Source organism: Shewanella sp. 492, assembly GCF_059338445.1.
This window is the reverse complement of record NZ_CM181702.1, coordinates 3,806,320-3,863,990: the sequence shown is the minus strand read 5'-3', so window position 1 is coordinate 3,863,990 and position 57,671 is coordinate 3,806,320. Positions and strand designations below refer to the sequence as shown.

Genomic DNA, 57,671 nt, shown 5'->3' with positions numbered 1-57,671 from the left:
GGACTTAGCCGATTGTGCCAAGTTATTTGGTGTCGATAGTCGTTTCGATTTTGACCATCAGCAATATAAGCTGTTTTTTGAATACACAGATACCATGGTCGCCTGCGGTGAAAATCAAAATGCATTTAACTGCTTTTATGAACACAGCACTTATCAAAGTGGTTCTCGTTACTATGGCCGCTCATTAGGCAGTACCTATGATAGCGATGCCAAGGTGTATGTACTCGGGTTGATTGGTCGATTTGCCAATAGTCATGGTCTAACGTCGGTAGTACGTTACGCCCAGCTTAACAATGACGGTGTCAACCGTGGTGGTGAATGGGCGCCACAGCCACCTAAAGAAGATCTACTCATGCTTGAATTAAGCTATCGTCTCCCCCTTTGGCAAGGCATGATGAGTGTGGGGGGGACGGTATCACAGTCGAAGTTCGAAACCGCCGACAACGACACCGATGCGACCCTGTTTGGTACCTATGAGTATCGTTTTTAATCTAGGTTGCTGGTGGTAATAAAAAGGCTGACAGTGTGTCAGCCTTTTTTGTGTTTCGTCCTTAACGGCGCTGGCACAGACCACAAAAGACCGTGGCTCTTTGGCCTAACTTAATCTCGCTTAACAGGTTACCGCATTGGGTACAGGTCTCACCGCCGCGACCATACACATGCAATTTTTGGGCGAAATAACCGGGTTTACCCTCGGCATTGGTGAAATCTTTGAGTGTGGTGCCACCCTGCTTAATGGCATTGGCGAGGATCTGTTTCACCTCGGCTACCAGCAGTGTCAGGCGTTCGTTATCGATTCGCCCTGCTTCGGTTTGCGGATGAATACCGGCGGCAAATAGGGCTTCATTGGCATAAATATTACCGACCCCCACCACGATATGATTATCCATTAGGCACAGTTTTATCGCCTTTTTCTTACCCGCCAAGGCTTGCGCTAAATAATCAACATTAAATTCGCTTTGTAGCGGCTCGGGGCCAAGTTTAGACAATAAAGGGTGCGCAGCTTCAGGCAGCTCACACCATAGCCAAGCGCCGAAACGCCTTGGGTCGTTAAAACGTAATATTTTGCCGCTGGCCATGACTAAGTCGATATGATCATGTTTTTCAACCTTGGTCGAGCGAGAGACGATCCTTAAGCTGCCAGACATGCCTAAGTGGACAATCGTGGTGCCTGCGTCGGTGTCGATTAGCAGGTATTTGGCGCGGCGACGGATATGGCGTATGGTCTGCCCCACAATTTGCTGGGCAATATCAGGCACGGGCCAACGCAGCGACGGGTTACGTACAATGAGTGCGGTAACCTGCTGGTCGATAAGGTGCGGCGTAATGCCTTGGCGAGTCACTTCCACTTCGGGTAATTCAGGCATGGTATTCTCTATTTTGGGCTAGCGTTAATGATGGGCACCAGTGCGCCACGTAAACTGGGAGGAATTTGATACCAATTGCCTGCGGGCGATTTCAGCAGGCCCTCCTCGGGATAGATGACCCACACCTGCGGCGTAGCAATATTGGTAATTTGAATCACCAGTTCATGGGGTGTCGATTCTGGCGGGATCAGTTTGTTGATAGGTGAGACTAAAATCGAGCTCCAGGCATCGGCCCATTGACTGCAATTGAGGATCTGCGGCGTACATTGCCATGAAAATCCACCTTGGCTCAACCACACATCATCATATTGCAATTGATGTAACGGCGCGGCTTTATCAAATAGCGGCTGAGCGTCATCGGGGAGCGAAGGGGTCTCACGATCTAAAAAGGTGAGAATTGCCACCATAGCCACCGAGGCGAAGATAATGATGTTATTCCACTTTTTACGAGATAATGCCATCGTTGCTTTAACTCAATTGTTATCGATACAGATAATGAGTTTATCATCGAAAAAGCACTAGGGCATTATCTTAAGCGGGTCATTAGCCGCCGGTGGTATTCATAAAACGCAGGATTTGCGTATCATCCTCGCCGCCAAAATGGTGCTCTTTAGGTTTGAGCTTAATGGCGGCGATAATCGCCTGCTTTAGCCGGCTTATATCTCCAGGGTATTGACGTACAATCGCCTTAAGGTCGACCGAGTTTTCATTGCCTAAACACAGCAGTAAACGTCCCTCAACCGTCACCCTGACGCGGTTACACTCATGGCAAAAGTTATTGCTGTGCGGTGAGATAAAGCCCACATGAATGGCACTGCCTGCCATGGTGTAATAGCGCGCCGGCCCGCCGGTACGTTTGTTAGACAGCATCAGCGGGTAACGCTGCTCTATGATGGCTTTCACCTCGTCACTGCTGCAATGACGGCTCTGTTTACGTTCGTCGATAATGCCCAAAGGCATCTCTTCGATAAAGGCAATATCCAGTTCGCGCGCGCGGCAAAACTCGATTAAGTCGAGCACCTCATCATCATTTTGGCCCCGCAGGATCACCGCGTTGACCTTGATCCGCTTAAAGCCTGCCGCCTTAGCCGCATCGATGCCCGCGATCACCCGATCCAGTTTTCCCTTGCGCGTCAGCTCAGTAAAACGTTCAGGTTTAAGGGTGTCGAGGCTGATATTGAGCCTATTTAAGCCAGATTGATGCATCTTGTCGGCAAATTTAGTCAGCCTTGAGCCATTGGTGGTCATCGACAGCTCTTGCAGCCCGGGTAACTTACCCAGCAGGCTCACTAATTGATCGCAATCGCTTCTCACTAAAGGCTCTCCGCCCGTGAGGCGAATTTTTTTGACCCCAAGTTCGGTAAAGGCTTGGCCAACCCAGGCCAGCTCTTCGAGGCTAAGCACCTGCTCTCTATCGAGAAAGCAGGGATCTTCGCTCATGCAGTAGACGCAGCGAAAATCACACCTGTCCGTGACCGAAAGGCGTAAATACTCGACGGTGCGGCCAAAGGTATCAACAATCAAACTCATACAAGATCACCTACAACGGCCAGTGGTGCGCTGGATACCCACTGGCCCGGCTAAAATAATGACCGCTTATAACAGGTCGGCAAAAGGCTGAATATACACAGTGTCGCCAGGGGCGAGTTGTTCATCCTGCTCGCCGATGACGATAAGGCAGTTGCCCTTGACCATAGAGCTGAGCATCCCAGAGCCTTGAGCCCCCGTGCTGCTAACATGCAGCTTGCCATCGACGCCTAAGTGATACACGCCGCGGCTAAATTCGGTGCGTCCGATACGGCTGCGTAGCTGGCAATCGGCGATGGCGGCTAGCAGTGTGGGAGCCCAAGCTGACTCGCCAGCTAACTTGCGCAGTGCAGGTTGGACAAACTGCATGAAAGAGACCATCACGGCCACCGGATTGCCGGGTAACCCAAAGAATAGGCAGTCGCCAATTTGACCAAAGGCCAGTGGGCGACCTGGGCGCATATTGATACGCCAAAAGTTAATTTGGCCTACTTTGGCTAAGGCGAGTTTAATAAAGTCTGCATCTCCGACCGACACGCCGCCAGAGCTGATCACGGCATCGGCTTGTTGCGCCGCGCCTTGCAGCGCTTCCACCAAGGCCGCTTCTGAATCGTGAATGATCCCGAGGTCTATCACCTCACAGCCTAACTGTTTGAGCATAGATTTAATGGTGAAGCGGTTAGCGTCGTAAATGCAGTTGGGCTTTAATGGTTCACCCGGCTGGCAGACCTCGTCACCGGTAGAAAAAACTGCCACTCGTGGTTTGCGGTGCACTGCCAGCTGGCCAAAACCTAATGACGCTAGCATGCCTTGATGGGCCGCTTGTAGGCGGTGCCCAGCGGCCAGAGCCGTGCGACCCTTGGCGATATCTTCACCGGCTTGACGTACGTGTTGCCCTAAGGTGATATTACCGCTAAAGCTTACCTTATCACCTTGATCATCGGCCAACTCTTTCATCTGTACAGTGTCAGCGCCCTCTGGTACTGGTGCGCCAGTCATAATACGCACCGCTTCACCGTCATTTAAGCGGCCTTGATAACTGTGTCCCGCCATTACATCGGCAACAATCTGGTATTGGCTCAACATAGGGTCGCTATATTTAAAAGCGTAACCGTCCATTGCCGAGTTGGTCTGCTGCGGCACATCGACGGGCGAAATCGCATCTTCGGCCAATACCCGATTGCTGCAATCATCGAGGGCTACAGACTCGACTTGCGTCACGGGCTTAACGAAAGAGAGGATATTATCCACGCCTTGTCTGACAGATAGGCTGTTGCTGCTGTCCATTTCGCAGCCACACTCAGGCGCGGCTTGTAGCGGCACCTGGGTGGTTGATGGTGTCCAGTTTTTTGCATATTGGATAACAAAATTGGCGATCTGTGCGACGTTATTAATATCCAGTCGCTGCAGATCTGATGGCAGCTGGGTGTCATCGCAACAGGCGATCGCTTGAATATTAGTGTCGTGAGTATGGATAAAGGGTTTGCCGTGAGCGGCGCGGTGCAGTTCGATTTTCGGTAAGGCCAATTTTTTAAAGCCTTCGACCAAGACGATATCTATTTTGTCCTGTTCAATCTGCTTAAGCAGGTGCGGTAACTCTGGCGCATCGGCCACCAAGTCTTCAGTCATCAATGCCCAGCGTACATGGGAAGCAACCAGCATCTGGCGTGCACCGGCTTTACGCATCTCGTAACTGTCTTTACCGGGAATGTCGACGTCAAAATCGTGATGAGCATGCTTAATCACCGCTAGGCGGATCCCACGACGATTAAGTTCTGGGATCAGTTTTTTCAGCAAGGTGGTTTTGCCTGTACCGCTATAAGCACAAAATCCGAGAACGGGCACCGACAGGGGATTATTAAACGCTATGCTCATGTAGACCTCTAAATTGATTGGGCTATTGCCTCAGAAAGCTGTTGTTTTTGTTCTGGCGTGTTGACGTTGACAAAGGCATTGGGCTGGTCAGAAAAATCGCAAACCGCACAGTTATGTTGAGCGTACCAGACATCAATTTTACGCTCGCCAGCATCTAAAAATGCCTTCATCGAACTGCGTAGCTCAGGCTTGATCAGTAACACCACGGGTTGTTCACGTTTGCCGTCACTGGCCACGGCCATGTCGGCCTGCTGAGCGTCAATAGCCGCTAGCATTCTTGCCGCTAAATCCTGGGGTAACAAAGGGCAATCGCAAGGCACCACTAATAGATAATCGGCCAAGGTATGGCCTAGTGCGGTGATCATGCCTGCCAAGGGGCCAAGATAGCCAGAGTCTTCATCGCTTAATACTTTGAAACCAAATTCAGCATACCGATTTTGGTTACGATTTGCGTTGATCAGGATCTCCTTAACTTGAGGTTTTATCCTGTCAATGGCGTGCTTGATCATAGGTTGGCCATTGAGTTCGACCAAACCTTTATCGTTACCGCCCATACGTCTTGCCATGCCGCCGGCAAGGATCACCGCATCAATTTGCTGTGACATAGTGTAATTCCTGCTTATGTTGGTTGAGTCCCACAATGGGCGATGCTGCTGCATCGGTAGCAATAATCTGTTGCTGTTCTATTTGCCAACTTTGTTCACACAGGCTGGTGAGTGAACAGCTTTGATGACTACTGATAAGCATACCTGTTCCCTGTGTTTTTAGGTCACTTATCATGGTCAATACTAATTGCTGTGACAGTTTGTCCATGTTAGAGGTGGGTTCATCTAACATCAATAATTTCGGCCGCATGACCCAAGCGCGTGCAATCGCCAAGCGCTGACGCTCGCCACCAGATAGGCTTGCAGCTTGCTGTTGCATGAGGGGGCCTAATTGTGCCATTTCGACGGCGGTGCGTGTTCGCTGCTGTATCTCTTGAGTCGAGAGCTCGCAAAAGGGTTGCACATAATTAAGGTTATAGGCAACGTTGCCATCGAACAGGTAAGGGTGCTGGTGTAAATACACGGCTTTGCCTAGCAAAGGGTTGCGGCGCCACCAAGGCGATGATGGAAATCCGTGGGCCTGTAGGTTGCCACTGGTCGGGGCTTGTAAGCCGGCAAATAGTTTCATTAAGGTGGTTTTACCCGAACCGTTATCACCTTGCAGGTGTACGGTTTGCTGCTGGGTAATGCTGAGGTTATCGAAACGATATAGCAGGCGGCTACCAAAACGCATTTCGATATTACTGGCCGTTACTTTAACCATAACTAGTGGCTCCTCGGCTCGGCTTTGCCTCTTAACGTGCCCAAGGTAAAGTTGAGTATTAAAGAGAGGATGAGTAATACCAGCCCCAAGGCAATGGCTTGGGCAAAATCGCCTTTACTGGTTTCCAGCGCGATAGCGGTGGGGATATTACGTGTGACACCAGCAATGTTACCGCCCACCATCATAGAACAACCCACTTCGGTCAAAATACGGCTAAAGGCAGCGACAATGGCCATCAATAACGGCACTTTCAATTCTCGGCAAATTTGCCACACAGAGCGTAGCCACGAGGCGCCTAAGGTGCGAGAGGTTTCCCATGCGCGTTTATCGACGCTGGTAAAAGCGGCTTGGCTCATGGCGATTAATACCGGAGCACAAATCATCATCTGTCCAAGGATCATCCCGGGTTGGGTAAACAGCCACCTCAAATCGCCCAGCGGCCCCATGCGAGTCAGTAATAAGTAAACCAATAAGCCAATAACCACGGTGGGGATAGATTGAATAGTTTGAATTAAATTGGTAGCAAACCAGCGGCCGGGGAAGGGGATAAATGCCAATAGGAAGCCTAAGATCAGTGACGGCAGCAGGGTAAACGCCAGCGCTGCAAAAGAGACTGAAAAAGAGACACTGACAATGGCCCATACATCAGGGTCCAATGAAAACAGCAGGCTTAACGCCTGCTGTATAAGGGCTAACCAGCCTTCACTCATTCGCTATATGTTGCCTTAAATAGTTGCTCACCATTGACGGTGTAGCTGTTAATCATATTTTGTGCATCCTTGCTGATTAACCAATCACTTAACGCCTTAGCTCCCTGATGGTTTAGATCGGGATATTTGGCAGGGTTAATCAGTACAATTTGATATGGATTGGCTAATGCTGCGCCACCATCGTAATCAATTGCTAGGTCAAGCTTGGCCTTATAAGCGACGTAAGTGCCGCGGTCAGATAAGGTGTAGGCCTGAAGTTCATTCGCCATTAGTAGGGTTTTGCCCATGCCTTGGCCAACTGAACGATAACCGTCGAAGTTAGGCTCAACGTTTGCCGCCTTCCACACGATAAGCTCTTTCATGTTGGTGCCAGAGTTATCACCACGCGACACGAAGGTTGCACCAGATTCGGCTATTTTAGCAAAGGCTTCTGCTGCTGTCTTACTGCTGCGGATCTTTGCTGGGTCATTTTTAGGGCCCAAGATCACAAAATCGTTTTCCATTATGCCACGAGGCATAACGCCATAGCCTTCTTCTACAAATTTAGCCTCGGCTGCTGGCGCGTGAGTCATTACGACATCGACATCACCTTGGCGTGCCAGTTTTAATGCTTTGCCGGTACCCGTAGCGATAACCTGTACTTTATAACCTGATTCAGCTTCAAATTTTGGCAGCAAGTTTTTCAGTAGGCCCGAGTTTTCGGTGCTGGTGGTGGTCGCCAGTTTAATCACTTCTTGTGCTTGTAGTGGTGATACGGTTAAGGCGCTAGCGATAACCGCCAGACTGAAAATGGATTTTAGGTTTAACATTGGTACTCCTTGGCATAGTGATAAGATGCGATTTGCCGCTCTCGCATATATTTGTTTTACAAAACAGTGATTAGTCAGCAAAAAAGGTGCCAATGCGGAATTTAAATAAAACATGTCTCAAGTCAGTTATAAAGTGTGAGACAGATCGCAAGGTCAATAAAATTTCAGCAGACATAATGTCCCAAAGTCATAGAACTCTGGTTCAGGGTGACCAATTCCCTGAGCTTTGATGCTAGAATCTGTTTAATGTGTGTCAAAATGTCCAAAAGAAGACAATATGAGCCAGCCAAATAAAGAGATGAAACCGTTACCGTCTGCCGTATCTGTGTTAATCGTTGACGATGAACCCGGAATGCGCAGTTTTTTAAAAAAAGCTCTGTCGAAGAAATTCGCCTTAGTAGAGACGGCTGGCAGTGTTGAAGATGCCGAACAGCTCCGCAGTCGCTGTCACTTTGATCTGTTAATTGTCGATATCCGTCTGCCGGGACGTTCAGGGATCGAATGGGATGAAGCCCTAAACGATAATGAGCGCCGCTCTGACATTATCTTTATGACAGGCTACGCCGATATGGATGTGGCGATAAAAGCACTGCGCGCCGGTGCCTCCGATTTTATTATGAAGCCGTTTCATCTAGAGCAGATGATGAAGGCTGTAGACCGCTGTATCGAGCGTCGCTTGCTTAAGCGTGAAAACCTGATGCTACGCCGCGAAGTCTCTATCGGTCAATCCTCAACCATTATTGGCAGCAGCGATGCCATGATGGAGGTGAAGCACGTGATTGAGCGGGTTGCACCGACCAATGCGGTGATCTTAATCGAAGGCGAATCGGGTACAGGCAAAGAGCTGGTGGCCAGACAGCTGCATCTCTTAAGTGGTCGTCAAGGGCCATTTGTGCCCGTTAACTGTGGCGCCATTGCCCCAGAACTACTTGAGAGCGAGCTATTTGGCCATGCTGCAGGTTCATTTACCGGGGCTAAAGGCAACCGTGAAGGGCTATTTAGTTTTGCTTCAGGCGGCACCATCTTCTTAGATGAAATAGGTGAGATGCCGCTAAAAATGCAGACCGCGTTATTGCGGGTGCTTGAGCAGCGCACTATCCGTCCGGTGGGCAGTGAAAAAGAGATCAAGATTGATGTGCGAGTGCTCGCGGCGACCAACCGTAAACTCGCCGACGAGGTTGAGGCGGGCAATTTTAGGCGCGATCTGTTTTATCGACTCAATGTGCTCGATATCGTCATTCCCCCATTACGCACGCGCCCAGAAGATGTGGTCGAGCTGACCCACCACTTTACTCGTCAACTGGCCGCCGAGCTTGGGGTTAAAGAGGTGGTGTGGAGCCATGAGGATATGTTGAAATTACAACAACATGAGTGGCCAGGAAATATACGCGAGCTGCGTAACATGATTGAGCGGTGTATTTTGCTGGGCAAGCCACCGGCAGAATATTGGAAGCAGCAACCTAAGTCAGAAATGTTAAACGAAGCCGGTTATCCGCTGAACTGGAGCCTAAAAGAAGTAGAAAAACATCACGTTACTGCTGTGGTGGATCTGCATCAAGGCAACAAATCGGCCGCCGCTCGCGATTTAGGCGTCTCTAGAAAAACCCTAGATCGTAAATACAAAGAGTGGTTTGACCAAGGCCAAGACGAGGCGGAGAGCTAAGGTGGCGTTTTTTCCTCGACTGTTTGGTGTTAACTGGCAGCAACTGCAGGCTAAAGTACGCTACCGAATTTTAGTATTAACCTTGCTGCCGATTTTATTGACCCTAGTCAGCCTAGTGTTTATTACCATCTATTGGAACATTAGCTACACGGGCAAGCAGCTGTTTATGAAGGTTAAAGCTGACCTCACCGTGGCGCGCAATACTTTGGATGCGGTGCAGGCTAAGCAAGAAGATCTGCTTAAACAGGTGATGGTGTCGTGGGAGTTTCAAAACGCCTTTCGCCAACTCGACCCCAAAGCGCCCATCTTAGCCGATGACATTAGCGCCTTGCTGGGGCAACAAAAGGCGGCGTTGCATCTCGATTTTTTGCGGCTTATCAGTGTTGCAGAGGCGGCTGCTGATCCCGACTTGCGCATGATGCTACCTAAAACCAACAATACAGCAGCTGTTTCTGGGCTGATGGTGCTTCCACCGCAGCGTTTAGCGCGCTTGGGCGAACAGCTTGACGCGGCAGCGGTGATCCCGCTTGTTGATACGCCACGCTCACAGAAACCCAGTAAGGTGGTAGAAAAGCGCGGCATGCTCAGTCGTAGCCTGTTACCCATTGTCGGTAACGATGGCACTGTTGGCTGGTATCTCGATGGCGGCATTTTGCTTAACCGAGATATGCGCATTGTCGACCATATTCGCGACTTGGTGTACGACAAAGGCACACTGCCAGAGCGCTCTATCGGTACCGTGACCATTTTTTTAGACAACATCCGTATCAGTACCAATGTACCATTGCATTTCTCGCCGCAAAACAGTGAGAAACAGGGGCGCGCGTTAGGCAGTTTAGTGTCTGAAGAGGTGCGCCAAAAAGTCTTGATTAATGGCCAGCTTTGGGTCGATAGGGCCTTTGTCTATAACGACTGGTTTATCTCGGCCTATGCGCCGTTGACCGATATTCGCGGCAAACGTATCGGCATGATCTACACCGGCTTTTCCGAATCGCCCTTTATTCATAATTATCTGCTTAATATTATCGAGCTCGGCACCATCTTAATGTTGGTCTTACTGGTGTCAGGCTTACTGGTATACCGCGGCGCCTATAGCTTATTACTGCCGATAGAGCGGATCCATCACGTGGTCAAAGCGGTGCAGTCGGGGCGTAATTTACGTATTGGTTCACTCGGGCTCGAGCAAGATAATGAGCTGTCGGATCTGGCTGAGCAATTTGATCGCATGCTCGATTTACTTCAGCGGCGTAATAGCCAAATTCAAGCGGCGGCCGAGCAGCTAGAAGTGAAAGTCGAAGAGCGCACCCGCAGCCTGCAAGAAAAAACCGAAGAACTACAGCGTAACGTGGCCTTGTTAAACGAGACGCGTCAGCAGTTGGTCACTAATGAGAAGTTAACCGCACTCGGCGAGCTAACAGCCGGTATTGCCCATGAGATCAATAATCCGACGGCGGTGATCTTAGGTAATATGGAGCTGCTTAAGTATGAGCTGGGCGATCAGGCGGCTGACGTTGAAGAAGAGATTGAGATAGTGATCCAACAGGTTGGCCGCATCAGTACCATTATTCGTAGTCTGTTGCAGTACAGTCGGCCCGGTGAATTTAATGCGCCGCTGGAGATGCATCAGCTGACGCCCATTATCGAAGAGATGCTGATTTTGGTGCGTCACTCGGTGCAGCAGCAGGAGGTGGTATTGATCCAAGAGCTTAACGCTAGCTATCCCATCGAGGTGAATCGGCCTCAATTGCTGCAGGTGTTGATCAATTTGGTCGTTAACGCTGCCCATGCAATGGACGGTCGTGGACGCATCAAGATCCGCACCTACGACTGGTTGCAACACGGTGAGCCTGTGGGGGTTAAAATTGAGATTGAAGATGAGGGCAAAGGCATTCCCGAGGAGCAGCTCGGACGGATTTTTGACCCCTTCTATACCACACGTAAAGATGGCACTGGCTTAGGCTTGTCACTCAGCTACGGTATTATTAAACGGATAGGTGGCACCATCGAGGTCAGCTCAATCTTAGGTAAGGGAACCCTGTTTACCATTGGTTTATACCATAAGGCCAAAGATGATCAATTAAATCCGCCTTATGGTGGGTTACATTTCTCCAGCAATATGACCAATAAAAATAGAGGCTAAACCCTATCAATACCAAAACGGCAGCCCTTGAGCTGCCGTTTTTATGGCTAAGGATAAAGGCCGATAAGGCTTATCATTAAAGTGATATGGGGGAGCGCTTAATTGCAGGTAAAAAAAAGCCGGAATAAAAATATTCCGGCGAAAAAGTACGTGAGCAATGTTAAGCATATAACCCAATCATTAAGCAGAGATGAAGTGCTAATTAAACTGAGCTTTGGAACGCATGCAAATGATAGTCATTATCATTTGGGTTGGCAAGTTATTTACGTGTAAATAACAACGCCATTGCGATCAATTTAATAACTTGTTTAAAAACAATTTATTATTGTCAACTTGCTCTTTGTTTGTCTGTAGGCCTACCACTTTATAACCTTGTTTAATCAGCATCTGCAGCATGCTAGTAAACTGGTTGTAGGTGTTAACCGCTATGCGCTCAAACCCGTGTGCTTTTGCCCAAGCCTCTTGATCGGCCAGTAAGGTTTTGGCCAGCCCTAGCTGTCTGTACTCGGGCAGTATGCCGCCAAACCAGCTATAAAATTGGCCTGGCTGTTCGCTGTAGCCTATTTTAAAGCCTGCTAATTCACCCTCAACACTCATCAGTTGAACCAACATAGGCTTATTGGTTAAGCGGGCGCGATAATCTTCAATAGTATAACGGCCATCAAATTCAGGGATTTGCTGAGCTAGGGTGATTAGCGTTTGCAATAAGTCATCGCTCAGGTCGCTATGACGGGCAATCGTCGTGGTGTACATCTTTAGATCTCCAGACAACAATGCCACCAAAGCGGCACTTGGAATTGATTAAAAAAGTGCCGCGATGATAGCCTAAAACAACTGGTCAGGCCAGTTCGTTGTGTGGTTTTGAGGCTAAAATCCGATCTTGCAGTACCTTGAGCAATACGCCATAGGCTGGCAGGAACAGACCTAAACTAACCATCAATTTAAAGCCGTAATCGACGGTGGCAATTTCGGGCCAGTGGGTAGCCATGAAAGTATCGCTAGAGGCGTAAAAAGCTACACTAAAAAACACTAAAGTATCAATAAGATTGCCTACAACGGTCGATGCCGCTGGTGCCACCCACCATGATTTTGTGCTTCTTAGTTTGGCAAATACGCGAATATCCATGAGCTGCCCCACCAAATAAGCGGCAAAGCTAGCAAAGGCGATGCGAAAGACAAAGCTATTGAATTCGGCTAACGACTGCGCGCCTTGAAAGCTGCCTTGATGAAACAATACCCCAATAAAATAGGAGATCACCAATGCCGGTAACATGGCTTTAAGGATGATTTGACGCGCATGCTGCTGGCCGAAAATCCGCACGGTTAAATCGGTCGCGAGATACACAAACGGAAAGCTAAACGCACCCCAAGTGGTGTGAAAGCCAAACAGTTGAAAAGGAAGTTGAACTAAGTAGTTACTGGCTGCAATGATCAGTATATGAAAACTGACTAACAGTAATAGAGCACGCTGCAATTGCGCGCGAGATAACATTAACATCTTGTGGCCTTTTTAGTCGGTTAATGCGGGGTGAGGGAACCCGCTAAGGTGAATCTTATCCATTGTGCATCGCCGTAAGTTTAGCGCTTATGACGACACCTTGCTTACGTACACTACTTAAGAACCCTTAAGTTATCAGAGTGACCAGCAGCAATGGGGTCTATCGATTTGGGCGGCAAATTATAGATAATTACTACCAATGTACAAGCATAATTGACGTTTTTAGCTGCATCAGGCCAGATATTCTGTGCTTACAGGGGGAAGCCTGCTTAGTATCGCTAGATAACGGCAGGCATTGAATACGATAGAGGTTAGGGTTGTTACACTTCGGTGAGTATCGACAGTATGGTCGCCAGTTTGTTTTCCAGCTCGCCCCATTCGGCGTCGGCCTCCGAGCCAGCCACAATGCCAGCACCTGCAAAAAGGTTGATTCTGCCTGGTTCAATCAAGGCGCTGCGAATGGCCACCGCAAACTCACTCTCATATTTGTTGAAGTAACCACAGGCGCCCGCATACCAACCGCGGGTGTACCCCTCGCGCTGGCGAATAAAATTAATCGCCGACTCTCTGGGTAAACCGCCTACCGCTGGGGTGGGGTGCAGGGCTAATAAAATCTGAAAATCGTTCACGCCTGGTTTGAGCTCGGCTCTGATCGCCCGGTGTAGATGTTGAATATGGCTAAGTTTAAATATCTTAGCGAGCTCATCGGCACCGACATAGTTACTCAGCGGCGTGAGCGCATCGACAATATGTTGGCGTACCAGTTGGTTTTCATGGCTGTTTTTACTGTCATCGATGAGCGCTTTGGCCAGCAGTGCATCTTCCTCTTCATTAAGGCCACGAGTGGTGGTACCCGCTAATGCTTCGGTAAACAACTCGCGCTGACAGCGGCGGTATAAGCGTTCGGGCGTGCAAGAGATATAGGCGCTGTCTGGACTAAACTGGAAGCCAAATTGAAAACTGTTTTGATTGCGCCCCTGCCAACTGGCGAGCAGCATCCAGGGATCGACTTTCTCGTTCACTTCCAGTTGAGTGAGCCGTGACAGCACCACTTTGGGGGTATCTTGAATAAATTTATCTTGGGTGACCTGATTGACCAGCTCACGCCAGCGCTGCTGATTGGGGCGATCGCTGCGACTGAGCAGGTGGATTTTATTGGGCGCCGATAAGGGCGCTGGCGGTGACAATTGCTGCAGTGCATCGAGCGCTAACTGACGCTCGCTTTCGATGTCATTAATTTCAATATTGAGATTAATTAATAACTTGTACTCATTACCGCTGCGGCGTAATTCGATACGAGGCAAGATAAAATGTGCCCGGCCATATTCTGGCCAGCAATCGGTATTACGATCGAACGCCACACCACCGTAGTAGCGGATCTCTGGATTGCTCGACAATGCGCGCTGCTGCTGATAGGCGGCACACAGCTGGCTGTCATCGACAGCATCTTCAAACATAAAATCTTTGCACGCCCCGACAGCTGCGACCTCTTGTTGGGTGTCACGCCCGCGCCAGTACACTTTGGGATAACACGACTGGCTCGCTAACCACGCAATAGAGGGCAAGGGAGCCACAGACACAGACAGCTGAATGATCGGCTCGCCGTACTGATGGATCTCCAGTTGCTCAAGTGTGCTAGTTAAGGATGCTATGGCTTGGGATAGCGAGAAAACGCTCAATAAATACTCCAGCTTTATCGATAAGTATCTTTGTTTGATGGCAACAATCGCCACCAATATGCAATGTAGAGACTTATGGTGTATTGCTAATAAGAATCTTTCCCACAACCTAATGTGCCGGTAAAAGACTGTCAAGTTACAGGGAGTTAAGCTGTGAACTTGTCCAAATATTGTTTATTTATATTTGGTTTATTGATAGATAAAAACTGCGTACTTTTGTCTTAAGTGATTTTCTTATTGGACAAAATGTCCACCGAGGGGGGAGTAAAGCACAGACAAAGTCGTAATTAGTCGATCTGGGTTGGTTTTTGTTTTTAGAGCGCTTGAGACCACTATCGTAACATTGAACAATGATGCGATTAGGTTACTCGGAGTGTTAATTAAAAATGTATAAAAATCAAAAAATAATCAAATTGTCGTTGGTCGCTCTTGCGGTGGGTAGCAGTCCTATGGTGTTGGCTGATAATGCCAATAGAACCCCTATTTTAGATGTGTCAGAAGTGATTGTGGTGACGGGCGAAAAGCCAACGGCGCAGCAGCAGAGCACGACCACATGGCGTATTACCGCCGATGAAATCCAAGCCTTAGGCGTACAGAGTCTCGATCAAGTACTTAAAAATGCCCCGGGTGTGTTTGTGCGCGTGGGTGGCCAAGGCACTCCGCGTGTCGATATTCGTGGTTTTAAAGCGCGCCATGTTATCTATCTCATTAATGGCGTGCCAGCAAATGGCGCCGAAGATGGTCAATTTGATCCTAGTGTGATCCCCGCGAGTCAAATCGCCTCAGTGACGGTATCGGTAGGCCCCACCTCTGTGTTGTATGGCCCGGGCGGTGCAGGCGGCGTGATCAACATTCGTACTAAAGAGGGCGATAACGCCCCCTTACTGTCGGGACACCTTGAAGGCGCCGACAATGATACTTTTGCCGGTGACCTGACCATGGCGGGTTCAGGGGCACAGTGGCAAGGATTGCTCTCGTTATCGAGACAGCAAACCGATGGCTGGCCTGTGTCTGGTGATCAACCTGATACGGCATTGCAACAGGGCGATACGCGCTTAAATTCTGCTAAAACGGTCAATAGCCTGTTCGGCCAAGGTTCATATTGGTTATCGGATCGTACCGAACTGATGGCGAACGTTAACTTGAGTGAGGGTGACTGGGGTAAGCCTGCGGTTGATGGCACCACGAGTCGTAACCCTAAATTTGAGCGGGTCGATGATTACCAGGCGCATACAGTTCAATTGGGCATGGCACATCAATTTAATGACAGATATACCCTACGTGGCTTTGCCTATCAAAACCAATCTGACGTGTTAGAAAATCGCTATGTCGATGACAACTATCAACTAATCGAGCAGCGTTTAGATGGTCGCTCAACAATGAGTGGTGCTAACGTGCAATTTATCGCCGACTTTAAGCATGGTCAGCTGCTAACAGGAGCAGTATTAGCCGAGCACCAAAGCTGGGAGTCGAGCAGCGACAGCTTTGATACCAGTGGCTCAGGTACGGGCGGCGGCAGTGGCTCAGGCACGGGTGGCGGCAGTGGTTCAGGCACGGGTGGCGGCAGTGGCTCAGGCTCGGGTGGCGGCAGTGGCTCAGGTACGGGCGGCGGTAGTGGCTCAGGCACGGGCGGTGGTAATGGCTCAGGTGGCGGCTCTGGGGAAACCTTTGATGATACTTCATGGATGTACACTGCGGCGCTCGAGTATCAGTATCAACACGATCACTTAGGTGCAACCGTCGGTGCAGCACTGCATCAACAAGATCGCGTGCAAGACGATGAAACCGATTATTCGGCGCAAGTGGCCGGTTATTGGCAGGTATTAGACGCGACGCGGGTGAACTTAGGGCTCGCGCGTAAAGTACGTTTCCCATCAATGCGTAATCTGTATGCGTTATCTTCAGGTAACGAAGCATTGCAAGCGGAAACTTCCGAGCATATCGAGCTGAGTGTCGATCAAGGTTTGGGGTATAACACCGACTTGAATATCGCTGGGTTCTACACCGATGCCGACAACTATATTGCTAAAGATAAGGATGGCGTATACCAAAACATGGGGCGCTATCAGTTCACCGGCGTCGATGTGGCACTGAGTAACCACAGCATTGATAAGCTAGCCGTGACCTTTGCCTATAGCTTCCTCGATAGCGAAGATAAAGACGCAGCTCCTGGGCTAGCAACCTTAGAGTATCGTCCGCGTCATCAATTAAGGCTGCAAGCCGATTACGAGCTGCCTTTCGCTACACGTATCAATATTAATATTGAGCACATAATGGGGCAGGTGTTTCAACAGCAGCAAAAGGTCGCGGGACAGAAGGTGTTGGTTGAGCAAGATTTAGCTGACTATACCTTGGTGGATCTCAACTTAATTCAACCCATCATGGGGGATAACTTATCTGTGTATCTGCGTGCCAGTAATTTGCTTGACGAACATTACTACCAGAGTGAGGCGTTACCTCAAGCGGGTAGACAGGTGTTCTTAGGCATTAACTGGCAGATCTAGACGGCAGATATAGACTGAGTGTTCTGATGCAGCTACTTCAATTGCGACAAATCAGTTTTCATTATCAAACAGCGGCTAAGCCGCTGTTTGATAATCTTGATTTTACTATCAAGGCCGGTGATTGCCAGATGATCCACGGCCATACTGGCTCAGGTAAATCGACCCTGTTAAAACTGATCTTAGGCGTGATGGAACGTCCCTTTGTGGGCGATCGCCATTGCGCGTCGCCGCTGTGCTTAGGTGTCGTGATGCAAGATCCCAATGTGCAATTGCTGCGACAAACCCTAGGCGCCGAGGTGGCATTTGCATTGGAAAACTTAGGGGTGGCAGCGCAAGATATGCATGCCCAAGTCAGCCAAGCCCTGCGTAACGTCGGGCTGTTTATTAGCTTAGAAACCCCCATAGAGACCCTGTCGTTAGGACAAAGATACCGTTTAATGATTGCGGCGCAGTTAGTACTGCAACCCGATATATTACTGCTCGATGAGCCGTGGGCGCAGCTCGATAATCAAGGGGTACAGGAACTCACGGCACTGTTAGCACAGCTGCAACAGGCCGGTATGGCAATCGTGATTGTTGAGCATCATAAGCGTGCCTTTTCGAGTTGCGTGACCCACAGGTGGCTGCTCGATGCTGGGCAATTGCATGCTTATCAGGAGGATGATGCCGAGCCAGCACTGCTTAGTATGGCCGGCGCGCGCACTAAGCCTAATACGTCTGCGATGCAGGCTCCGGTTATCCATGCCGGGCCTTTTAAGGTGGGTTTTAGCGGCCAGCCGTTATTGTTTCAAAGTGATGCTCTGTGTTTGTACCCTGGTGAAATCGTGGCCTTAACGGGTGACAATGGCACAGGCAAAAGCACCTTGCTTAAATGTTTAGCCGGTATTCAGGCCGATGTGGGTAATCTCTGTATTTCAGTTTTAAATCAACGTCCTAAGTTAGGTGTGTATGGGCATCAATTGGCGCTATTACATCAACGACCAAGCCGGCAGTTATTTGAGTCAAGCGTCATCGAAGAGATGCAATTTAGTTTAAAACGTTATGGGTTGCCGCTCGAACGTGCGCCGCAAATGCTCGCTAGATTAGGCTTGTCGGCGCTGGCCTCTCAATCGCCACACCAACTCTCTTATGGGCAGCAGCATTTAGTGGCGCTTGCGTCATTGGCCTGTTTGCAGCCACAAATCTTGCTGCTGGACGATCCCTTTGCTGGGCTAGATAGTGGCTTCTTCTACCAGGTAGCCAAGTTAATTTTAACCCTGAGCGAGCAAGGCTGTGCCATCGTATTGGCTAGCCATCGACCGCTGGACTTATTGCCTATCGATCAGGTGTGGCACATTAGCGATAAGCGTCTGCAATGTCTCACGGGAGCTGAGTTGACTGAGCAAGATGAAAGGTATGCTCGTGTGGGTTAAGCAGAGCAAGGCAAGGGGCCACGTTACGTCGGCAGATAACGACATGACGCAGCACTTTATCGTTAAAAATCCTAAGTTGTGTGCCCTGTGTATCTTGTTAAGCCTGTGTCTGTCGAGCAGTGCTTTTTTTGTACCCGATCAGTTTTTATCGGTTATCGCCCTGTTTAATGGTGTGCTGTTACTCCAAGGGCGCTATTTGGGCGGCGGTGTTAAAGGATTATGCTTACTGTTTACGACTCAATTGGCGATCACTTGCGCACTTTACCTGCTGCTACATGGGGGCGAGCGGATAGGTGAGGCTGTGCTGGCGGTGGTACGCATATTATTGGCGATGATTCCCGGCTGGTGGTTATCCATTACTTGCGCGCCCCAACGCATTGGCGAGGTATTGAGTTGGTGTTTACCGCACAAATGGGCCTTTGTGATGGCGGCCAGCTTTAGTTTGCTGCCGCGAATTGGCTTGGAGGTGAAGGAGATTTATCAGATGCAGGTGATGCGCGGCGCGAAGATAACGCCCAAAGCCTTGTGTCGACCGAAACATTGGGGCGAGCTGATTTACTGTGTGCTCTACCCGTTATTAATTCAACTGCTAAAACTGTCTAAACAGATGGCCTTAGCCGCTAAATTACGCCGCTTCGGTGTCCACCATAAGCCAACCCACTGGCCCGATTAATGAGATTAAATTACATGCACAATAAAGGTTTTACACTGCACGATGCGCTATTTATTGGCTTTTGCGCCACGCTCTTGGTGGCCTTAAAAGGGTTGCTGCGACTCAAGTTAGGCTTGACCGGACACTCGATGTTTTTGATGACTTTTTTTTATCTTATTTGCTATGGCGCCGTCGGTAAAAAAGGGGCGATCACTGTGTGTGGCATCTTGGCTGGCTTAATGGCGATGATGTTGAGTGTCGGCAAAGGGGGCCCCTTTATCGTGCTTAAATTTGCCTTGCCCGCCGCCGCCATGGATCTGTGCTTACTGCTGTTGCCGATTGTTCTGGCACTCAAATGGCGCTGCATTATCTTAGCCCTAGTGGCTACTGTGGCATGGGCGAGTAAGGGAACGATTGAGGATATTTTAGTGGGGCTAAGCCTTGAGGTGGTGCTATTGCAACTGGCTAAAAGCTTAGTGTTTGGTGGTTTTTTTGCTGTACTGGCGGCGTTATTGGTACCGCCAGTATTACAACGTTTGAGAAGCCATGATCTGTTAGACCGTGAGGAGCTGTAATGATGAAGAGTCAACAGGGGTTAGCGTCTTGGTTAGTCTGTATCGATGATACCGATGATATTGGCACTAAAGGCACGGGTGAGATCGCCGAAGAAATTGCCTTAAAATTATCGGCAGGCCAGCCTAGCCGCTGCGCGTTTGTGACTCGCCATCAGCTATTTGTGCATCCAGATATTCCCTACACGTCACACAATAGCGCCATGTGTTTTCAAGTGCGAACGCCTTTGTGTCAGGCTCAGATCTTGGAGATAGCCGTTAACCATTTACTGCAAGAATGCGCGTCGGCGTCCGATCCTGGCATCGCCTTGCTCGATCTACAAGCTGCTTGCGATCATCAAGCCTTAATCGACTTTGGGCTGGCGGCTAAGAAGGTGGTGAAAACCAAGGCTGAAGCTTACGCCTTAGCGCATGCACAAGGTATTCACTTAAGTGAGCATGGTGGCACTGGCCAAGGTGTCATTGGCGCCATGGCAGGATTAGGACTGCGTTTGCAAGGTAATGATGGCCGGATCAAGGGGCAATTTAAGCTACCCGGGCTGGAAGCGGGCACGGTGGAATTGTCGGTTGCCGAGGCGATTGAACAAACAGGCGTCGATTGTGTGCTAACCGACAGCGGTGAGCCACTGTGTTTTAAAACGCCGTTGCAACTGTCAGGTAAGGTGAAGGCGGTGTACCGCGAACATCAAGTTTGCCTGTTGGTGTATCAGCAAGAGGGTGTTTGGCGCAACGCCCTAAAACAACAACTGAAGCATTATTAATGGGGCCGCTATGACACAGTATTTTAGTCTACATCAGGGACGTTGGCAGTTAGCCGTTGAGGCTGACAATTATCAAGCGGCTCGTCATATTGCGGCTCAGTGCCAGCACTTTATCGCCGACGACGAAGATGAGCAGGTCGATGATCAGCTACGCTCTTGTGTCAATTGTGCTCGCCGCCGTTGGTTAGTGGACGCGATTGAATGTACCGTATTAACTGCGAGGTAAGGTGAGTTAACATTCTGTTTATGTTGGCATAATTTATTTCACCGCTGAGCCACCTAAAATACGCAAAAATGAGTGGTAGTTTTAGTGTGCTCAGCATAACATGGCGCCCTTAGAGCTTGATGTTGTGAATTGGCCCTGTTGGGCTGGATCCTGACTAGATTGAAAGTGGTTAGAGAGCTCGTGGTGAGGCTTGGCGCAGATGGTGAAACAGTGGGTAACAAAGCGGACATTATAAAAATTGCAGTGCGGCGCTTGTCTATAGGCATGTATGTCACGGCGATAGAGCGGCAAGGTCAAGTTAATATTGCTCATCCTGGGCAAATTAAAAGTACTGCGGCTATCCAGCAGCTAATTAAAAATAACCTCAAATATGTTTGGGTCGATGTTAATCGTTCGGACCCGAGTTGCGGCCTAACGCCTCCTAAAGTCGCGCTGGCACCGGCTCCTCCTATCGTAAAAAAAATCAGTCGAGAACAGTCACAAGATAAAGCCAAACGCTTAATGGCAGAGGCAAAAGATCTGGTGCAAAAAGTCTTGTCTGAAACCTTTGAAGGCAAGGCCGTTGCCGTTGAGCCGTTTGAAGATTTAGCAGAGAACATGATTGAGTCAGTCATGTTAGACGCCGATGCCTTTAAATGTATTTCAGCGCTGCGTTCTAAAGATGCCTATTTGCTGGAGCACTCTATCAATGTGGCCTTTTTATTAGTGACCTTTGGTAAGTATTTGGCCCTTGAACGTGACGAGCTTAAACAGTTAGCCGTAGGCGGTATCTTGCATGATATCGGCAAGGTGAAGGTCGACAACAACATCTTGCATAAGCCCGGCAGGCTAACGCCCGCAGAGTTTGAGCATATGAAGTTACATCAGGTGTTTGCCAAAGAGATACTAGCAGATACCCAAGGCTTGTCCCAGATCAGTCGTGATGTCTGTTTGATGCACCATGAAAAGCTCGATGGCAAAGGTTATCCTAATGGTCTTGCTGGCCAGCAGATAAGCCTGCATGGTCGCATGAGCTGCATTGTCGATATTTTTGATGCACTTACCGCTACGCGTTGCTACAAAGAGGCGATGAGTCCAGCCGCGGCGTTTAAGATCCTACTCAGCTTAACCCCGTTTCATTTAGACGAGGCATTAGTATATGAGTTTATCCGCTGTATCGGCATTTATCCTGTGGGTTCTTTGGTGCAACTGTCTGATGGTCGCGTGGGGATTGTGTGGGATGCGAAAGATCGTGATGCGTTGCATCCCGTGCTTAAGTGTTTCTACTCTAATACCCATAAACGCTATACCGATGTGGTGATGGTGGATCTATTAAAACATGATGTGCATATCGAGCGCGGGCTCTCGCCCAGCAGCTTAGATGTCGACCCGACGCCCTTCTATTAATGAATCGATTAAGGGCGTTAACGTCAGCATCGTCTTGTGTCACAGTCTATCGTCATCGCCAGCAGTGTGGCTGGTTAGCTTATTGAGCTATTTGTTAGTAAGAATAGGTATTTGGTGAATGCTAGATACCGATAAATAATGGCCACTTCAACATAGCGCCCAGCGGAGGCAAAATGGAAAAGTGGCTGATTATAATCTGTTGTGGCATCTTCGTTATGGCCTCGATGCTCACCACAGGTCTGATTCGCGCCCTTATCGATATTGGCGCATTTGTAGTGATCTTAGCCTTAGTGTGGCGGATAAACGGCTCAACTAAAATGAATGATATACAATAACGAACCCAGCCCAATCGCGACCCAAAGCAGTAAGCCTAATATCATCGGCTTAGCACCTGCCTGACGCATCTTGCGTAGAGTGATCCCCGCGCCAATCAAAAATAGACACAAGACGAGTATCCGTTTTGACAACATAAAGATGGCTTCATAAGCCGCCTGCCCTTGGGGGAGGTAATGGGCGATGGCGATGGCGACACAATAAAACACAATAAATAGCGGCACAGATACCTTGCGCTTGTTACCGCCAAATACCATGGCGCTAATGAATGCCAGTGGCACTATCCACAGGGCGCGCGCCAGCTTAATGGTGGTGGCGGTGACTAATGCTTCATCACCATAGGCAGAAGCCGCACCGACCACTGAGGAGGTGTCATGGATCGCAATCGCACTCCATATACCAAAGTGATATTGGCTCATCTCTAATAGATGCCCTAAGGCGGGAAACAGAAATAGGGCTACCGAGTTAAGTACAAATACGGTGGCGAGCGCCAGAGCAGTTTGCTGGCTGTCAGCTTTGATGGCTGGAGACACTGCAGCAATGGCGCTGCCGCCACAGATGGCGGTACCCGCGGCAATCATATGGCCGAGCTTGTGGTCTAGCTTGAGCAGCCGAGTGAGCAGGGTGCCCAAGATTAAGGTAAATACAATTGAACCTAGGATTAAGCCGAGGTTGTCGAGGCTGGCACTGAGCGCCGTTTCAAGCTCAATACCAAAACCTAAGCCGATGATGGAATAAGCCAGCAGTTTTTTGGTTAACGCGCCGATATCCCATTGGCTGGGAACCAAGCCAAGGCTGGCCAACGTAAAGCCCAGCACTAAGGCGATAGGTGAAGAGATAACCGGAGTTAAACAGAGCAGGGCGCACAGCATAAAAATCAGCCGTGAAGGCTGGTCAATGAGTTGGCTAAACAAAGATTTCATCTACAAGGTGATCGAGTTCTAGTGTGATTGCCGCAGTATAACTAGCACTTAGGTTCTAATAAATTCAATAAGACTTATCTTAAGATTCAATTTTATTTAATCTTTTATAAGTTGGTGAGGGTAAACGTGGGCAACTGAGATTGCCCACGTTATAGGCGCTTAAGGTAGCAGCAATAAGCTGCCTAAGCCTAAGAAGATAAAGAACCCGACCACATCAGTCACTGTGGTTAAGATCACCGAGCCCGCAACGGCAGGATCAATCTTCATCTGTTTGAGTACAAAGGGGATCACCGTGCCCGATGAGGCCGCGGCCAAACTGTTAAACACAATGGCGACAAAAATAATGCCACCCAGCGGCACCGAGTTAAACCAAAAGCTCACTACCACCCCAATTAAGGCGCCCAGCAACACGCCGTTAAAGGCGGCAATTTTAAGTTCTTTGTCGAGTAGCAGTTTTAAGTTGCTACGTTTTAAGTGGTTAAGTGCAATACCGCGTAGCGCCACTGCCAAGGTTTGGCTACCGGCAATACCGCCCATACTGGCAACCACAGGCATTAAGATAGCCAGTGCCACCACTTGTTGCAGCGCATCACCAAATAAGCCAATGACCCAAGAGGCTAAAAAGGCGGTTAATAAGTTGGTTGTTAACCAGATAGCGCGCATTCTGGCGGCAACGGTGACCGGAGTAAACAGATCTTCTTCATCTTGCGCCGTTTCTGAGGCCAGCACTTCTAAACTACGCTCTTTGAGGCGTTGCATCAAAATGGACACCGCTATTGCGCCAATGATCTTGCCCTCTTTTTGTACCGGATGCCACGCAAAGCCAGTCACGGGATTAAGATGTTGCGCCGCTTTAGTAATATCTTGATCGTCGTTGATGGGGTCCACTTCCACAATAATGTCAGCCAGTGGCGTACTCGGAGCCACATTGTGAAGCTGCTCTATGGTGCATGCGCCTTGGTATTCGCCTTGGGCATCGACGGCATAAACCGCAACAAAATCTCGTTCGGGATACTTTGCGATGCGCTCTAGCACTCTTCTAACTGGAGCTGTTGGGCGTGAGCGTAAAATATCATTATTGAGGTAACGTCCCACTTCCTCATCTTGATAGCTTAGAGCCTGTTGCATCTGCTCTATGGTGAGAGACTCTTGTTGCTCGAGATAATCTTCGACCACGTCACTGGGTAAGATTTCGGCGAAGGTCAGTACATCAATTTCTGTGATGCGCTTAAGCAATTCCTGCATCTGCGCGTCGGTCAGAATATCGAGCACATGGCGTGCGGTTTCATAATGCAGCAGGTGTAAGATAGCCCAGCCACGCTCGGCAGGAATGTAGCGACACACGACCGCACGGTATTGGTCTGTGATGGACTCGAATAGGTTGGCTAAATCGGCGTCACTGTAGTCACTGATAAAGGCCAGCGAGGCAGATTCTTGTTCTTCTGGGTGGCTGACAATGTCGATGACCCGAGATAATAGGTCGTCTCTTATTTCCTCTTCATTAAGAGGCTCATGTTCAGGCATTGCCATGGAAATATCCTTGTAATCAAACGAGTGACAGGCCAACATGCGGCGATGCGCCGTGGCGTACTACAGGCTGCAGTCCATTGATGATATTACTCAATGCACTAGCCGTTTCATGTCGGCTATGATAACCGACATGAGCTAAAAGCGACGCTGTTTATCTGTTACTAAATCACGTGATTAGCGATTGTTCCCGCTAGCAATCGAGTAAAAAGCTTTGTGCTGGGTCAACCAGCACGCGGTCGCCCATCCCTTCGCGGCCAAGCAGCATCAAATAGGTCATATCCTGACGGTTGCTTAGTGTCAGCTCGATAGGCCATTGATGATCACCCAATTGCAAGGTGGTCTGGATAACACAGCGCTGCTCAACTTCGCCATTAGAGGATTTTATCCTGCGAGAGTCATGCATTGGTGCTTTACAGTGTACCGTCTGATCCAAATTATACACATCGGGATGCAGATCGAATTCGACATAAGGTCGGCCGCCAACTTTAACACGTTTTAGGTTGTCGACGTGTAAGGATGATGTCTTAGCCCCGGTGTCGATCCGCACCTGCAGGTCACTAATACCGAGATCGGGTAGGTGGCATATTTCTAGATTGCCAATAATGATTTTTTTCATGTTTTTATCCTAACAAAATAAAATTACCCCGCTCTGGTGAGCCTTCATATCACGGGAGTGGTGATAGGGGTGATCTGTTCGTTCATGATCTCAATATGCTCAACCACTTCATCGGCAGCACTGCCAAAATAGGCGATATGGAACATAGCATCACCCTCCAACACGAGGGGGATATTTTGTTTACCTATGACAATACCAGCGCGATTCGAGGTTACTTGCTGGATAAGCTCGCCCATGGGGTTGTTGATTTCAGCCAACACCTCGCCCTGTTCAACATAGGCGCCCAGCTTGGCAAATTCACACACAAAACCACTCGCCGCGGCGCGTGTCCAGTCGCTACGGTTGGCCACAAAGGGCGCTATTTTTTGGCGTAAGCGGCGTTTACGCATCACGCCCAGAGATGACAAGACATTGAGTATGCCTCTGACCCCAGTTTGAATTGATAACTCATCAAAGCGTAAGGCTTCGCCAGCCTCATACAATAGTACCCGCGCGCCATTATTCACCGCTGCTTCGCGCAGGGAGCCGTCCCGCACATTGGCATTGAGCAGTACTGGCACGCCAAAGGCTTGTGCCAAGGCTAATGTTTCACTGTCGTCTAAATTAGCTCTGATTTGCGGTAAATTAGAGCGATGAATCGCGCCAGTATGTAGGTCTATACCATAATCACAATGGCGCACTATGCTGTTGATAAAGGTGTAAGCCACTCGCCCCGCCAGCGACCCTTTTTGCGACCCTGGGAAGCTGCGGTTAAGGTCGCGCCTGTCTGGCATATAACGGCTCTGGTTTAATACGCCATACACATTGACCATAGGCACTAAAATGAGTGTGCCTTTAGTGAGTTTGATATTCAGCTGCAGTAAGCGGCGGATGATCTCAATACCATTGAGTTCATCCCCATGCACCGCCGCACTAATAAACACCTTAGGCCCAGGCTTTTTGCCCCGCATCACATGCACTGGCATCGACACTTGGGTGTCGGTGTACAGGCTAGCGACCGGCAGTTGCAGTTGACGCTGCTCGCCTGGGAGAATATCGACTCCGCCAATGTGTAAGGCTGAGTTATCCATTAGCCTTTACCACGTGTTTTATTGGCATGAGGTTTGGCATTTTTTTCGATAAAGGCATAAATCAGCCCAGCAACATCTTTCTCGGTTGCTTGTTCGATGCCTTCTAATCCTGGTGATGAGTTAACTTCCATGACCACTGGACCATGATTAGATTGCAAAATATCGACACCGCACAGATTAAGCCCCATCGCCTTGGCTGCGTTGAGTGCTGTGGCGCGCTCCTCTTTGCTTAACTTCACCAGTTGCGCGATACCACCGCGGTGCAGGTTGGAACGAAACTCGCCTTCGGCCGCTTGACGCTTCATGGCGGCCACGACTTTATCACCCACAACAAAACAACGAATATCAGCGCCGCCCGCTTCTTTAATAAACTCTTGTACTAAAATGTTGGCTTTAAGCCCCATAAAGGCTTCGATGACACTTTCGGCCGCCTTAGTGGTTTCGGCCAATACCACGCCAATACCTTGGGTGCCTTCCAGCAGCTTAATGACCAGTGGCGCGCCGCCGACATTTTTAATCAAATCTTTGATTTTATCGGGTTTGCTAGCAAACCCAGTGCGCGGCAAACCAATGCCTTTACGCGATAGCAATTGCAGTGAGCGCAGTTTGTCGCGCGAGCGGCTGATGGCCACCGATTCGTTGACGCAAAACGTGCCCATCATCTCAAATTGACGCACCACCGCCGTACCGTAAAAAGTGATCGACGAGCCAATGCGTGGAATAACGGCATCATACTTAGGCAATACTTTACCCATGTAGCGTACGGTTGGATTACTGCTGGTGATGTCCATGTAGCAATGCAGGGTGTCGATAATATCGACCTCATGGCCACGAGCTTCACCAGCTTCTTTTAGGCGACGAGTTGAATAGAGGTTTTCGTTTCGAGACAGAATTGCGATGCGCATAACTATGTTCCTTAATAGCGACCTTAGTCTACCTAAGGCATAAAATTTCAGATTAAATCAGCAGGTAAGAGTGAAACCTATGGTCATGATGGCATGTTAACTAAACAGTAACACATTTAATCGTTAGCTGGATTATTGCCGTTGATTAAATATAGCCATAAATCATATCAAGGCATTGATATTGGCATTTTCACTTGGTTTATCATTCGATTGTTTGCTGTTACTGCTTAAAAATAAGGACGCGACATTAGGGCTAAAAGCGCAGGCTGCAAAGCTAATTATTTTTGTCGTCACAATAAGGTTTTTTGCTTGTGAGCACGGCGGTTTTTGCTAAGGCGTAAGCGATCGTTTTAAGCTGTTGTTAATGGGTGGGTGACGAACATTAAATTGACTAGCGTGGTGCACTGTTGTGGATGTTGGTTGCCAATAGCTGCGGGCTTTTGAACGCTGCAGTAAGCGCCAGCAATTAAGCATAATATTGGCCAGCTATGGGATTAATTCGGCGAGGACGCGGCGCAATAAAAAAGGTTATGTCCTTAAGGGCATAACCTTTTAACCACTATTCATGGATTAATCGATGCTTAGCCAGAAGCTATCAGCGCATCGTCACAAATTCCTCGGCGCCAGTGGGGTGAATGGCAACCACTGCGTCGAAATCGGCCTTGGTGGCCCCCATCTTCATGGCAACGCCAAATCCTTGCAGTATTTCATCCATGCCATAACCTATGCCGTGAATACCCACGACTTTTTCATTGTCGCCAGCGCAGACAAGCTTCATTTTACAAGCTTGGCGATGAGCGGTGACGGCGGTATACATAGAGGTAAAGCTTGAGGTGTACACTTTGACATTGGCTTCACCGTACTGGGCGATAGCTTCTGGCTCTGTGAGCCCCATGGTGCCGATAGCGGGATGGCTAAAGACCACGGTTGGGATCAAGCTGTAATCCATTTTCGCCTCTGTCATGCCATTAAACAGACGCTCAGATAATAAACGTCCCGCTTTAACCGCCACAGGCGTTAATTCGACGCCGCCTTCGATAATATCACCGACGCAGTAAATGCCTTTCGCTGTGGTATTTTGCTGTGCATCGACCACGACATAGCCCTTATCGTTTAGGGTGACGTCGGTGTGCTCTAGGCCTATTTTATCGGTCGATGGTTTACGGCCGATAGCCCAAATAAGGGTGTCGACCTCATATTGCTCGCCGTTTTCTAAGGTGAGCGTTAGGCTGTTGTCGGCATTTTTGACCACAGATTGTGGCACGCTATGGGTGTGCAGGCTTGGACCGTTACTGGCCATGCTTTCCATCAAGGCTTCGCTTAGCATAGGGTCAAAGTTGCGCAGTGGTGCGTGTTTACGCACAAACAGATGGGTCTCGCTGCCCAGTGCATGCAGCACGCCAGCCACTTCTACGGCAATGTAGCCTGCGCCCACTACGGCGACGCGTTTAGGTTGTTCGTTGAGGGCGAAGAAGCCATCAGAGTCGATACCATATTGGGCGCCCGGAATATCAGGAATGGTCGGTGCACCGCCGGTTGCGATAAGGATATGGTCGGCACTGTAATGCTCGCCATTGACTTCGATGGTGTTGTTATTGATGAAACGCCCATAACCGCGCACTAAGGTGACGCCATTGTTTTCAAGGCCGCGGTCGTATGAACCGTGGATGCGCTTGATATAGGCTTCGCGGCTTTCGACTAGTTTGTTCCAATCGAATTTATTGACCGCCACATCGAAGCCATAATCTTTGGCATATAAGTGCATGGCTTCGGCGACCTGAGCGCCATACCACATGACTTTTTTAGGCACACAACCTACGTTGACGCAGGTGCCACCAAGAGCTTTTGCTTCTATCAACAGTACTTTAGCGCCACGCATAGCAGCGCGGTTTGCCGAGGCGATCCCGCCACTGCCTGCGCCTAAACAGATATAGTCAAAGTGTTGAGCCATCATTATCTCCAAATTCGAACGATTGCATATTGCGGTCATTGTAGGGGCAAACCGCTTGTCAAACCAGTGGCGTTTTTGGCTTTATGCAAAGACCATATGCTGAGTAAGTGCTTTGGGTTGATGCTATTAATGGACTGAGGTTAGCGCTTGTATTGGCATTTTTGGTAGTCGCTCACTGAGGGGCCTTCAGCGCCGCATTTCATACAGGCCCATTCGCTTCTACGGATATTAAGCTCATCCCGATGAAAGCCAAACTCGGGTTTAGATTGTGACCGTAATTTGCTTTTTAATTGGTTCATACGTTGATGCAGCCAACGGCAACTAGGATCATCGGCTACTTGTTGCCTCTGTGCGATGCGTTGACGGTTATCTTTTTTTGACTTTTTACTGGTCTCACGGCGCTGGGATTTAGATTGCTTAGTGGCGGGCAGATCCTGAGGGCGATAATGTAGCGCACTGCGGTGCTCGTCTGGGATCATGATAGGGTTACCTTCACTGTCTAACGCGCTGTCTGCGGGCAAGGTTATCGGTTTACTGGTTGGTGGCGTTGCGGGCTGGAGTGATTGTAACGGTTCGCCTGCTTGGGCTTTGCCGTCAATGGCATTGAGTATCATCAAGGTGATTATGGCGCTGCGGATAACATTAGGCATTCCTTGTCCCTCATGGTTGCTAAAGGCGTTCCTTGCCTTTATGTCAGCTTTAAAGCTAGTTGAGATTAGCCCGAGGTGCAACACGCTTTAAATGCGCGTTATAAGCTCCAGTTGAGGTGTAAGCCGGCAAAGGTATGATCTAAGTCGCCGTTATTGGGGCCCACCTCACGCTTAATATCTTGCTGGGCTAAGGTGTGGCTAATATGGCCCGACAGGGTCAGCTGTGGGCTGAATTGATATTGGATTTCGACGCCTAACTGTAAGTGGTTACGGCCATTATGTGCTTCAGTCGCATATTGAAAATCAAAGCCTTGGGTGACATAAGGGGTGATAGTTAGTTGTGGTGAAAGCGCCCATTCACTGTGAAGGTTGGCTTCAACAAAATAGCCTGCAGCTTCAGTAGAGTAGGTATAGGCAATCGAGGGGGTGAGCCAGCCAATATTTGTGTAGCTAAGTGAGGCAAACAGTTCGTTATCAGTGCATTCTTCATCACCATAGACTTGGATGCGTTGGTAGCCTAGTGAGCCATCAAAGCGATCACCAAGAGGTAAGGCGTATTCTAGGCCGAGGTTCCATTCGATGTAAGTCATGCTATCGGCGCGCCCAACCGTGCCATATAGGGTGATATCGTGCTGTTGCCAAGCGGCAGTTGCCCAGTAAATGCCCCCCTCGTCCAAATTATTACGGCCTTGGGAAATATATTGGTTGTCCCATGCTAAGTCGATGATAACGTTATTGGAGGATGGCTCGAAGGTGATGATATTGTTTAGGTGTAAATCATCGACGCTGCCTGAGGGGATCATGTCCGCCGCCAATAGCGGCGTGCCAATTGTCAACAACGCTGTGGTGATCAAGGGTGTGGTCAAGCGATTCATGTTAAACATTAGCCTAAACAGAACGAGAATGGAGTGGATCATAGCGTCACCGAAATCAAACGAAAATGAGAATAAGTTGTATTTGAGACCGGCTTATCAATTATGTTTTTAGGTGCTGCGGGCTAACTCTTTTTTAAGCGAGATCACAACATTAATGTGTATCGGCTGCTAGAGAGCGTTATAGTGAGCCTTTTTAAGCGGGTTTGGTATCAAATGCTTGAATCACGTGGCCATCGCCCATATTTAGTGGTGTATATCTGTCGATCTTTAGAGGAAACAACATGAGCAATCCTTTGCTAAGCAAAGCGGAATTACCGCTTTTTTCGCATATTAAACCTGAGCATATTCAGCCTGCCGTCGAGCATGGGATTGAACAGTGTCGTCGCAAAATCGATGAAGTATTGGCCTCTGGCGGCCCATATACTTGGGATAATTTTGTGGCGCCGTTAGAGCAAGTCGATGATGAACTCAGCCAAATTTGGTCGCCAATATCGCATATGAACGCGGTGTTAAGCACCGACGAATGGCGCGCTGCCCATGATGCTTGCTTGCCGCTGCTGTCTGAATACGGCACCTATGTTGGCCAGCACCAAGGCCTGTATCAGGCGTATAAATCACTTAAAGAATCGGCCGAATTTGCCAGCTTGAGTCAGGCGCAGCAAACCAGTATCGAGCATAGTCTGCGAGATTTTGAGCTGTCAGGCGTAGGATTGAGCGATGAAGATAAACAACAATATGGCAAATTGGTGAAGCGTTTATCTGAGCTAACCAGTCGCTTCTCTAATCAGCTGCTCGACGCGACGCAGGCGTGGAGCAAATTGATCACCGATGAGGCCGAGCTTGCCGGTCTGCCAGAGTCGGCAATTGCTGCCGCCCAAGCCATGGCAGAAGCCAAGGGGCAGCAAGGCTGGTTATTTACCTTAGATTATCCCTCTTATCTACCAGTGATGACCTACAGTGATAACCGTCAACTGCGCCAAGAGTGCTATACCGCGTTTGTCACGCGGGCGTCGGATCAAGGCCCGAATGCCGGTGAATTTGATAACGGCCCGCTGATGGATGAGATCCTTGCGTTACGCCACGAGCTAGCACAGCTGCTGGGCTTTAAGAGCTATGCCGAAAAGTCGCTGGCGACCAAGATGGCGCAGTCGCCACAACAGGTGATCGACTTCTTAGAAGAGTTGGCAACACGCTCTAAAGCCCAAGGTGAAGCCGAATTAGCCGAACTGACCGAATTTGCCAGGCAGGAATACGGCGTGAGCGAGCTCGAACCCTGGGATCTCACCTATTACGCGGAAAAACTTAAGAACCACAGATATGAGATCTCACAAGAGCTATTGCGTCCCTATTTTCCTGAAGATCGCGTGCTGTCTGGACTGTTCTATACCGTCTCGCGTCTGTTTGGTTTAACCGTTGAAGAGCAAGCCGAATTTGATACTTGGCATAAAGATGTGCGCTTTTTCACCATAAAAGATGCCCAAGGCCAGCACAGGGGCAGCTTTTACTTAGATCTGTATGCCAGAGAAGGTAAACGCGGCGGCGCTTGGATGAATGATTGTCGTGTACGACGTCAAACCGCTAATGGTTTGCAGCATCCGGTGGCCTTTTTAACCTGTAACTTTAACGCCCCTGTGGCGGGTAAGCCTGCGCTGTTTACCCATGATGAAGTGACGACCCTGTTCCACGAGTTTGGCCATGGTATTCACCATATGTTGACTCAAATTGATGTGGCCGGTGTGTCAGGGATCAACGGAGTACCTTGGGATGCGGTGGAGTTACCGAGTCAATTTATGGAAAACTGGTGTTACGAAGAGGAAGCATTAGCCCAAATTTCAGGTCATTTTGAAACGGGTGAACCACTGCCTAAGACGCTGCTTGATAAAATGCTGGCGGCGAAAAACTTCCAATCGGGCATGATGATGTTACGTCAGTTGGAGTTTTCGCTGTTTGATTTTCGTTTGCACCATGAGTATGACCCGCAAGTGGGGGCGCAAATTCAAGCCAAACTCGATGAGGTTCGACGCCAAGTGGCCGTGGTCCCCACTGCCGACTTTAACCGTTTTCAACACGGTTTTGCGCATATTTTTGCGGGAGGCTATGCAGCAGGTTACTACAGCTACAAGTGGGCTGAAGTGTTATCGGCCGATGCATTTTCTCGTTTCGAGGAGGAGGGGATCTTCAATGCGGCAACCGGACGTAGCTTCTTAGAAAATATCTTAGAGATGGGCGGTAGCTTAGAGCCAATGACCTTATTTAAGCGTTTTATGGGCCGCGAACCCAAGATTGACGCCCTATTGAGACATTCGGGTATTCAAGCTTAATATCAATGCTTTATAGCAAAATGCCAATCTTTAGGGGTTGGCATTTTTGTATCGAGTGTTCAGCTAACAACGCGCTATTGCAAGGTGACAGTGGGGCGTGGCTTACAAATTACGCAAAATCATGTAAGGTTATCAATATCTGAAAACTTGATTATATTTTGTGATGATAAATCCCATTTGGCTACGAAGTTTTTGCACCTTGGTGGAATTAGGGCATTTCACCCGCACCGCCGAGCGCTTGCACATGACTCAATCTGGCGTCAGTCAGCATGTGCGTAAATTAGAAGAGCAGCTGGGCACGCCACTGTTAGTGCGTGAGGGCAAGCAGTTTTCACTGACCGACGCAGGGCAAACCCTCTACCAACAGGGGGGCGGTATACTGCAGGCGCTGCAGCAGCTACAACAGGCGGTGCGCCAAGACCCTCCCTTTGCGGGCATAGTGCGGGTGATGTCGCCTGGCAGCATGGGGTTAAAGCTGTATGCAGACTTGCTCGATTTGCAGCAGCTCCACCCTCAGCTGGTGCTCGATTATCGCTTTACCTCTAACTCAGGGGTTGAGCAGGCCATTGCCCAACTCGATAGTGATATTGGCTTAATGACACGGCAACCGACCTTAAGCGAAGTGCACGGTCACAAGGTGGGGCAGGAGTCATTACTCCTGGTGACACCAGCGCAGTCGCCCTCGTTAACTTGGGCAAGCTTAACCCAGTTGGGGTTTATCGATCATCCCGATGGCGCGCACCATGCCAGTTTGTTGTTAGGTGCCAATTATCCCGAGTTTGAGTACAGTGAGCCCTTGCCAACGCGCGGCTTTTCTAACCAGATAAGCCAGATCCTCGAGCCGGTGAGTCGTGGCTTAGGCTTTACCGTGTTGCCAGCCTATGCGGTTGAAGCGTTCACGCGGCCTGAGCGAATAAAGGTGCACGCTTTATCTGTCCCCGTGAGCGAGCCTATCTATTTGTGTTACAGACGAAAGTCGGCATTACCACAGCGGGTGTTGTCAGTGATAGATGTGATAAAAACCCTCTTGTGAGCGTATGATAACAACACGCCGGATGGGCTCCGGCGTGTTGGTCTGCAGGCTGAGTTATTAAGGCGTGTAGTAGGTCGCCGCACCGGGGCCAACGGGTAGGCCTAAGGCAAATACCCAGATAAAGAAGAAGCAGGTCCACCCGATAAAGAACACGATAGAGTAAGGCAACATGGTGGCGACTAAGGTGCCTATACCTAAGTTTTTCTTATACTGGGAGGCAACCGCCAAGATAAGCCCGAAATAACTCATCATAGGGGTAATAAGGTTAGTGACCGAATCGCCTATTCGGTAAGCCGCCTGAATGGTTTCAGGGGCATAACCGACCAACATCAACATAGGCACAAAGATCGGAGCAGTCACCGCCCACTGCGCCGATGCGCTGCCCAGCATCAGGTTGATAAACCCACACATCATAATAAACAGCAAAAATACCAGCGGCCCAGTAAGGCCAACGGCATTTAAGGCATCGGCCCCGGTAACTGCCAATACCGCGCCTAGATTAGTCCATTTAAAAAATGCCACAAATTGCGAGGCAAAAAACACCAGCACAATATACATGCCCATGGTGCTCATGCTGTGAGACATGGCGTCAATCACATCTTTGTCGCGCTTCATGGTGCCCACCACCTTGCCGTATACTAAACCCGGAATGGCAAAGCAGATAAAGATAAAGGCGACGATCCCTTTGAGAAACGGTGACCCTGCCACTAAGCCTGTTTCAGGGTGACGCAGTGGCCCGTTTTCCGGCACTATGGTCAAGGCTAAGATGGCGCCTAACACCACAGTGGTGATGGCCGCAGCCTTAAGGCCACGCTTTTCTACTGCGCTTACACCATCCATTTTTTGTGCGCCTAGGTCGATACTGGCTTCGCTAGCATCGTATTTACCTAGCTTAGGCTCGACAATTTTTTCAGTAACCAGAGCACCTAACCCAGTGATCACAAAGGTCGACACAAACATGAAATACCAATTCACCTCTGGGCCGACTAAATACTCAGGATCGATCATCTGCGCTGCGGCCTCGGTGATACCTGACAACAAGGGATCGACCGTACCCAGTAATAAGTTGGCGCTATAACCGCCCGAGACCCCAGCAAATGCCGCGGCCAGCCCAGCCAGAGGGTGACGGCCTAAGGAGTGAAAAATCAAGGCTGCCATAGGGATGAGCACCACATAACCCAGCTCGGATGCGGTATTTGAGACGATACCGGCAAACACTATGGTTAAGGTGACTAAACGCTTTGAGGCGCCCATGACCAGTGAACGCATGGCTGCCGATAGCAGCCCTGAACGCTCTGCAATGCCCACCCCAAGCAAGGCCACCAATACAGTACCCAGCGGAGTAAAGCCAGTAAAGTTAGTCACCAGATTTGAGACTATCATTCGCAAACCTTCGCCATTCATTAAGCTGACGACATGGATCAAGCCATCGGCACTGCGTCCTGGGGCACCTTCTGGGCGGGGATCTGTGACTGTGAGTTCAAAATAGCCAGCAATACCACTAATGACGATGACGGCGAGGCAGAATAGAGCAAATAAAGTGATGGGGTGGGGGAGTAAATTACCAAGGCGTTCGACGATATTTAAAAATCGCACAAATAAACCGCTCTGTTCCGGCGGTTGTTCGGCAGTTGTTGCACGACTGCCAAAGTCATCTTGTTGCTCAAGACTCATGTACTTTCCTTCATTATGGGCATCTTTGTACCCTAAGTTATTGTTTTGTTATTTTGGGTGGTGCAATGTTTCTATGATGAAGCAAGAGTTTTAACTGAAACTTAAATCGGTAGGCGATGGGACGTGGCGTATAGATAAAAAAAGCCCGCTCTGGAGGGATACGGGCTAAAAAAGTGATGATTGTCCCCTCGCCAACGGAGATGGTCTTGGGAAAATCAAAGCATAAGGCTTTGATCCTGTATCTAGACTGAATAAGTGGCTGACGATGATGATGCCGCTAACTGCAGCAGGCTGTTTACGCGATGTTCGACCGCTTAGAGGGTAAGCTGGTGGATTAATTTTGGGCAAAAAAAATCCCTTACATTGGGGAAAAGTAAGGGACAAAAGCTGTGATTAACCCACAAGGTCAAGTAAGGTCAATGACGACTATATTAGCGCCCAAATACTGTACCTAAGCTGAACCGGTATCAGCTAATTTAATGTCGTTTTTAAATAGCTTTGGACCGAAGGAGGGGGTGTATGCTCGAGGCTAAGATGGGCCATAGGCGTTAACCTCAATATCACTTAATGCCTCTGTTTTGTTTGTAGTGTTTTATCTTTAGTTATTGTTTATTAATCACTTTATTTTTTGCTCTTATCTTTGGGTGTGACTTTTTTTGGTTTTAGGTTAAATTAATGATGTAAGGCAGATAACTGCATGTTTGAATGGTGATAGAGAGCTTATTTCCATATGCTTTATTGTAAATGGTTTAAATAACCATCAGTTTGATATTGCTGGGGCTGTAGATAAATCACTGGAAATATGACGTAAAATCGGTAAAGGTGATGCCGTATGTTATGCAGTACTCGATTGCATGGGGTCAGTATCATGGATGTGGTGCTACTGGTTAATAAGTGCCAATACAACATAATAGGCCATTAAATATGGTAAGGGAGAGGTAATGCAAGGTTTACTGTTAGCTTTAGGGATAGTGGTCATTATTACCTACCTTTGGTATGTCAGCCTGATCAAAAAGCGCAATGCCGCGCGTGAGGCGTTATCAGGGATCGACGTACAGTTGAAGAAGCGTGCTAATTTAGTGCCCAATATCCTCAAGATCGCTAAAAAGTTTATGGAGCATGAGAAGTCACTATTAACCGAGATCACCGAACTGCGAAGCCAAGTCACCGCAGGCTATGACAATAATGATCCCCAAGCGATTAAACAACATCTAGCGCAGGCAGAGCAGCTTAATCAAAAAATGGGTCAGTTAATGGTGAATGTCGAAAACTACCCAGAACTCAAGTCAGACATCACCATGCTGCAAGCCATGCAGACCTACAACGAAGTTGAAGAGCATATCTCAGCGGCGCGCCGCTTCTATAATGCCGCAGTGTCTGAACTTAATACGGCGGTAGAGGTGTTCCCCGGCTCCATTATTGCGTCTATGGCTAATGTTAAGGTGATGCCGTTTTATGAAGCCGATGAAGTATCGAAAGCGCCAGTGGATGCGGCCGATTATCTGTAATTATGTCTCACTCATGGTTTCGCCACTAGGTCACTGCAGTGAACGTGCTTAGCTTTATTTTTGGTGCCCCGATAAAACCGCTGCGCCAGCCACAGCGTTTGGTGGCATCCAAAGAGGAATTAGCCCAGTTTCAGGCGCATTATCAGCAACATATTGAGCCATTAACGCGTAAGTTCGAAAATCATCGCATCGCCAGTCTTAAGGCGTTAAGGCTGCGAATTTACACCAGCATGGCGATAATTGCGGGGTTGGGATTAGTCGCACTGCTGTATGGCGCGCGTCACTATATCCAAGTGCCTTGGTGGTTACTCTTACTGCCGCTTGCTGGCCTACTGTGGTGGTGTTATCGCCCGATAAAGCGTTATAAGCGAGATGTAAAACAGCAAGTTTTTCCTAAAATTTTTAAATATTTTGGCGATGATTTTATTTTCAGCCCCAGCCACAGAATGAGCTTGCCTTTGCTCAAACGCTCTAAATTGCTGCCCGATCATGACAATGCCCTATTTGATGATTATGTGCAGGGAGCACATAAGGGGGTCGATATTGCCATCAATGAGCTTACCCTCACTAAACGGGTTCGGCGTAAAAAGCGCACCGAAACCGCTACCGTATTTCGTGGCGTCATGGTGCTGCTGAGTAGTCATAAGGCGTTTAAGGGCCATACTGTGGTGGTTAAAAATCGCGGTGGCTTGATTAACTTCCTGTCAAATTCTTTTAAAACCCTCACGCGGGTGAAGCTTGAAGATCCGCGTTTTGAACAACAGTTCGATGTATTTTCTACCGACCAAATCGAGGCCCGGTATCTGCTGACGGTCAGCTTTATGGAGCGACTGCAAACCTTGGCCGAGCTGTTTTCAGGTAAGATACAGTGCGCTTTTTATGAAAATAAGCTGCTGATCATGCTAGAAAGTCACGAAAATCGCTTCGAATTAGGCTCGATATTTAATGGGGCGACATTTGAGTATGAATTTAGTCAAATAAACCGTGAGATGAAGCAGCTATTTGCTATGATTGAGGTACTTAAACTCGATCAAGATATTGGATTGTAATGACAGGTACGCCTTTTCGTTTACCGCTGTTTTGCCGTTATGCTGTGCTACTGCTGCTCACCAGCTGTGCGGGGGTATGGGCGCAAGAGTCTGCTGGAAAGCCACATTATAAGGCGACATATTCTAAACAAGGTATTCTCGGTAATCATGATGCGCCAGCCGCTATCGATGCGCCCGTCGACAAAATTAAGGTGTATCAATACACGCAGAATAATGGCGTAGTGGCATTTGCCGACCACGCTCCAGGCAGTAGCGATTTTAGGGTGCTGCTGTATGACTGTTTTGCCTGTCAGAGCGACTCCACGTTAGACTGGCAAAAAATTCCCCTGTTTAGTGCCGATTACGATGAGTTGATTGGGCGTGCCGCCACCGAACATGGGCTTGACCCTGCCCTCATACGCGCGGTTATTCATGCTGAATCAGCCTTTAACGTGTTTGCGTTGTCACGCAGTGGTGCCATGGGATTGATGCAGTTAATGCCTGCCACCGCCAAAGAGATGGGAGTGGATAACCCTTATCGTCCCGAGCAAAATATCGATGGTGGAGCGCGCTATTTAGCCAAGATGCTGGCTCGATTCGAGGGCAATATCGACTTGGCCTGCGCCGCCTATAATGCAGGGCCAACGACGGTAAGCCAATATCAAGGTATTCCGCCATATCCTGAGACGCAAGCTTATGTCAAAAGGGTTAAAATTTTATTCAAGCGTTATCAACAACTCGGGTAACGGCCATGCTAAAACAGTCGATTATTGAATTAGAATTAGCCCTACTCAACCCCGAGGTTCGTCACAGTATCTCGACACTCGATCGGCTGATCCACGACGAATTTATAGAAATTGGCGCCACGGGACTCGGTTTTGGTAAACCAGAGATATTGCGGCGTTTGCCCGAAGAAAATACCCCTAGGTTCACCGTGGTCGATATTCAATACCGTCAATTAAGTGAAAATATTGTGCAGCTGACATACCGCGCCAGCTTTAAGCCAATCAATGCGCTGGATAAGCGCTATTCGCTACGCACATCTTTGTGGAAATATGGGGGCGACCGCTGGCAGATCATCTATCATCAAGGTACGCCCTGCGAGGCATTTTTTTAAACGCTTTATTCGCCCACTTCCCAGGTGACTTGAGTGCTGCCGCCACCTTGATTAAGCAGTGGGCCCAGATAATCTAATGTGGTTTGCGCAATTTCGTCGAGTTGCCATGGTGGGTTAATGACCCACAATCCAGCTGCGGTCATACCAAACTCATCACTGTCGGCCTTAATCGCTTGCTCGATACGCAGCTGACGACGAATACCGCTTTGCTTTAATAACTCAAACATCGACTCGGTTTGCGCGCGATTCACCACAGGATACCAGATCATATACACCCCGGTGGCAAAGCGCTTATGGGCTTGAATTACCGCTTTGGCCACCTCTTGATAATCGGTTTTCATCTCATAGCTAGGATCGATTAATACCACGGCGCGGCGTTCCAGTGGCGGCACAGCTGCTATCAAGCCTTGTAGGCCATCGCCCTTAATCACCTTGATTTTTTTGTCTGCGCCTAGCTGCTCATCTAGGGTCAGAAAGTCGGCGCTATGCAGTTCATGCAGCACCATACGATCGTTTTCGCGCAGGTTCATATCGACAAAGGAAGGTGAGCCTGGGTATAACTCAAGTTCATCGGCGGCGTTAAAATGCTTAACATCGTTGATGTAATCTTGCAGCGCCGGTGGCAGGTCATCTTTGTCCCACAGTTTAGCCACACCCTCTAAGTACTCACCGGTTTTTTGCGCAAATTCATCCGACAAAGCATAACCACCTGCCCCCGCATGGGTATCGATATACACCATAGGTTTATGTTTCTTATGCATAAGTTTAAGGGTTTGCAGCAACAGGGTGTGCTTAAGTACATCTGCATAGTTTCCAGCGTGATAGCCGTGGCGATAACTTAACATGGGAGATCTTTATTGGTGATGAGTAATGGAAGCACCATTATATACAACTCCTAAGGGGGATCATAATTGCAAGGTATGGCGTTGCATCCAAACGAGGTTATCTCCTGCTAGCGGCAGTTGCCATATCGCCGTGCCGTCGTCTTGATAGATGCGATAAAAGCTTAGGGCTTTATGAGTGAGGTGCTGTTTTCGCAGGGCTAAATAGATGCGTTGCGCCGTGTCTGTCAGTGTATTGGGTGACGATAGCTCGGTATTATTAATACTGATGTCATAACGTTCTACGCGGCGTTGCGGCCAAATTTCGGTGCTACGGCTAAAGTGACCGCGGATCTCATAGCGAATGGGGGTGGAATAACAGTCTTCATCGGTTATGCAGGCTGCAAAATAAAAAATACCCTGATCGGCCGAGATCTCGACTAGAGAGATGCGGATATCGCTGCGCACCAAGCGGTTATCTTGTACCGAAAAATAGAGGTCACCATGATACATCTGCTCTTTAAGTTGACCTTGGTGCTGCTGCAGCTCTGGTATCGCCAGCTTGTTATAGGTTTTTTGCTCCATTCTAATTTTGGTGCTCAAAAAATCAGACAGGGCTAAGTGGCCTGCACGCTCGGCATCGCCACGAATATTGATCAACTGTTTTCCAGGGCATTGGCCCGCTTGGTAGTTAGGGCATATTGCGATACTGTCACGGTTGGCACTTAACTGGGCAAAACCTTGAAAGGTGTCAAATGGTGGCGGCGAGCTGGGCTCATCCAGCAGTTGCTGGTGCAAGCGTTGTGCGGCCACCTGCTCATCAATAGCGTTGTCAGCCACTGAGGTTAATAGGGTAAAAAGCCCCTGACTACCACTTAATGAGCTGACTAACCCTTGCTCTTGATAGGCATGTACCTGGGGTTGTTGGCTATAAGACAGATAACCGAGTAGCGCACTACACAGCAATGCTATTGCCAGCAGCACAGGCATCGTGGGCCGGGTAAAAGGCTTAGTGACAGCGGGCTGATGAGGCAACTGCAACAGATAACCATGGCGCGGAACCGTTTTAAGCTCGATAGTCGGCTGATCGGCCAGTTTTTTGCGCAGCATACTAATGCACTGTTGTAATGAAGACGGTGCGACCACGCGATTAGGCCAGCCTATCCGCATAAGGGTATCTTTGGTCACCAGTTCACCTTGCTGACTTAGCAGTTGCTGCAGTATCGCGGTCTCGGCATAGCTAAGATCGATACAGGTGGACGTACGGTGGTTATATAACTGTTGCTGAGCAACGTTAAGGCTCAACTCTGAGGTTAATTGCACGGAAACTCTCTACAAGGGGCTCACGCTGCCAGTATAAGGCGGTGAGGATTAACGCGGAAATGTTTGCTGTTGAAGTATGATCAAGCTCTGTGTTTCATGGGTTAATGCCGCCCAGCGTGTAACGCTGAACGGCATTAATTTCCTTGCAGGGAAAACTGAGCGTTACAAGTTGTGTACCTGTTTTAGATTGTCTATTGAGTGACAAACGGCGCAGGATTCAACTTGAAGTTGGTTAGCACTCACCCCAAAACGGCCACCGTTTTGTTCCATGTGAGCACGTACTGACTTGTTAATCACCATGGTGCCGTCGCTATTTTGCTGTTTAGCATGGCAGGCATAGCAGGTTGCCGACACGGGTGAAGTGTACGCATCGACACTGATATCCGTTGCTGGATGGGCTCTCGAGTCAGGGTTGTAGTCTAAGTCGAGGGCCAGCGGACGACCCACCGCGGTCAAGCGATCAACCCCGAAGGTGTCGCCTTCGTGACAACGATAGCAGTTTGCCTTGTCGGCAGGGTACTCAACGTTACGCACACCATCTGCACGATCTTGTGTCACGCGTTGGTTGGTATGCAGTGAGTGCATCCACACTTTGTGATCTGGATGGCTAACGGTGAGTTGCTCAATATAATCCCAATCGCTTGGTTTAGTGTGCATTTCACGGATCGCTTGTGTCGGTGGCGTGTTTGGATTGTGGCAGGCCAAACAGGGATCGACGATATCTGCGGTAGAGCTGAGGAAGGCAGGCTGACCTTTGATGGCCATTGCACGTGGTTTAAACGGACGTAGGTGTTCGCCTAATTCGTCATGATCGTGACCCGAGAAACAAGTGGTATCGGCCAGCTCTTTGTTGATCTCGGTGACTTGTGCATGACAACCGCGACAGGCCAGCTGTGAGTTATCATTAAACTCATCATAGCCATGGCAGGTGCCGCAGGTCTTGTTTGAAACAATTGCTGGGCGCTTAGCTTCTGGCGCATCGGTTAAACCGTCTTTATTAAAGAACCAACGCTTATTGGCTTCGGCATTTTTGGTATGCCCAGCTTGATCGCAGCTCACTAAGTTTTGTTGCTCGTCAAAGCAGTAAATAAGGCGATTAGAGATAAAGCCTGAATCATTAATTAAGTCACCAGAGAATTGGTCCTGCGTAACAACAGGCCCCATTAAGTAACTATAAACATTACCTTCGCTGCGATATAGCGGCGTACGTTCACGCTCACCTGCAGGGGTATTGCCGCTGCCATCTTGGGTAATGTCTTTCTTGTTACTTTTAACATAAATGGTGTAGCCACGACTGCTGGTAAAGTCGACTGACGCGCCCCAATTAACGTATAGCTGCAGATTCTTAATCCAATCGGCATTAGCAGGGTTGTTGTCGGTAATCGCGATTTCTTGTCCTTGTCTGTCGAGTAAAGCAAAACTAATTTCAGCAAAGTGTTGGCCACCTTGTTGCACCAATTTTGCGTCGCGCAGATCGACATTGACAATATTACGCTGATCTTCAGCTACCGCTTTTTCATGTTTGCCCATGTGTGCTGTGTAGGTGCGCTCAGGAGCGTGGCAGGTTAAGCAGTTGCCGTTATCGGGTTGAGAATCATGATTGTACACCGCATTGCTGGTCATATCATGACAGCTTGAGCAGGTTTCACGAGTCGGAACTTGGTACCAGTTAGTGGCCTGTGGCTGTTGCTCGCTTACGGTTTTGCTGTGACAAGCAGTACAGCTACCGAGTGCTTGTGGTGTCACACCAATGTGAGCGGTATGGGCCAGTACCGGCCACACTTTGCTCGGATCTGACATCTTGTTATTGGTATGGCAACTGGCACAGCTTTCGAGGTTATCACCGCCATGTTTAATCTCTGCAATAGCGTCATGGCAGTTTAAGCAATTTGCCGCATCTATAATGCTACGATTGTCTTCTATGTCGGTACCATTGGTGTTGAAATCGATAATTGTGGTGGTGGCGGGTACAGTCGCGCTGGCAAGAATATTCAGTTGTACTCGCTGGGTGAAGTCGCCATTAAAACTCGCCTCACCTTGAACTAGTGGCGCATGCATAGTGTAGCGGTAACTGCCATCAAGATTATCGATGAGTATACCGTCACATCCTTTAGCTGGAGAGCAGGTTTCGCTGGCCAGCGTTTGCCACTGCGAGCGCTCACCTGCGGCTTGGGGTTGTAATTGGCTAGCGTAGATTTTTAACGCAGCAATTTTTATCACCGGCAGAGCGTATTCATTCTCTGCTGAAAAATCGATGCTCAGTAGGTTGTCAGTCACACTGGTGTTATCGATGCTGATCGACAAGGTGTTAGCTTGGGTGCTGACGCTGTTAGACGGCTTACCGTCTTCGCCCGGCTTGCCATCTTCACCGTCGGAGCAGGCGACGAGGCCCAGAGATAAGCTACTCAACAGTGTTAAGTAGCCCAGCTTTTTAAGTCTTATGGTTTTCATCATATATCATCTCATTTTAGTCTTTTTAGCGTCGTGATTATGGTTCGCGACTGCGGCAAAAGTGTGCCTGAATCTGGATGTCGACAATGTGAACAATCAGCTGTTTATCCGCATATTCAGGCTTTTGAGACGTTTTTTGGTTTTTTTTAGCTTTTTTTAGGCCTAATCAGCACGCTGCCTATTGCGCCGCTTCCATGGATTTATTACCTAGCGGCATCTTTGCTTTTATAACGCGCCGAGCCTCTGGCATAATGAAGTGCTATTTCCTTAACAACAGAGCTATCGTGACGTCAGAATCAAATCAAACCCCTCATATCGGAGTGTTTTTCAATCGCCATTATCCGACCCTAGAAGCCATTTGTGAGCGTTGGGGGCTGGTGTTTGATAAGGACTCATTGTTTGAGTTGGTATTTGAACATGATTGCCTCGTGCTCAATAAGCGTGATGAGCCAAAATTAAAAGGGATAGCAGTGGATTTTGTCTCAGGTGCAGTTGCTCATCGCCGCAAGTTTGGCGGCGGCCGTGGCCAATCCATTGCCAAAGCCGTTGGGCTTAAACAGGGCGTGACTCCGACAGTTGTCGATGGTACCGCAGGCCTTGGGCGTGATGCTTTTGTGCTGGCAAGCTTAGGCTGCAAGGTGATCATGGTCGAGCGCCATCCTGTGGTAGCAGCACTACTTGAAGATGGCCTACGCCGCGCCTATATTGATGGCGAAATAGGTCAGTGGATGCAAGCGCGTATGAGCCTATTTCATGGCTCAAGCCTTAATGCATTAGCCGATGCGGCTAACACATCTGGTACTGAAATTGATGTGGTCTACCTAGACCCCATGTATCCCCACCGTGAAAAATCTGCACTAGTTAAAAAAGAGATGCGGGTGTTTCAATCTTTAGTCGGTGCCGATCTCGACGCCGATGGTTTGCTTGCCCCCGCCATGGCGTTAGCCACCAAACGCGTGGTGGTTAAACGCCCTGATTACGCCGAAGACTTAGACGGCGTCAAACCCAGCACAGTTATTGCTACTAAGAAAAATCGCTTCGATGTGTATGTGAAAGCTGCGATGAAAAGCAGTTGATTGTCCAGGAAATTAGCATCTTACTAGATCTGTTGTTTAAAGCATAAGTCGCTTCCAGCGACAAGATCCTTGCTTTTGTTTACGCGATAGATGTGTTCAACGGCATTTCTATCTGTGTTCCCGCGACTCCTCCTCATACTATAAAAAATATTCAGCGTCCGGCCCGCGCTAAATTTGTTATTTCAGAGTCCCATATCGTTAACATTGCTGTGGCGCAGGTTATGTGTGCTTTAACTGCAGTGATGGAGGCATCTGATCAGGGTTGTGTTGGCAATAATTAACAGTCGGTTGGCGTAAAGTACTGTGTTAAATGAATATATTAACATGTCAGTAAGGCTTGTTACACAGCGTTACATTCAGCGTGAATTAATCTACCTTTTAACATTCTTATCAAATATAATCCCGCCCAAATTAAGGTCAACGTATCCCTTTTGTCGACTATTGCTCAGTGAAGTGAAGGTTTACAGGAAGGGGGATGTCTAAAATAATCATCAATAGTGATATAGAGAAATATGAATCATAGAATTTTACAATGGTGCAGCACGTTGTGGTGCTTGTTGCTTTTAGGGATGAGCTCTTTTGCTTATGCAACGCCTGACTATAATTTTTCGCTGACAAAACAAGGGTTCACTGCACAACAGACGTACCAGATTATTGGAGATGCAACGTTTGTGGCTGCATTCGCATCTCAAGGTAGTCAAACTAAATTACTCAAGTTCACCAATGATTCTGGTCAGCGACTAACCCGCTGTAATATTTCAAAGAGAGGTTTAGAATTAACGTTCGAAGCTAACAGCACTTGCGATACAGACTCATATGACACGACATTGGAAGCCGGTGACTCTTGTACTGTTGCTGTGACTTACACGCCAAAATCTTACGAGCCATCCACCCCACAGCTGCAATTATATTGTAACGATGTTTTGTGGGCGGGTGAGGATAGCACTACTAATATTCGGCCCACCTTTATTATTGAGGGCCATGGTTCAAATCCTAGCTTTACCGTTAATGCTACTGCAACTAGCTCTGGTGTGAAAAGCGTAAGCCCAACTTCGGCTGTGCAGGTTATATCGGGGCAGAAAGCCTATTATGACGTCGTTGCAGAAACGGGATATACCATCTCTCAGCAGGTAACAGGAACTTGCCCTGCGGGTACCTTTAATTCTGGTCGTTACTCAACAGGGGCTATCGTCGCTGATTGTACTGTCGGTTTCTCGGCGGTACTTCGTCAATATGAACAGTCCTTCAATAGTCTTGGTGGTTCACCTGTTGCCTCAATTATTGCTGATTTTGGTACAGCGCTCACTGCGCCGACTAGTCCGACCCTTGCGGGTTACAGCTTTGCTGGTTGGACCCCAGCGTTACCAGCGACGGTACCAGCAAAGAATGCGACGTACACGGCGCAGTGGACGATTAACAGCTATAGCTTAACTTTTGATAGTGCTGGCGGCTCAGCGGTGGCACCTATTAGCGCTAATTTCGGTGCTGACATCGCTGCACCAATGTCACCAACGCGTGAAGGTTACACCTTTGCTGATTGGAGCCCTGAAGTGCCAGAAACAGTGCCAGCAGCAAATACGACATATACAGCGCAGTGGGCAATTAACCGCTACAGCTTAAGTTTTGACAGTGCCGGCGGCTCAGAGGTAGCGCCTATTAGCGCTGATTTCGGTGCAGCTATTACCGCGCCTGCAGACCCTATTCGTGAAGGTTATACCTTTACTGGTTGGAGTCCTGCAATGCCTGCCACTATGCCTGCGCAAAATCTGATGCTAAAGGCGATATATGAGCAAATAGAGCTGACGGTTACGGCCTCTGTCTCTGGTGATGCAACCATTAGCCCTGCTTCTCAGCAAGTGAATTATGGCAGCGCCGCAAGCATCGAACTGACGTTGGCTGATAGCGACGATATTGTATCCCTGTCGGGCTCATGTGAAGCCGCATTATCAGGCAGCCAAGTGATCACGTCAGCCATTACAGAATCTTGTGATGTAGTCGTCACCGTCCACCCTTCAAGTACAGTTGAAAAAGATACCGATGCGATACTGGGCAGTAATGGTACTAGTCGCTTTAAGTTTAACGGTGGTGCTGGCGACAAGTCGCTTGGCAGCGTGAGTGTATTGCGCGCGGGTGTGGAGTCTGAGCTGGCGTTTGAAGACGCAACAGCCCTGCTAACACTGCAAGAGGATGGTAGTTATATATTCAGTGCATCGCGCACGGGTCGTTACACTTTATACTTTGTCGATACGGTCTCTGGTGAGCAGATTGCCGTGGTTTATAACGTCTTTCCTTACCTTGCCTTTACGGCTAGTCAGCAACCAGTGCAGCAGGGTGTGACAACAAGGGTGCAAGTGTGGCTTAGTGATGAGCCTGTGGAGTACCCAGTCACCGCCACTGTGTTAACAGCAGGTGTTACCGAGGAGATGGAGCGGATTGAATTGACTGCAGCGCATCAGTTACTGCGCAGTTATGAAGTCAGTGCGGCGGCTACCACTGCACAGCTATCGCTACAAGATGAGGGCGTAACACAGGCCCTATTAGGTACGCCAGCAGTGCATCAGCTAGCTGTGCAGGCATTACCGCCAGCATTAGCGTTGACAGCAGCGGTGCATCAAAATGGCGTGGCAACCTCTGTTGTTAACCAGACTGATGGCCTAGTGGTATTGTCGGTCGGTGAATTGAGTGAAGCGGGTGTGAGCTACCATTGGACATCGTCAGACTTGGCCTTGCAAGCTGCGGGCGCAAGTGCCAGCTTTGATCCCTTGGTAGTGGCAGAGGGTTCCTATAATGTTACTGTGACGGCTGAGTCAGACGATGGCCGTCAGGGTCGGTACGATTTGACTCTGCGAGTGATAGTAGACTGTCCGGTCGCCAGTTGTGTGGGTATTACTAGCTCAGGTATTCCGGCGGCAGAAAACAATGTGGCAGCGATGCCAAACCGTTTACCTATTTGTCCTAATGTGCCGCTAGATAACCGCGTGGGAACATGTCAGGTTGAAGGCACAGAGCACTTGTACGCTGAAGTGCCTAATCAGTATCAGTTGGCGCTGGGCGTGCTTACTGGGGAGCAATCTTGGCGTTCAGGGCAATTTGGTATTGCACTGAACGATGAGACATTGCTCGACAGTGATTTTGTGCAACATGGCGTAGTGCTTAACTTCGATGTGCTTGGCTTAGCCAGCCCTGGAGAGGCGGTGCCAGTGGCCATTCCATTGCCTGCAGCGACAAGTATTCCACCCGATGCGGTATGGCGTAAGTATATCAATGGTCAGTGGCAAGAATTTGTGGTGGATGCGGCAAATCGCATCGACAGTGCCGCTCGTGATGCGTTGGGTCAATGCCCTGGTGTGTCGTCAGACAGCTGGACGACAGGATTAACCGCAGGCCATGGCTGCGTGCGCTTAATCCTTGAAGACGGAGGTCCTAATGACGATGATGGCGTCGCAAACGGTGTGATCCGCGATCCAGGTGTATTGGCCGTGGCTAAGGCGGTAGTGCCACCAACAGAACCCGAGCCTAGCGAAGGTGTCTCTGTCAGTTCAGGTGGTGCAGTAGGCGGAATGTTTACCGGCTTGCTGAGCTTGATGGTGCTGTGGCGACGTCGTATGGTATTGGCAGCGGTGTTGCTGCCAACGATGGCGTCGGCTAACGGCCTTTACACTGGTGTAGATGCGATGGCAGTGCACACTGATGTCAGCTCAACAGATGTCACCGCCGCTATGCAGGGGGCTTGGCCAACAAGTACCGCACAGGTAAGTGATGAGCTGCGCACTGGTTTTCGTGCTTATGCGGGTTATAAGGTTTTGCCTAGCGTCTCATTTGAGCTGGCATGGGTGGATCTTGGCCGTGTTAACACTCAGTTTGGCAACATCGCGCCACAAGGCGAACTATCAGCTTTGGGGAGTGTGATCCCCTTATCGGGTGAAGGTGTCGAAGGTAGTGTCATTTTACAGCCTTGGGTCTATAAAGACCTTATTACCCCGGGGCTGAGGATCGGGGTGCTGCACCTGACCAGCGACAATGACTTTACCACCACCAGTGAGCATTATAGAGAAAGTGATAGTGATAACGTATTGGTGGTTGAGGTTTTTGCTGGGATAAAGTTAACCGATAGATGGCAGGTCAAAGCTGGGGTGAGTCGTTATGATACCCGCCCTTATTTGACCTATAGCGCGCAAGTGGGGTTACAGTATACCTTCTAGCGGGCTAAGTTTTAGCGAGTAACATGTACCCCCTTCCTCTATAGGTGACTATTGGGGAAGGGTTTTTTATAGTTAATTGCATTTTTTTACGCAAGCGGGAGACTAAAATGTCCAGCGCCCGCCCCTCCTTATCACAGGTATCAATATCAAGAGCTTGAGTGAGCTTATAGCGTGATACGATTTTGCCCTGTTGAGCGATAAACTGCAGTAGCAGTTGATGCTCGTTAGTGCTGAGTTGGCAGCTGTATTGATCTTGTTTTAGCACCCGGCTTTCTAAATTTAAGCGATAATTGAGAAATAATAATTCTGAAGAGGGTTCTTTTCTGGGCTGCATTCTTCGCTGCAGAGCTTGTATTCGCAGCAGTAACTCATCTGGATTGATTGGTTTACAGATATAATCATCAGCTCCGGTTTTAAGTCCTTGAATTCTAGCTTGTTCAGAACTATTGGCTGAGATAAAAATTTTACCTGAAGGGTTGTTGTTTTGATGTAGTTCTTCGAACAAGTTTAAGCCCGAGCCATCAGGCAGGCCGACGTCACATAAAATGATGTCGATTGAGGTAGGCTCATTTTGAATGATAACGTTGCGGGCCGAGCATAAATTGGCGACAGCCATAACCGTAAAGCCTGACTGCTGTAAAAAATGGCTTAAGCCTTCACGTAACCAATTGTCATCTTCTACTAGTAAAATACTGTTATTTTTCATCTTTTATTTTGTTGTTTGGTAGCAACTTCTTGGTTGAGGGCCGTTAATGCTTCGTTAAGGTGCTGCCTGAGCTGTGGTAAATAGTGGGTGATGTCAGTATTACTCTGAGTTAGGGCATTACATACATGAGCCAGCTTTGGCATACCAAGTGTAGCGGCTTTACCTGCCAATTGATGAATTAAGGGAGTTTTTATCCTAATAAGAGGATTGTTGAGCTTAGCGAGTATATCTGTTGTTTCATTATTTAGTTGCGTAAGCTGTTGCAGCATTGAATGGGCAGGTATAAAGCGAGCCAATTGCCAAAACTGTTCGCGGTTGAAGACTTGGATAACCCTGCTTGTCTCTAAGATTGCATGTTGTAATTTTTTAATATCAACAGGTTTATGTAGTATTGCTTTCACCCCAGCAGCCAAGCAAACCAGCTCTGTCTCTAGTGCAATATCGGCTGTAATAATACAGGTCTGGGGTAGCAGAGGATTGGTTTTTTTCAATTGTTTGAAAAAGGAAAGGCCATCACCGTCAGGCAGATTCAGGTCGAGCAGCAGTAAGTCGAATGACTCGCTTTGCAGTCGCTCCGTTGCCTGCGCCAAGGTACCCACCATAGAACATTCATGTGATAAATAATCCAGCATGCCAGATATGACTTGTTGATTGAGGGGGGCATCTTCAACCACGAGAATACGTAGTGGCGCTAACGATGTTTCCGTGGTGGCTTGTGGTGTGAGTTTAGGTTGCTCGACGGCAGGCAGTTGCAAAGAAAAGTAGAAGCTGCAACCTTTATCGGTGTTGCTGCTAAAGGTCAGCTCAGTCCCCATAGTGTGGAGTAACTGCTGCGTAAGCGCTAACCCTAGTCCAGAACCTTCTTGCTGCAGGCTCTGCCAGGCTCGGCCAAATGGCTGTAATACTTTTTCTTGCTCATGAAGTGGGATGCCAATGCCTTGATCACTAATACTAATACGATAGTTTGCATTCGTATTTGCTGGCTCAATGCTCAACTTCACCGTACCACTGTCACTGTATTTTATGGCATTTGATAGTAGGTTAGTCAGTACTTGGCGAAGGGCTACGCTGTTTATCATCACTTGCTGGGGAGCTTTTTCCGTGACGAACAGAGCTAAGGTTAACCCTTTGGCTTGAGCTAAGTGCCTGAAAGTGTCGAGAAAGCGTTGTAGCCATAGACGTAGTTCGATGAGTTGTGATGATGTGCTATCGGCAATAGAGTTATGTTCTGCCTCGGCTTGCCGCAGTATGTGCTGATTAATCATAGAGAGTGACTGGCCTGCTTCGGCGATCAGCTCACAGTCATATCGCGCTTTAGGATCGTCTAATTCTTTAGCCAGCAATTGTGCTTTACCTACAATGGCATTTAATGGGGTGCGAAATTCATGACTTAAAAAGGCCAGTAACTTTTTTTCTTTATCAGCGATATCGACAGCTTCACGCTGTAATTTTTGAATATATAGATATTGCTTTTCATTACAGAGTAAAAAGAAGCAGAATATCATGGCAAAACAGATAAAAAAGGGGATGCCGTCCATAAGCTGTATCATTATAATATTAAAGCTGCTGTTGTTATGTAGTTCAACACATAATACGCTCGTTAATCGATATGCTATGAGGGTTGTTCCTGCGCCAATCACGACATAAAATAGTGATGCAGCAACCTTGTAATGGTTTTGTTTGTAACGAATAATAGTCATGATAATCAAGCCATTAATTACCATGTAGGTTATGTTGAATATAATTATTCTGACTTGAACATTGGGTTGCAAGTAGGTGAAATAGACATACAGCACACTAAACAAAGCGATCCCGCAAAATAATGGCACACGCTGATATTTGCGTTTGAAGAAAGCGAATATACCGCCCAATTGTAATAGCATTGCCATTAAAAACAGATGATTGGTGATGATAACGCCAAGCCATGTAGGTGTGCTTTGCTGAGTGCTAAAAAGCAGTAGGGCTAAAGAAAAAATGGTGGTGCCAAGCGCCCATAAACCTACACCGGGTATCCCCCTGTTGGCGTGGTACAGTAGCCAGCAAAAAAATGAACAGATGAGGCAGAGCACTAAGGTGGAGGTGGAATTAATAAGCAGATCAGCCATGGCTTACCTATGTAAGGATGTATACACCCCTATGGTTAGAGTCGTGCCATCAGTTCAGATTTATTTTACCTCCTATAATAAATCGCAATGGTTAAATAAGAAAGAATTTATCATGCTTAAGTATTGTGGCTCTTGTCACCCATCCTTGTCACTCATCCTTGTCACCCATAGAGAAGCTCGCACCCCTTTACCATTTAAGTTCTTATAAAATAAGTCGCATCAACAGATATATAGTTATGCTGTTAGTGAAGATAAGCGATTAAACCGTTCGCGGTGGCTTTTAAGTGATTATTTAGATTTCACTCAGGAGCTTGCTTACTGTTTGATTGATTTTTAAGTGTCGAAGATCATTAATATTGCCATAGAGCATTACCGTTAATGGGTGATTATTATTGATCTTATCGACGTGTTCATTAATGTTAAGCGCATTTTTAGCGGGTTTGGGGCTGCTCACATAGTGTCTTAGGCTGTCTTTTTCCCATTTATTGTATTACCAATTAAGGAGCTATTTATGATCGAATTAGGACAAGCATTACCTGCAGCCACGTTAGGGCAAATAACTGACGATGGCATGGTTAATCACGATGTGACCGAGTTATTTGCTAACAAAAAAGTGGTGTTATTTGCCGTGCCAGGGGCGTTCACTCCCACCTGTTCGGAGGCGCACTTACCAGGTTATGTGGTATTGGCCGATGAGTTTAAGGCCAAAGGGGTCGATATTATTGTCTGTGTGGCGGTTAATGATGCCTTTGTGATGAAAGCTTGGGGTGAGGCGCAAAATGCCACTGAGTTGATGTTGCTCGCCGATGGGGATGCTAGCTTTACCCAAGCACTAGGATTAACCATGGATACTGGCGCGTTTGGTGGTATTCGCTCGCAGCGCTACGCCATGGTGATCGACAATGGTGTGGTAACACTGCTGAATATTGAAGCGCCTAAAAGCTTTGAGGTGAGCAAGGCTGAAGTGGTTCTTGCGGCGTTGTAAGCCCAACTGGCATGTGAATCAAGGGGCATGGCCCCTTGATATTACCGTTTAAAAATAATGCACGTATTCGACAGCTACGCGATAGAGGGTGTCTTCGAAGCCTAACAGATCGAGCTCGTAATCGCGGCTGATATATTGGCTAGTAAAATGTAATAGGTTGTTGGCGTTAGCTAGCGGTGTGACCACCTCTACGGTAAAGCGGTCCATGGTGTAAAATTGGCCAGCGTCATAATGCCAGTTACCATCAAAATGGGTGAGTTTTACGCCCAGTTGCACGCCCGAATGGGCAAAAGTGTATTGATTGCTCCACTCAAGTAAGTAGCCAAATCCTGTACGATTAAGGGTCTCTTCACCGCGCCCCATCTCTTCTCTTGGCCAGTCATCATCTTTTTCTTCTTCGCTGTAACCGACCCCGGCAATCAAGCCTAAATCGAAGTGATTAACGTCGCTAAAACGACGGTTAAGTGACAAGCCCACCACCGCCAGTTGCTCATATTCTTCCAATTGTTGGCTATTGTAATGGCCTTCATAGCGGCCATGTAAGCTAACAAGATAGGCGTCATCTTGGCCAAAGGTGGCGAAAGGGCGCTGGTAACTGGCACGTAAATCCATTGAGTCACGATAGCGGTCATTATCGTATTTCTCGGAGTCGCGCTCAACATAGTAGGTGGCGCGGGCACGTACATAGTTTTGGTTTAGTTGGTAGGTATTGTCATAGCGTAAATCGTCCCAAATCAGTGAAATACCACCACCTCGCGACATAGAGCTAAATTCTGAGTCAGGGTAAGACTCAAGCCCTGCGATAAGAGAGGCTGCCCAAGGGGAGTCCTCTGCCTGTGCTAGGCCGGGAATGCAGAGTACGCCTGTAAGCGCCATTATCATGTATCTGTTCATGATGGATCCATTTGGGTGAGTAAATCCAGTTGTCGGAATTAAACACTATCATAGCCGTTAACCCATTGGCGATATTTTAAGCGTAATAGGCATCACCTAATTATTACCACTGATATTACTATTCTAAAGGTAGCCACACCTGGGCATGTAGGCCGCCTTCGGGGCGATTGGTTAATAGGATCTGCCCTTGATGACGGTCGACAATGCGCTTGATGATAGCCAAGCCTAAGCCCGAACCGACACTGCCTCTGGCGCTATCTCCTTGGGTAAAAGGTTGAAAAAGATTGGGGATATGCTCAAGCGGAATTCCCGGTCCGTTATCTTCTACGCAAAAACCGACCCGTTTAGCCTCGGCGCAGGAGCTTATTTTGACCCAGCCATTACCGTAGCGGAAGGCGTTTTCGACTAAGTTGGCAATCACCCGCTTAATGGCCACGGCCTGCATGGGGACATCGGGGCAGGGCTGTAGATCTAGGATTATCTCTCCCTCACGTTTCGACTCGGCATTGGCCACATCTTCAAGCAGGGCGTTAATTTGCCCCGGCTCTCGGTTGCTTTGCTGATCTTGACGGATGTAGGCGATAAATTGATTGATGATGGCATCCATATCTTCAATATCGTGCACTATGCCCTCTTTGAGGTATTCATCTTGCTCGACCATCATCTCGGTGGCGAGACGGATACGGGTGAGTGGCGTGCGCAGATCGTGTGAGATCCCAGCCATTAACAGGGCGCGATCTTGCTCAAGCTGCTGCATGCTGCGCGACATCTGGTTAAAGGCGTTGGTTACCTCGATAATTTCGGTCGAACCGCTGGGCGGCAAGGGGCCGGGATAGTCGCCACGAGACACCGCAATGGCCGCTTTTTGCAGCCGCTTTAACGGCTTGTTTTGCTTGCGGGCAAACCACCAACCGCCGGCGACACTCAGCGCGCCAATCACAATTAAATACAGGGTTAATGGCGATAAGCCAAATTCGTTAAAGCCCGTTAGCGGCACTTTTATCCATACCGACGGGGCTTGCGGGGGACGGATCCACACCTCAAATTCTTGACCTTGGGCGATGCGCACTTCGGCCTTACCGCCTAAATGCTCCGACATCTGCGACGACAACAAACTGTAATAGACGGCGCGGTCGATCCCCGCCTCTCGTGCTTGTTTGGGATTGTATATCTGCATGCCATCATCGCGAACTTTGGCGTTGAGGGCATCGACAATGGTTAAGTGCTCACGCCCCACATCAATACCATCGACAAACAGCAGCTTAACCTGACGGGCGATGAGTTGGTTGATCTGTTGGTAAGTTGGCTGAATAAAATAGACCGCTACCGACAGGTAAGAAACCAGCTGATTGACCAGCAACAAGGAGCCAATCAGCAGTACGGTTTGGCTAAATGCGCTGCGTGGCAGCAGCCGTTTTAGCCATATCATTGGGTGAGTCGTATCTGTGGTGGTGTGAGCATAGCTTAGCGCCGAGCGGCCCCATCGGGTACAAATACATAGCCAAGTCCCCATACAGTTTGGATATAGCGTGGGTTAGCGGCATCTTTTTCAATCAGGCGGCGCAGGCGTGACACTTGCACATCGATAGAGCGCTCTAGCGCCGAGTAATCGCGGCCTCGAGCGAGGTTCATCAGTTTATCTCGCGATAGGGGTTCTCTGGGGTGACTGACCAAGACTTTAAGCACGGCAAATTCACCACTGGTGAGCGAGATGGCTTCTTCGCCGTGATGCATTTCGCGCGTGGCTAAATTAAGGGTAAATTCACCAAAGTTGATCTCCTCCTCTTGTTGTGTCGGCGCGCCGGGGACTTCTGGGGTCTGACGGCGCATCACCGCTTTAATGCGGGCTAAGAGTTCACGCGGATTAAACGGCTTGGGCAGGTAGTCGTCGGCGCCCAATTCTAGGCCGATAATACGGTCGACTTCGTCGCCTTTGGCGGTCAGCATCACAATGGGGATGGTATTACCTTGCTGGCGCAAGCGACGGCAGATAGATAAACCGTCTTCACCGGGCAGCATTAAATCGAGCACTAAAAGGTGGAAGTTTTCCCGTTCGAGTAATCTGTCCATCTGCTCGGCATTAGCGGCACTTCTAACCTGATAACCTTGCTCCATCAGGTAACGCTCTAGTAAGGCTCTGAGCCTCATATCATCATCGACGACGAGAATTTTAGAGGTTTCTTGTCCCATGCTTGTATCCCTTATTGGCGCAGTATGAGTGACTCATTCAGTTACTCAACTCGCTGATATTAATTATTAATCTTATATGCTTGCTTAATATAGCTGTTTTGCTGTTTAAATGACTAGCGAGATTTTTATTTGCTCACGCTATCTGCTTGAGAATATTCAGATAGAGTTGCTTATAATTAGCTGATATTTAGATAGATTGTTACTAACTCACCCGCCGCTATGAAATTGTAACCAAATTGAAGGGGCGGCAGCATATCCCGCGTAAGCCCCTTGTGTTCTCTGTCGCTCGCTAGGTATCATCTGGCCATTGACGGTGGTATCCCGACTAAAATTGAGTGATTAAGCTAAATGCAGAATAAATCCAGTAATGATATGAAAGCTATGTTGATCACCCGTGAAGGGTGGCAAGCACTCGATAGAGAGCTTAAATACCTGTGGAAAGAGTATCGCCCAGAGATCACCAAAAAGGTGCAGGAGGCGGCTGCGCAAGGTGATCGTAGTGAGAATGCCGATTACACTTACAACAAAAGACTATTAAGACAGATAGATAGCCGAGTTCGCTACCTAGTAAAGCGGGTGGAAGATCTTAAAATCGTCGACTATTCGCCCCAACAAGAGGGTAAGGTCTTTTTTGGTGCCTGGGTTGAGCTCGAAAACGAGGCTGGAGAGGTGGTGCGCTATCGGATTGTCGGTAAAGATGAGCTCGACACTAAGCTGGGCTATATCACCATCGACTCGCCAATGGCGCGGGCGCTAATTGGTAAGCAGGTCGATGACGAAGTGGTGGTCAGCACGCCACAAGGCGATAAAGTCTGGTATATCAATAAAATCCAATACCAACCATTTGAGGCGCAGTAACCCCTGAGCCACAGCGATAACCCCAAAGTGCAGGTTATCGCCAGTTTTAGCCATTAAGCGCTCACGCTTGTGGTAAAGCCAAAGCCTGTTTTCGCAGGCTTTGGTGGTTTTTGCCGAGCCAACACCGTACAACTTAGTCAACGGCTGTGGTATCTTTGGCGACACGAAATCTACCAATTTAGGCTCGATATATTCTATGCAAAATATTGCACAAACCATCGCTCAAGAACTCAATGTTCGTGAGCAGCAAGTGACAGCAACAATCACCCTATTGGATGACGGCGCCACGGTTCCTTTTGTGGCGCGCTACCGTAAAGAGGTCACAGGTGGTTTAGATGATACCCAGTTGCGTACCTTATATACGCGTTTAGGCTATTTACGTGACCTAAATGATCGCCGTAAGGTGATTTTGTCGAGCATCGACGCCCAAGGCAAAC

The 57,671-nt window shown here is 48.6% G+C and carries 49 protein-coding genes and 1 pseudogene (2 of these 50 only partly in view); 22 read left to right on the top strand and 28 right to left on the bottom strand.

Annotated elements, in window-relative coordinates:
- A protein-coding gene (locus AC5YBX_RS16990) for a capsule assembly Wzi family protein (protein ID WP_494524132.1) crosses the window boundary here: on the top strand, positions 1-490 show its 3' end. 1,019 nt of this gene lie to the left of the window's left edge; the window shows 490 of its 1,509 coding nt (coding positions 1,020-1,509); its start codon lies beyond the left edge, outside the window; it ends in the stop codon at positions 488-490.
- Positions 491-551: 61 nt separating this feature from the next.
- On the opposite strand, the gene mutM is transcribed toward AC5YBX_RS16990, so the two are convergent.
- The 8 genes from mutM to AC5YBX_RS16950 form a co-directional block, all read right to left on the bottom strand.
- Positions 552-1,367: a bifunctional DNA-formamidopyrimidine glycosylase/DNA-(apurinic or apyrimidinic site) lyase gene (mutM, locus tag AC5YBX_RS16985; protein WP_494520559.1), complete on the bottom strand. Its 816-nt coding sequence runs from the start codon at positions 1,365-1,367 to the stop codon at positions 552-554.
- Positions 1,368-1,375: 8 nt separating this feature from the next.
- Positions 1,376-1,828, bottom strand: a complete 453-nt coding sequence (locus tag AC5YBX_RS16980) for a hypothetical protein (protein ID WP_475515251.1) — start codon at positions 1,826-1,828, stop codon at positions 1,376-1,378.
- Positions 1,829-1,910: 82 nt separating this feature from the next.
- Complete coding sequence (gene moaA, locus AC5YBX_RS16975; protein ID WP_475515250.1) at positions 1,911-2,897, bottom strand: GTP 3',8-cyclase MoaA; 987 nt, start codon at positions 2,895-2,897, stop codon at positions 1,911-1,913.
- 66 nt (positions 2,898-2,963) lie between these two features.
- A complete protein-coding gene (locus AC5YBX_RS16970; RefSeq protein ID WP_494524131.1) occupies positions 2,964-4,769 on the bottom strand; it encodes a bifunctional molybdopterin-guanine dinucleotide biosynthesis adaptor protein MobB/molybdopterin molybdotransferase MoeA in 1,806 nt (601 codons plus the stop codon).
- Between the two features lie 8 nt (positions 4,770-4,777).
- Complete coding sequence (gene mobA / locus AC5YBX_RS16965) at positions 4,778-5,374, bottom strand: molybdenum cofactor guanylyltransferase MobA (RefSeq protein WP_475515248.1); 597 nt, start codon at positions 5,372-5,374, stop codon at positions 4,778-4,780.
- Positions 5,358-6,077 (bottom strand): ABC transporter ATP-binding protein, encoded by a 720-nt coding sequence (locus AC5YBX_RS16960; RefSeq protein WP_475515247.1) that lies wholly within the window; start codon positions 6,075-6,077, stop codon positions 5,358-5,360. Before AC5YBX_RS16960 ends, mobA begins: the two co-directional genes overlap by 17 nt.
- Before the next feature lie 2 nt (positions 6,078-6,079).
- Positions 6,080-6,787: an ABC transporter permease gene (locus AC5YBX_RS16955; protein ID WP_475515246.1), complete on the bottom strand. Its 708-nt coding sequence runs from the start codon at positions 6,785-6,787 to the stop codon at positions 6,080-6,082.
- Positions 6,784-7,596: an ABC transporter substrate-binding protein gene (locus AC5YBX_RS16950; RefSeq protein WP_475515245.1), complete on the bottom strand. Its 813-nt coding sequence runs from the start codon at positions 7,594-7,596 to the stop codon at positions 6,784-6,786. Before AC5YBX_RS16950 ends, AC5YBX_RS16955 begins: the two co-directional genes overlap by 4 nt.
- 277 nt (positions 7,597-7,873) lie before the next feature.
- Here AC5YBX_RS16950 and AC5YBX_RS16945 point away from each other — a divergent pair, with 277 nt between their 5' ends.
- Positions 7,874-9,259 carry a sigma-54-dependent transcriptional regulator gene (locus AC5YBX_RS16945; RefSeq protein ID WP_494520560.1) on the top strand — a complete coding sequence of 462 codons (1,386 nt, stop codon included), beginning with the start codon at positions 7,874-7,876 and terminating at the stop codon, positions 9,257-9,259.
- Between the two features lies 1 nt (position 9,260).
- Complete coding sequence (locus AC5YBX_RS16940; RefSeq protein ID WP_494520561.1) at positions 9,261-11,399, top strand: sensor histidine kinase; 2,139 nt, start codon at positions 9,261-9,263, stop codon at positions 11,397-11,399.
- Positions 11,400-11,690: 291 nt separating this feature from the next.
- Here the strand turns inward: AC5YBX_RS16940 and AC5YBX_RS16935 are convergent, their stop codons facing one another.
- The 3 genes from AC5YBX_RS16935 to AC5YBX_RS16925 all read right to left on the bottom strand — a co-directional run bounded on the left by AC5YBX_RS16935 (position 11,691) and on the right by AC5YBX_RS16925 (position 14,576).
- Positions 11,691-12,152 carry a GNAT family N-acetyltransferase gene (locus tag AC5YBX_RS16935; RefSeq protein WP_494524130.1) on the bottom strand — a complete coding sequence of 154 codons (462 nt, stop codon included), beginning with the start codon at positions 12,150-12,152 and terminating at the stop codon, positions 11,691-11,693.
- Between the two features lie 85 nt (positions 12,153-12,237).
- Positions 12,238-12,897, bottom strand: coding sequence for a 7-cyano-7-deazaguanine/7-aminomethyl-7-deazaguanine transporter (locus tag AC5YBX_RS16930; RefSeq protein WP_494524129.1), 660 nt, complete (start codon positions 12,895-12,897; stop codon positions 12,238-12,240).
- A 320-nt stretch (positions 12,898-13,217) separates the two neighbouring features.
- Positions 13,218-14,576: an isochorismate synthase gene (locus tag AC5YBX_RS16925; RefSeq protein WP_494524128.1), complete on the bottom strand. Its 1,359-nt coding sequence runs from the start codon at positions 14,574-14,576 to the stop codon at positions 13,218-13,220.
- 386 nt (positions 14,577-14,962) lie between these two features.
- On the opposite strand from AC5YBX_RS16925, the gene AC5YBX_RS16920 reads away from it, so the two are divergent.
- The 8 genes and pseudogenes from AC5YBX_RS16920 to AC5YBX_RS16885 all read left to right on the top strand — a co-directional run bounded on the left by AC5YBX_RS16920 (position 14,963) and on the right by AC5YBX_RS16885 (position 22,089).
- The gene (locus AC5YBX_RS16920) at positions 14,963-17,080 is read left to right on the top strand and encodes a TonB-dependent receptor (protein ID WP_494524127.1); all 2,118 of its coding nucleotides are present in this window, start codon (positions 14,963-14,965) and stop codon (positions 17,078-17,080) included.
- Positions 17,081-17,106: 26 nt separating this feature from the next.
- A pseudogene (locus tag AC5YBX_RS16915) lies at positions 17,107-17,562 on the top strand (ABC transporter ATP-binding protein); the annotation flags it as partial.
- Positions 17,563-17,640: 78 nt separating this feature from the next.
- Complete coding sequence (locus AC5YBX_RS16910; RefSeq protein ID WP_494524844.1) at positions 17,641-18,492, top strand: ABC transporter ATP-binding protein; 852 nt, start codon at positions 17,641-17,643, stop codon at positions 18,490-18,492.
- The gene (locus AC5YBX_RS16905) at positions 18,467-19,165 is read left to right on the top strand and encodes a CbiQ family ECF transporter T component (RefSeq protein ID WP_494524126.1); all 699 of its coding nucleotides are present in this window, start codon (positions 18,467-18,469) and stop codon (positions 19,163-19,165) included. Before AC5YBX_RS16910 ends, AC5YBX_RS16905 begins: the two co-directional genes overlap by 26 nt.
- Before the next feature lie 14 nt (positions 19,166-19,179).
- Positions 19,180-19,719 carry a core component of ECF transporter gene (locus AC5YBX_RS16900; RefSeq protein ID WP_494524125.1) on the top strand — a complete coding sequence of 180 codons (540 nt, stop codon included), beginning with the start codon at positions 19,180-19,182 and terminating at the stop codon, positions 19,717-19,719.
- Positions 19,719-20,477: a DNA-binding protein gene (locus AC5YBX_RS16895; protein WP_494520568.1), complete on the top strand. Its 759-nt coding sequence runs from the start codon at positions 19,719-19,721 to the stop codon at positions 20,475-20,477. The genes AC5YBX_RS16900 and AC5YBX_RS16895 overlap by 1 nt, the downstream gene beginning before the upstream one ends.
- Positions 20,478-20,487: 10 nt before the next feature.
- Entirely contained in the window at positions 20,488-20,703 is a 216-nt protein-coding gene (locus AC5YBX_RS16890; protein ID WP_475515235.1) for a hypothetical protein, read from the top strand.
- A gap of 210 nt (positions 20,704-20,913) precedes the next feature.
- Positions 20,914-22,089, top strand: coding sequence for a cyclic di-GMP phosphodiesterase (locus AC5YBX_RS16885; protein ID WP_494520569.1), 1,176 nt, complete (start codon positions 20,914-20,916; stop codon positions 22,087-22,089).
- A gap of 308 nt (positions 22,090-22,397) precedes the next feature.
- Here the strand turns inward: AC5YBX_RS16885 and AC5YBX_RS16880 are convergent, their stop codons facing one another.
- From AC5YBX_RS16880 to AC5YBX_RS16845, 8 genes are all read right to left on the bottom strand, one after another.
- A complete protein-coding gene (locus tag AC5YBX_RS16880) occupies positions 22,398-23,345 on the bottom strand; it encodes a YeiH family protein (protein ID WP_494520570.1) in 948 nt (315 codons plus the stop codon).
- Positions 23,346-23,504: 159 nt separating this feature from the next.
- Positions 23,505-24,875, bottom strand: coding sequence for a magnesium transporter (locus AC5YBX_RS16875; protein WP_494520571.1), 1,371 nt, complete (start codon positions 24,873-24,875; stop codon positions 23,505-23,507).
- 190 nt (positions 24,876-25,065) lie between these two features.
- Positions 25,066-25,491, bottom strand: a complete 426-nt coding sequence (locus AC5YBX_RS16870) for an ATP-dependent zinc protease family protein (protein ID WP_494520572.1) — start codon at positions 25,489-25,491, stop codon at positions 25,066-25,068.
- A gap of 44 nt (positions 25,492-25,535) precedes the next feature.
- The gene (locus tag AC5YBX_RS16865; RefSeq protein WP_494520573.1) at positions 25,536-26,561 is read right to left on the bottom strand and encodes a succinylglutamate desuccinylase/aspartoacylase family protein; all 1,026 of its coding nucleotides are present in this window, start codon (positions 26,559-26,561) and stop codon (positions 25,536-25,538) included.
- Positions 26,561-27,466, bottom strand: coding sequence for a 30S ribosomal protein S6--L-glutamate ligase (gene rimK / locus AC5YBX_RS16860; protein ID WP_494520574.1), 906 nt, complete (start codon positions 27,464-27,466; stop codon positions 26,561-26,563). Before rimK ends, AC5YBX_RS16865 begins: the two co-directional genes overlap by 1 nt.
- A gap of 595 nt (positions 27,467-28,061) precedes the next feature.
- Positions 28,062-29,417 carry a glutathione-disulfide reductase gene (gene gorA / locus AC5YBX_RS16855; protein WP_494521563.1) on the bottom strand — a complete coding sequence of 452 codons (1,356 nt, stop codon included), beginning with the start codon at positions 29,415-29,417 and terminating at the stop codon, positions 28,062-28,064.
- Between the two features lie 140 nt (positions 29,418-29,557).
- The gene (locus AC5YBX_RS16850; protein ID WP_494520575.1) at positions 29,558-30,067 is read right to left on the bottom strand and encodes a hypothetical protein; all 510 of its coding nucleotides are present in this window, start codon (positions 30,065-30,067) and stop codon (positions 29,558-29,560) included.
- Between the two features lie 98 nt (positions 30,068-30,165).
- Entirely contained in the window at positions 30,166-30,942 is a 777-nt protein-coding gene (locus AC5YBX_RS16845) for a hypothetical protein (RefSeq protein ID WP_494520576.1), read from the bottom strand.
- 281 nt (positions 30,943-31,223) lie between these two features.
- Between AC5YBX_RS16845 and prlC the strand changes: the two genes are divergently transcribed.
- Both prlC and AC5YBX_RS16835 read left to right on the top strand, forming a co-directional pair.
- Entirely contained in the window at positions 31,224-33,263 is a 2,040-nt protein-coding gene (gene prlC, locus AC5YBX_RS16840; RefSeq protein ID WP_494524124.1) for an oligopeptidase A, read from the top strand.
- A 163-nt stretch (positions 33,264-33,426) separates the two neighbouring features.
- Positions 33,427-34,296 carry a LysR family transcriptional regulator gene (locus AC5YBX_RS16835; RefSeq protein ID WP_494521564.1) on the top strand — a complete coding sequence of 290 codons (870 nt, stop codon included), beginning with the start codon at positions 33,427-33,429 and terminating at the stop codon, positions 34,294-34,296.
- A 57-nt stretch (positions 34,297-34,353) separates the two neighbouring features.
- Here AC5YBX_RS16835 and AC5YBX_RS16830 read toward each other — a convergent pair whose 3' ends face one another.
- Positions 34,354-35,970 carry an AbgT family transporter gene (locus AC5YBX_RS16830; protein ID WP_494520578.1) on the bottom strand — a complete coding sequence of 539 codons (1,617 nt, stop codon included), beginning with the start codon at positions 35,968-35,970 and terminating at the stop codon, positions 34,354-34,356.
- Positions 35,971-36,911: 941 nt separating this feature from the next.
- Between AC5YBX_RS16830 and AC5YBX_RS16825 the strand changes: the two genes are divergently transcribed.
- The 4 genes from AC5YBX_RS16825 to AC5YBX_RS16810 are packed head-to-tail and all read left to right on the top strand — an operon-like array spanning position 36,912 to position 39,623.
- A complete protein-coding gene (locus AC5YBX_RS16825; protein WP_494520579.1) occupies positions 36,912-37,478 on the top strand; it encodes a LemA family protein in 567 nt (188 codons plus the stop codon).
- 38 nt (positions 37,479-37,516) lie between these two features.
- The gene (locus AC5YBX_RS16820) at positions 37,517-38,527 is read left to right on the top strand and encodes a DUF3137 domain-containing protein (protein WP_494520580.1); all 1,011 of its coding nucleotides are present in this window, start codon (positions 37,517-37,519) and stop codon (positions 38,525-38,527) included.
- Positions 38,527-39,252, top strand: a complete 726-nt coding sequence (locus AC5YBX_RS16815; RefSeq protein WP_494520581.1) for a lytic transglycosylase domain-containing protein — start codon at positions 38,527-38,529, stop codon at positions 39,250-39,252. Before AC5YBX_RS16820 ends, AC5YBX_RS16815 begins: the two co-directional genes overlap by 1 nt.
- 5 nt (positions 39,253-39,257) lie before the next feature.
- Positions 39,258-39,623 (top strand): nuclear transport factor 2 family protein, encoded by a 366-nt coding sequence (locus AC5YBX_RS16810; protein WP_494524123.1) that lies wholly within the window; start codon positions 39,258-39,260, stop codon positions 39,621-39,623.
- 5 nt (positions 39,624-39,628) lie between these two features.
- On the opposite strand, the gene AC5YBX_RS16805 is transcribed toward AC5YBX_RS16810, so the two are convergent.
- From AC5YBX_RS16805 to AC5YBX_RS16795, 3 genes are all read right to left on the bottom strand, one after another.
- Positions 39,629-40,468, bottom strand: a complete 840-nt coding sequence (locus AC5YBX_RS16805) for a 23S rRNA (adenine(2030)-N(6))-methyltransferase RlmJ (RefSeq protein WP_494520583.1) — start codon at positions 40,466-40,468, stop codon at positions 39,629-39,631.
- 60 nt (positions 40,469-40,528) lie between these two features.
- Positions 40,529-41,767, bottom strand: coding sequence for a winged helix-turn-helix domain-containing protein (locus tag AC5YBX_RS16800; RefSeq protein ID WP_494524122.1), 1,239 nt, complete (start codon positions 41,765-41,767; stop codon positions 40,529-40,531).
- A gap of 162 nt (positions 41,768-41,929) precedes the next feature.
- A complete protein-coding gene (locus AC5YBX_RS16795; protein ID WP_494520585.1) occupies positions 41,930-44,221 on the bottom strand; it encodes a multiheme c-type cytochrome in 2,292 nt (763 codons plus the stop codon).
- A gap of 311 nt (positions 44,222-44,532) precedes the next feature.
- Between AC5YBX_RS16795 and AC5YBX_RS16790 the strand changes: the two genes are divergently transcribed.
- On the top strand, positions 44,533-45,294 hold the full coding sequence (locus tag AC5YBX_RS16790) for a class I SAM-dependent methyltransferase (RefSeq protein WP_494524843.1): 762 nt from the start codon (positions 44,533-44,535) through the stop codon (positions 45,292-45,294).
- Between the two features lie 671 nt (positions 45,295-45,965).
- On the top strand, positions 45,966-49,496 hold the full coding sequence (locus tag AC5YBX_RS16785; protein ID WP_494524121.1) for an InlB B-repeat-containing protein: 3,531 nt from the start codon (positions 45,966-45,968) through the stop codon (positions 49,494-49,496).
- Between the two features lie 4 nt (positions 49,497-49,500).
- On the opposite strand, the gene AC5YBX_RS16780 is transcribed toward AC5YBX_RS16785, so the two are convergent.
- Together AC5YBX_RS16780 and AC5YBX_RS16775 are read right to left on the bottom strand one after the other, a co-directional pair.
- A complete protein-coding gene (locus AC5YBX_RS16780) occupies positions 49,501-50,202 on the bottom strand; it encodes a response regulator transcription factor (protein WP_494524120.1) in 702 nt (233 codons plus the stop codon).
- Positions 50,199-52,307 (bottom strand): hybrid sensor histidine kinase/response regulator, encoded by a 2,109-nt coding sequence (locus AC5YBX_RS16775; protein WP_494524119.1) that lies wholly within the window; start codon positions 52,305-52,307, stop codon positions 50,199-50,201. The genes AC5YBX_RS16780 and AC5YBX_RS16775 overlap by 4 nt, the downstream gene beginning before the upstream one ends.
- A 511-nt stretch (positions 52,308-52,818) precedes the next feature.
- Between AC5YBX_RS16775 and AC5YBX_RS16770 the strand changes: the two genes are divergently transcribed.
- Complete coding sequence (locus AC5YBX_RS16770; protein ID WP_494524118.1) at positions 52,819-53,292, top strand: peroxiredoxin; 474 nt, start codon at positions 52,819-52,821, stop codon at positions 53,290-53,292.
- A gap of 48 nt (positions 53,293-53,340) precedes the next feature.
- Here AC5YBX_RS16770 and AC5YBX_RS16765 read toward each other — a convergent pair whose 3' ends face one another.
- From AC5YBX_RS16765 to ompR, 3 genes are all read right to left on the bottom strand, one after another.
- Positions 53,341-54,186 carry a hypothetical protein gene (locus AC5YBX_RS16765; RefSeq protein ID WP_494524117.1) on the bottom strand — a complete coding sequence of 282 codons (846 nt, stop codon included), beginning with the start codon at positions 54,184-54,186 and terminating at the stop codon, positions 53,341-53,343.
- Positions 54,187-54,304: 118 nt separating this feature from the next.
- The gene (gene envZ / locus AC5YBX_RS16760; protein ID WP_494524116.1) at positions 54,305-55,615 is read right to left on the bottom strand and encodes a two-component system sensor histidine kinase EnvZ; all 1,311 of its coding nucleotides are present in this window, start codon (positions 55,613-55,615) and stop codon (positions 54,305-54,307) included.
- Between the two features lie 35 nt (positions 55,616-55,650).
- Positions 55,651-56,376, bottom strand: coding sequence for an osmolarity response regulator transcription factor OmpR (ompR, locus tag AC5YBX_RS16755; protein ID WP_110458325.1), 726 nt, complete (start codon positions 56,374-56,376; stop codon positions 55,651-55,653).
- A 372-nt stretch (positions 56,377-56,748) separates the two neighbouring features.
- Here ompR and greB point away from each other — a divergent pair, with 372 nt between their 5' ends.
- Both greB and AC5YBX_RS16745 read left to right on the top strand, forming a co-directional pair.
- Positions 56,749-57,234: a transcription elongation factor GreB gene (gene greB / locus AC5YBX_RS16750; protein WP_110458468.1), complete on the top strand. Its 486-nt coding sequence runs from the start codon at positions 56,749-56,751 to the stop codon at positions 57,232-57,234.
- Positions 57,235-57,430: 196 nt separating this feature from the next.
- Positions 57,431-57,671, top strand: partial view of a Tex family protein gene (locus AC5YBX_RS16745; RefSeq protein WP_494524115.1) — the beginning only. 2,096 nt of this gene lie beyond the right edge of the window; the window shows 241 of its 2,337 coding nt (coding positions 1-241); its start codon is at positions 57,431-57,433; its stop codon lies beyond the right edge, outside the window.

What these genes read in the sequence shown, in the direction of transcription:
- mutM (WP_494520559.1), bottom strand. Translation starts at nt 1,367, where the DNA reads ATGCCTGAATTACCCGAAGTGGAAGTGACTCGCCAAGGCATTACGCCG.
- AC5YBX_RS16980 (WP_475515251.1), bottom strand. Translation starts at nt 1,828, where the DNA reads ATGGCATTATCTCGTAAAAAGTGGAATAACATCATTATCTTCGCCTCG.
- moaA (WP_475515250.1), bottom strand. Translation starts at nt 2,897, where the DNA reads ATGAGTTTGATTGTTGATACCTTTGGCCGCACCGTCGAGTATTTACGC.
- AC5YBX_RS16970 (WP_494524131.1), bottom strand. Translation starts at nt 4,769, where the DNA reads ATGAGCATAGCGTTTAATAATCCCCTGTCGGTGCCCGTTCTCGGATTT.
- mobA (WP_475515248.1), bottom strand. Translation starts at nt 5,374, where the DNA reads ATGTCACAGCAAATTGATGCGGTGATCCTTGCCGGCGGCATGGCAAGA.
- AC5YBX_RS16960 (WP_475515247.1), bottom strand. Translation starts at nt 6,077, where the DNA reads ATGGTTAAAGTAACGGCCAGTAATATCGAAATGCGTTTTGGTAGCCGC.
- AC5YBX_RS16955 (WP_475515246.1), bottom strand. Translation starts at nt 6,787, where the DNA reads ATGAGTGAAGGCTGGTTAGCCCTTATACAGCAGGCGTTAAGCCTGCTG.
- AC5YBX_RS16950 (WP_475515245.1), bottom strand. Translation starts at nt 7,596, where the DNA reads ATGTTAAACCTAAAATCCATTTTCAGTCTGGCGGTTATCGCTAGCGCC.
- AC5YBX_RS16945 (WP_494520560.1), top strand. Translation starts at nt 7,874, where the DNA reads ATGAGCCAGCCAAATAAAGAGATGAAACCGTTACCGTCTGCCGTATCT.
- AC5YBX_RS16935 (WP_494524130.1), bottom strand. Translation starts at nt 12,152, where the DNA reads ATGTACACCACGACGATTGCCCGTCATAGCGACCTGAGCGATGACTTA.
- AC5YBX_RS16930 (WP_494524129.1), bottom strand. Translation starts at nt 12,897, where the DNA reads ATGTTAATGTTATCTCGCGCGCAATTGCAGCGTGCTCTATTACTGTTA.
- AC5YBX_RS16920 (WP_494524127.1), top strand. Translation starts at nt 14,963, where the DNA reads ATGTATAAAAATCAAAAAATAATCAAATTGTCGTTGGTCGCTCTTGCG.
- AC5YBX_RS16910 (WP_494524844.1), top strand. Translation starts at nt 17,641, where the DNA reads ATGGCAATCGTGATTGTTGAGCATCATAAGCGTGCCTTTTCGAGTTGC.
- AC5YBX_RS16905 (WP_494524126.1), top strand. Translation starts at nt 18,467, where the DNA reads ATGAAAGGTATGCTCGTGTGGGTTAAGCAGAGCAAGGCAAGGGGCCAC.
- AC5YBX_RS16900 (WP_494524125.1), top strand. Translation starts at nt 19,180, where the DNA reads ATGCACAATAAAGGTTTTACACTGCACGATGCGCTATTTATTGGCTTT.
- AC5YBX_RS16895 (WP_494520568.1), top strand. Translation starts at nt 19,719, where the DNA reads ATGATGAAGAGTCAACAGGGGTTAGCGTCTTGGTTAGTCTGTATCGAT.
- AC5YBX_RS16890 (WP_475515235.1), top strand. Translation starts at nt 20,488, where the DNA reads ATGACACAGTATTTTAGTCTACATCAGGGACGTTGGCAGTTAGCCGTT.
- AC5YBX_RS16880 (WP_494520570.1), bottom strand. Translation starts at nt 23,345, where the DNA reads ATGAAATCTTTGTTTAGCCAACTCATTGACCAGCCTTCACGGCTGATT.
- AC5YBX_RS16875 (WP_494520571.1), bottom strand. Translation starts at nt 24,875, where the DNA reads ATGGCAATGCCTGAACATGAGCCTCTTAATGAAGAGGAAATAAGAGAC.
- AC5YBX_RS16870 (WP_494520572.1), bottom strand. Translation starts at nt 25,491, where the DNA reads ATGAAAAAAATCATTATTGGCAATCTAGAAATATGCCACCTACCCGAT.
- AC5YBX_RS16865 (WP_494520573.1), bottom strand. Translation starts at nt 26,561, where the DNA reads ATGGATAACTCAGCCTTACACATTGGCGGAGTCGATATTCTCCCAGGC.
- rimK (WP_494520574.1), bottom strand. Translation starts at nt 27,466, where the DNA reads ATGCGCATCGCAATTCTGTCTCGAAACGAAAACCTCTATTCAACTCGT.
- gorA (WP_494521563.1), bottom strand. Translation starts at nt 29,417, where the DNA reads ATGGCTCAACACTTTGACTATATCTGTTTAGGCGCAGGCAGTGGCGGG.
- AC5YBX_RS16850 (WP_494520575.1), bottom strand. Translation starts at nt 30,067, where the DNA reads ATGCCTAATGTTATCCGCAGCGCCATAATCACCTTGATGATACTCAAT.
- AC5YBX_RS16845 (WP_494520576.1), bottom strand. Translation starts at nt 30,942, where the DNA reads ATGAATCGCTTGACCACACCCTTGATCACCACAGCGTTGTTGACAATT.
- prlC (WP_494524124.1), top strand. Translation starts at nt 31,224, where the DNA reads ATGAGCAATCCTTTGCTAAGCAAAGCGGAATTACCGCTTTTTTCGCAT.
- AC5YBX_RS16835 (WP_494521564.1), top strand. Translation starts at nt 33,427, where the DNA reads ATGATAAATCCCATTTGGCTACGAAGTTTTTGCACCTTGGTGGAATTA.
- AC5YBX_RS16830 (WP_494520578.1), bottom strand. Translation starts at nt 35,970, where the DNA reads ATGAGTCTTGAGCAACAAGATGACTTTGGCAGTCGTGCAACAACTGCC.
- AC5YBX_RS16825 (WP_494520579.1), top strand. Translation starts at nt 36,912, where the DNA reads ATGCAAGGTTTACTGTTAGCTTTAGGGATAGTGGTCATTATTACCTAC.
- AC5YBX_RS16815 (WP_494520581.1), top strand. Translation starts at nt 38,527, where the DNA reads ATGACAGGTACGCCTTTTCGTTTACCGCTGTTTTGCCGTTATGCTGTG.
- AC5YBX_RS16810 (WP_494524123.1), top strand. Translation starts at nt 39,258, where the DNA reads ATGCTAAAACAGTCGATTATTGAATTAGAATTAGCCCTACTCAACCCC.
- AC5YBX_RS16805 (WP_494520583.1), bottom strand. Translation starts at nt 40,468, where the DNA reads ATGTTAAGTTATCGCCACGGCTATCACGCTGGAAACTATGCAGATGTA.
- AC5YBX_RS16795 (WP_494520585.1), bottom strand. Translation starts at nt 44,221, where the DNA reads ATGATGAAAACCATAAGACTTAAAAAGCTGGGCTACTTAACACTGTTG.
- AC5YBX_RS16780 (WP_494524120.1), bottom strand. Translation starts at nt 50,202, where the DNA reads ATGAAAAATAACAGTATTTTACTAGTAGAAGATGACAATTGGTTACGT.
- AC5YBX_RS16775 (WP_494524119.1), bottom strand. Translation starts at nt 52,307, where the DNA reads ATGGCTGATCTGCTTATTAATTCCACCTCCACCTTAGTGCTCTGCCTC.
- AC5YBX_RS16770 (WP_494524118.1), top strand. Translation starts at nt 52,819, where the DNA reads ATGATCGAATTAGGACAAGCATTACCTGCAGCCACGTTAGGGCAAATA.
- AC5YBX_RS16765 (WP_494524117.1), bottom strand. Translation starts at nt 54,186, where the DNA reads ATGAACAGATACATGATAATGGCGCTTACAGGCGTACTCTGCATTCCC.
- envZ (WP_494524116.1), bottom strand. Translation starts at nt 55,615, where the DNA reads ATGATATGGCTAAAACGGCTGCTGCCACGCAGCGCATTTAGCCAAACC.
- ompR (WP_110458325.1), bottom strand. Translation starts at nt 56,376, where the DNA reads ATGGGACAAGAAACCTCTAAAATTCTCGTCGTCGATGATGATATGAGG.
- greB (WP_110458468.1), top strand. Translation starts at nt 56,749, where the DNA reads ATGAAAGCTATGTTGATCACCCGTGAAGGGTGGCAAGCACTCGATAGA.